Source organism: Phenylobacterium sp., assembly GCF_022402485.1.
GTDB lineage: Bacteria > Pseudomonadota > Alphaproteobacteria > Caulobacterales > Caulobacteraceae > Phenylobacterium.
Window position 1 is genome coordinate 1 of the sequence record NZ_JAKRSA010000020.1, and the last position, 54,996, is coordinate 54,996.

A 54,996-nucleotide genomic window follows, 5' to 3' on the forward strand; every position below is an offset into this window, starting at 1 on the left:
AATGGTGGATGCGACAGGGATTGAACCTGTGACCCCCTCGGTGTGAACGAGGTGCTCTCCCGCTGAGCTACGCATCCCTCGGAAGGGACGGCCCTATAGCGTCTCGTTTGGCCGGGGGCAAGCCGGCAGTAGCTGCAAACAGGCACCGGGCAGGTGGTCATAGTGGTCGATGAGGATGTCGGCGCCCAGCTCGGCCACCGGGACCTCGGTATAGCCGAAGCTGACCAGGATCAGGGGGATGCCGGCGGCCCGGGCGGCGCCGGCGTCGGGGGCGGCGTCGCCGACCATCAGGGCGTGGTCCGGTCGCCCACCGGCCCGGGCAATGGCGGTCTCCAGATGGCGACGGTCGGGCTTCTGGGCCGGGGCAGCGTCGGCCCCGACAATGGCCTCGAACAGCGAGGCCAGGTTCAGCGCCTCCAGGAGGTTGGTGGAGAGGTCCGTGCGCTTGTTGGTGCAGACCACCAGCCGCGCCCCGGCGCCCCGCAGGGTCTCCAGGGCCCCGACCATGCCGGGAAAGGGGGCGCTGGCGTCGGCGATATGGGCGTTATAGTGGGCGATGAAGCGGTCAAAGAGTCCGCCCATGGCGTCCTCAGCGATAGGATGGCCAGCCTCGCTGAACCCCCGTTGCAGCAGCCAGCGGGCGCCCTTGCCGATGAAGGGGCGCGCCTCGGCCAGGGGCAGGGGGCCGTGACCCTCTTCCTGCAGGATGACGTTCAGGGTTCCGATCAGGTCGGGGGCGGTGTCCACCAGGGTGCCGTCGAGGTCGAAGGCCAGGGTCGCGCCGGCCAGGGCCGATAGGTCGAGGGGCGCAGACAAGGGAGGGGCGGACATGTGCGGTAGCGTCTCCAGACGTCGAAACCTGTCGCCCTTTCGGCTAAACGCCCCATGATTGCAATGTCGTCGACTCGCCAAGGACCTCTGCCCATGACCTCCAGCGCCAGACCCCGCGCCGCTGTCATCCTCGCTGCGGGCCAGGGCACGCGGATGAAGTCGCCGACGCCCAAGGTCATGCACCGGGTGGGCGGGCGCACCATGCTCGACCTGGCTATTGATGCCGTGCAGGCCGCCGGATGTGCGCGGGTGGTGGTGGTGGTGGGAACCCATAGCCCTGAGGTCCGGCAGGCCGTGGTGGCGCGGCTGGGCGAGGCTGCGGTCGCCGTCCAGGACCCGCCGCTGGGCACCGGCCATGCGGTACTGGCCGCTGGCCAGGCCCTGGCCGACTTCGAGGGCGAGGTGCTGGTCACCAATGCTGACTGTCCGCTGCTGACCGGCAAGGACCTGGAGCCCTTGTTCGCCCTGCGCGCGCAAGGGGTGGGGCTGGCCCTGCTGGGGTTCGAGCCGGCGGAGCCTGGCCTCTATGGCCGGTTGATCCGCGGCGCTGATGGCCATGTGCTCCGCATTGTCGAGGCCCGTGACGCCACCGAGGAGGAGCGCCACGTCCGGGCCTGCTATTCCGGCATGATGGCCGCCGACAAGGCCCAGCTGTTCGGCTGGCTGGCCCGGGTCGGCAACGCCAACGTCAAGGGCGAGTACTATCTCACCGAGGTGGTGGCCATCGCCGTGGCCGACGAGGTGCAGGTCCGCGCCGCCTTCGCCCCCGAGAGCGCAGTGATGGGGGCCGATTCCCAGGCCCAGCTGGCGGCGGCCGAGGCTGTTTTCCAACAGCGCCGCCGGCAGCATTTCCTCAGCGAGGGCGTGGCCATGCCTGCGCCCGACACTGTGCACTTTTCCTGGGACACCGAGATTGCGCCGGGCGCCCGGATCGAACCGTTCGTGGTCTTTGGCCCCGGCGTCAGTGTGGCCACCGGCGCGGTGATCCGGGCCTTCAGCCATCTTGAGGGTGCCCAGGTGGATGAGGACGCGCTCGTGGGTCCCTATGCCCGCCTGCGGCCCGGCGCGCAGATCGGCGCCAAGGCGCACATCGGCAACTTCGTCGAGGTCAAGAAGGTCACGGTCGGGCCCGGCGCCAAGGCCAATCATCTGGCCTATCTGGGGGACGGGACAGTGGGCGCAGGTGCCAATATCGGCGCCGGCACGATCTTCTGTAACTATGACGGCTTCGACAAGTTCGAGACCCATGTGGGGGAGGGTGCCTTCATCGGCTCCAACTCCGCCCTGGTGGCGCCCGTGCGCATTGGGGCCGGTGCCTATACGGGCTCAGGTTCGGTGATCACCCGGGATGTGGCCGCCGATGCCCTGGCCCTGGAGCGGGCCGCCCAGGTGGAAAAGCCCGGTTGGGCGGCCCGCTTCCGCGCCGCCAAGGCCGCACGACCCAAAAAGCGCTGATCCCTGGTGCCTTTCGGGCGTGGCCTTCCGCGCCTCAGGCACCTAGAACGGAGCCCTTCGCCGGCGTGCGGCGGACTTGAGACGGAACACAATGGACGCAGACGCCCAGAAAAAGGCCGCTGGCGAGGCCGCCGCTGAGATGGTCGAGGCCGGCATGGTGGTGGGCCTGGGCACCGGCTCTACTGCCGCCTGGTTCGTCAAGGCCCTGGCGGCCCGCAGGCTGGACGTCACCTGTGTTGCCACCTCGGTGGCCACGGCGGTCCTGGCCCAGGGCCTGGGCTTGAGGCTTGCCGAGCTTGGGCCGATCAAGGCCATCGACCTGACCGTGGACGGCGCCGACGAGATCGGTCCGGCCCTGTCCCTGATCAAGGGCGGCGGCGCAGCCCTTCTGCGGGAGAAGCTGGTCTGGGAGGCTTCGCGCCGGTGCGTGGTCATCGCTGACGCCGCCAAGCAGGTGCCCGCCCTGGGCCAGTTCCCCCTGCCCATCGAAGTTGTGGCCTTCGCCCACGAAACCACGGCCCTACGAATCTGTGACGCCCTGTCGGAATGTGATCTGGGGGTCGCCCCGCGCCTGCGCCTGCGCGACGGCGTTCCGGTGCGCACCGATGGGGGCAACCTGATCTATGATGCGGCCTGCGGTCGGATCGAAGACCCAGCCGCCCTCGCCGATGCCCTCAAGAGCGTTACTGGCGTGGTCGATCACGGCCTGTTCCTCGACCTGGCTGACCTGGCCCTGGTGGGGACGCCCCAGGGCGTCATCACCCTCGAACCTTGAAGCGGAGTGACCTGAGCGTGGCCCAGTACGACTACGACCTGTTTGTCATCGGTGCCGGCTCCGGCGGGGTGCGCGCCGCCAGGCTTGCGGCCATGAGCGGGGCCCGGGTGGCTGTGGCCGAGGAGGACCGGGTCGGCGGTACCTGTGTGATCCGCGGCTGCGTGCCCAAGAAGTTCATGGTCTACGCCTCCGAATATGCAGGCCACTTCAAGACCGCCCAGGCCTATGGCTGGAGCTTCGGCACCGAACCCAGCTTCGATTGGCCGACCTTCCTTAGGGCAAAGGATAATGAGATCGCCCGGCTGTCGGGGATCTATGTCACCAACCTGCAGAACGCCGGCGCGGAGCTGGTCCACGCCAAGGCGCGGCTCGTAGACGCCCATACCGTCGAGCTGGTGGGCAAGGACAAGACCGTCACGGCCGGTAAGATCCTGATTGCCACGGGTGGTCGCCCCTGGGTTCCCAAGGACCTGCCCGGCATCGAGCATGTGATCACCTCTGATGAGGCCTTCCACCTGACCGAGTTGCCCAAGCGCATGGTCATCGCCGGCGGTGGCTATATCGCCGTGGAGTTCGCCTGCATCTTCAACGGGCTGGGTGTGGATGTGACCCTGGTCCACAGAGGCCCCAATATCCTGCGCGGCTTTGATGACCACGTCCGGGCCCATCTGGCCGAGGAAATGACCCGCAAGGGGATCAAGGTCGTGCTGGGCTGCCAGCATCAGGCGGTGGAGAAAACCCCTGCGGGGCTGGTGAGCCGGCTGTCTTCCGGGGCTGCACTGGAGTCTGACCTGGTGCTCTTTGCCCTTGGCCGTGAACCCTATGTGGCGGGTCTGGGGCTGGAAGCCGCCGGCGTGGCGGTGAAGGACGGCGCCATCGCGGTCGACGACTATTCCCGCACAAACGTCGAGTCGATCTGGGCCGTTGGCGATGTGACCAACCGCATCAACCTGACCCCCGTGGCGATCCGCGAGGGGGCAGCCTTCGCCCAGACCGAGTTCTACGCCAATCCCACCACCTTCGACCACGAACTGGTCGCCTCGGCGGTCTTCTCTCAGCCGGCCATTGGCTCGGTAGGCCTGAGCGAGGCCGAAGCCCGCCATGCCTATGGCAAGGTGGATGTCTATCTCTCCCGGTTCCGGGCCATGAAGCATACCTTCTCCGGCGGGGAGGAGCGGGCGCTGATCAAGCTCGTGGTGGACGCGGAGAGCCAGAAGCTGCTGGGCTGCCATGTGGTGGCCTCCGATGGTCCAGAGATCATCCAGATGGCCGCCATCGCCATGAAGATGGGCGTCACCAAGGCCCAGTGGGACTCCACCTGCGCGGTGCACCCGACCCTGGCAGAGGAACTGGTCACCATGCGCGAGAAGTATGTCCCGCAGGATCTGGGCCCGGTGGCGTGACAAAGGGTCTGTCCTTCATCGAGGGCCCTGGCTTCGCCCGCTGGTGCGGTTGGGTGCTGGTCTTCGCGGCCGCCCTGTCCGGACCCATGGCCTGGATCGGCCCCCTGGGCTTTGCGGCGCTGCTCAGCCTGGTGGGGCTGTTGACCCTGCCGGCCTTGCAGATGCACGAGGCCGACCGCCCTGCAGCCCTGGCCCTGGTCGTCCTGGTCATCTGGGCGGCGGGTTCCATGCTCTGGAGTCCCTTTGAGCCGGAGTCCCCCTGGACCTCCAATGCGGTCAAGCTGGTTTGCCAGGCCCTGCTGTATTGGGCGGCCTACAGCGCCGTGCGCCGGGCCGAAGCCGGCGTCCTGCGCTGGGCCATGGTGGTCTTCATGTGGAGCATGTCAGCCCTGGCGGCGATGCTGATCATTGAGGCCGTGACCGGGGCGGCGGTCTATCAGGCCCTGCGTCAGGCGACCGCCGATCCGATCCGCCCGGACCTTGCGGTGCGCAATGTGGCCCAGGGGGTGTTCGTCCTGGCCGTCCTCTTCGGGCCTGCGGCCCTGGCGGCGGTGCGCCTGGGCTGGTGGCAGCTGGCGGTGTTGATGGCCGCAGGCGTGGTGGCCGGTGCCATCGGACTGAATGCCGACGCCCCGCTCATCGCCCTGGCCGCCGCCAGCCTGGCCGGTGCCGCCGTCTATCGCTGGCCGGTCATGGCACCCCGGGTGCTTGGGGTGGGGACGGCGTTCTTTTTCCTGGCCACCCCGTTGGTGATCTGGGCGCTCCGAGCTCAGGGTGTTTACGGCCTTATTCAGGAGCGGGTCAGCCTCTCCTGGAGCATGCGCATGGACTATTGGAGCTTTGCGGTCGACTGGATCAGCGACAAGCCCCTGCGCGGCTGGGGCCTGGACGCCAGCCGAATGTTCGGCCCGGGCATCCGGCTGCATCCCCATGACGCGGCCCTGCAGGTCTGGCTGGAACTTGGGGTGATCGGTGCCGCTGCAGCCACCGTCTTCTGGGTGACCATCTTTCATCGCCAGGAGCGCCGCACCCCCGACCTCGGCGCGGTGGCCGGTACGGCGGCGGCGGTGAGTTACCTCACCTTTGCCGCCGTCAGCTTCGGGGTCTGGCAGGAGTGGTGGCTGGCCCTGGGGGCCCTGGCCGTGGTCTCCGCCGCCGCCGCCCAGCGTCTGGCTAAAGTGGAGACGGTACCAAACCCCTCTACGGCTGCGCGCAGAGCATCGACCTATCCCCCCATCTCGGAGTAGAAGGCCGCACTTTCGTCCCCGGGGCCTCCGCCGCCTCGACCATGGGGGACGATGCGGAGCTGTGACTGATGAGTGACAACTGGAACCCGGCCTCCTGGCGCGCCAAGCCGGCCAAGCATATCCCGGAAGACTACCCGGATGCTGCGGCCCTCCTGCAGGTCGAGCAGACCCTGCGTGGCATGCCGCCCCTGGTGTTTGCAGGCGAGGCCCGTCGTCTGAAATCCCTGCTGGGGGACGTGGCCGAGGGCCGCGCCTTCCTGCTGCAGGGGGGCGACTGCGCCGAGAGCTTCAAGGAGTTCCACGCCGACAATATCCGCGACACCTTCCGGCTGATCCTGCAGATGGCCGTGGTGCTGACCTTTGCCGGCGGCAAGCCGGTGGTGAAGGTGGGCCGTATGGCGGGACAGTTCGCCAAGCCGCGTTCGTCCCCGGTGGAGAAGATCGGCGATGTGGAACTGCCCTCCTATCGCGGCGACAACATCAACGGCATGGAGTTCACGCCCGAGGCCCGGGCACCGGATCCTGAGCGCCTGCTGCGGGCCTATTCCCAGTCGTCCTCGACGCTGAACCTGCTGCGGGCCTTTGCCGGCGGCGGCTATGCCGACCTCTATAACATCCACCGCTGGACCCTCGGCTTCGTCAGCGACAGCCCCCAGGGTGCCCGTTATCGGGAACTTTCGGAGAAGATCAGCGAGGCCCTGACCTTCATGGCGGCCATCGGGGTCACCCCTGACAGCCATCCAGATCTGCACCGGGTCGAGTTCTTCACCTGCCACGAGGCCCTGTTGCTGGGCTTCGAGGAGGCCATGACCCGGATCGATTCCACCTCCGGCGATTGGTATGACACCTCGGCGCACCTGTTGTGGATTGGCGAACGCACCCGTCAGCTGGACGGTGCTCACATCGAGTTCTGCCGTGGGGTGAAGAACCCCGTCGGCATCAAGGTCGGCCCGACCCTGGAGCCCGATGAGCTGCTACGCCTGATCGATGTGCTCAGCCCCCATAATGAGGCGGGTCGCCTGACGCTCTATGGGCGGTTTGGCCATGACAAGATCGCTGATCGCCTGCCCCGTTTGATGCAGGCCACCAAGGCCGGCGGGCGCAATGTGGTCTGGGCCATCGACCCGATGCACGGCAACACTCTGACGGCGGCCAATGGCTACAAGACCCGGCCCTTTGACCGCATTCTCTCGGAAGTGAAGTCCTTCGTGGAGATCGCCAAGGCCGAAGGGGTGCATCCTGGCGGGGTCCATCTTGAGATGACAGGCCAGAATGTCACCGAGTGCCTCGGGGGGGCCCGCGCCCTGACCGAAGGGGACCTCGGCGACCGCTATCACACCCACTGCGACCCGCGCCTGAACGGGGAACAGGCCCTCGAACTCGCTTTCCTGGTGGCTGAAAAGCTCAAGGAAGACCGGGTCGACCTGGCCCGCCGGGTGGCGATCTGACGTCCCAGGGACCACAGACCGCCGCACCTGCGTTTGGCGGGGCTCAAGCGGTCCGACATGATCTGAGCCGGCTGCTGACCCTGGCGGGGCCGGTGGTGCTCGCACGCCTGGGCATCATGACCATGGGTCTGATGGACGCCATTGTCGTCGGTCGGTACTCCGCCGAGCAGTTGGGGTTCCATGCCATGGCTTGGGCACCCACCTCGGTGATCCTCACCATGGCCATCGGCCTGCTCACCGGGGTCCAGGTGATGACCGCCCGGGCCGTGGGCGAAGGGCGGCGGCATGAGAGTGGCGCGGTCCTGCGGCGGGGCCTGATCTATGGCGGCTGGATCGGCCTGGCATCCATGATCTTTCTGGTCGCGGTGGCCCCTTGGGGCCTGACGCGGATTGGCCTGGAGCCGAGCCTGGCCCAGGGGTCCATCGGGCCTGTGATCATCTTCGCCCTGTCTCTGCCCACCTATGTGGTGGCCTGCGCCGCCAGCTTCTGGCTGGAGGGCCTGTCGCGGCCAGGGCCGGCCATGGTGATCATGTGGCTGGCCAATCTGGTCAATCTGGCCTTCCTGCTGGTGCTGGTGCCCGGCGCCTTTGGGCTGCCGGAGATGGGGGCGGTCGGTGCCGCCTGGGCGACCTTCATGGCCCGGGCCTTCCTGGCCATCGCCTTGCTGGTCTACATCATCCGAATGGCTGAGGCCCGGGCGCTTGGTGTCTTCACCAAGCCCGCTCGGGATCGCGCCGCCGCAGCCGAGCAGCGCAAGATCGGCTATGGCGCTGGAGCGTCCAACTTCTTCGAGGTGGCAGCCTTCGCCTCCCTGAATGTTGTCGCCGGATGGATCGGAACCCTCGCCCTGGCCGCCTGGACGGTGGTGCTCAACGTCATCTCCATGGTCTTCATGGCCCCCCTGGGCCTGGCGGCCGCCACCGCGGTCCTGGTGAGCAGCGCCTACGGGGCCCGCGATCGCCAGGGCGTCATCCGCGCCGCCATGGTGGGGTTCGCGGTCACCGCCGTGTTCGGGGTCGTCGTCTCCCTGATCATCTGGCCGGCAGCCCCCTGGATCGCGGCGGCCTACACCACGGAGACCGAGGTGATCGCCGTGGCCGCCGCTGCGCTCGCATTGTCTTGCCTGTTTCTTCTGGCCGATGGCCTGCAGGTGGTGATCGCCCAGGCGTTGCGGGCGCGGGGGGATGTGTGGATGCCCACCTTCACCCACCTGACCAGCTATGTGATCATCATGATGCCCCTGGCTTGGTGGCTGGCCCTGCCCATGGGTATGGGGGTCACCGGCCTCGTCTGGGCAGTGATCCTGGCCAGTCTGATTTCGGCGGGCCTGTTGTCAGCGCGGTTCTGGCGCCTGTCGCGCCAGCCGCTCTGACGGACGCCTCAGCGCCCGGTGCCGAGGATCCAGCCTTCTTCCCGCTCGGCGGCGACCACGGCGGCCTCATCCAGGCCCTTGGGGGCGGCGAACAGGTCAGCCAGCTTGCCGGCCTCGTCGAGCTTGGCAAAGTGTTCGGCGGTTTCCCGCACCTGGACCAGATCCTTGACCTCACCTGGTGCCGCCTTGATGTTGAGCAGCGAGGGATAAACCTCACTGACCATCACTTCGACCCCTTCGAGGGCGGCGGGCGTCAGGGCGCCAAAGCCGGTTTCCAGGGGCCAGACCCGCAGGGCGTCTCCCCGGGCGAGCTTCAGCCGCTTGACCGCAGGGATTCCCAGCAGGGCCTGGCCCCCTACCGAGCCATTGTAATAGAGCTTCCAGATGGATGACGCGCCCTTGGCCGCTTCGTCGGCATGGCGGAATTCCGGCAGGTCGTCGGGGCCATGGGGCCTGGTCCGCTTGGGCTGAAGGGTGGTCAGGGCGTCCTTGGGCGGGCAGCCCCAGAACGGGAACGGGCCCCCGGTCAGTCGGCGGTTCAGCTCTGAGCCGACCCCGAACCGGTTGTTGGTGTTGTCGGCCTTGTCCTTGACCATCTTGTCGATCTGATCCCAGACCGCCCGCCAAGGCGGATCGCCGGCCAGGTTGAGCCCGGCGGCGAAGCCCCGGGGAAAGCCCAAGGGGAAGTCGAACCCCAACAGGGCCCGCTCGCCGCGTTTCTTCAGATCATCCAGGGTCGCTGCGATCAGTTTCTCGGCCTCGCCCCGGGTGGCGGGATTGTGGGCCTCGAAGGACATCCGAAAGCGCACGTCGCGCTTAAGGACGCCGATCCAAACGGAGTCCGCCCCGGTGCCGGGTTTGGCCGCGGCGCTCCAGTCGACAATCAGATAGGCGCTGAAAAGGCGCGACACGGCATAGCTCCGGGCGGGAAGGGGGCGTGGAGGCCTGCTTGTAACGCTTCAACCTGGACGGGCCAATGGCATGTCGTTCACAAGACACACAAGATGACTATGCTGGCCCTTCGTTCGTTGCCGGAGATTCCCGATGAGAGCCGTCCTGACCGCTGCCGCCTTGGCCGCCACCTTCGCCCTCGCCGCCTGCGGACAGGGCTCTGACGCCTCGGGTTCTGGCGGTGCCGCCAGCGTCGCCGAGGTCGCGCCCTCAGGGCCTGAACTCAGCGGGGTCGGCGTGATTGCCGCCCTGGACGGACGCACCCTGTCCATCGACCATGAGGGCGTCGAAGGCGACCAGCCAGCCGGTCGCCAGGAGTTCCGCGCCTATGCCACCGTTCTCGCCGAAGGCCCTGTGGAGCCCGGCGCCCGGGTCAGCTTCAAGTATCAGGACGCCGAACCCTTGCCGGTGCTGACCGAGCTCGCGGCCCGCTAGGGTGCCCAACGCAGGGGCGACCGCCTGGTCCTGATCTCCGTCTGAGCCTGTGGCGCAAGCGCGCAGGATCATGTTAGGCGGCGCAGGATCATGGAGGTCTTATGAGCGAGTCCCTGCGCGGCGGCGTTATCGGTGCTGGCGTCTTTGGCGCCTATCACGCCCGTCAGTACGCACGTCTGCCAGGCGTGGACCTGGCGGGGGTCTATGATCCCGATGTGGAGCGGGCTGCAGCCCTGGCCATGCCCCTGGGTGGCAGGGCTTTCCCGACCCTTGAGGCGTTTCTCGAAAACGTGGATGTGGTCACGGTGGCTTCGCCCGCCCCTTGGCATGCTGAACAGGCCCTGGCGGCGGTGAAGGCGGGCAAGCCCGTCTATATCGAAAAGCCCATCGGTGTGGACGTGGCTAAGGCTGAGGCGGTGGCGCAGGAAGCCGCCCGCCGGAACCTTGTGGTGGCCTGCGGTCACCAGGAACGGGTGCTGTTCCAGATCATGGGCCTGTTTAACATTCCAGCCCAGCCGCTACGCCTGGAAGCGGTGCGTCACGGCACGCCGTCAGACCGCAGCCTGGATGTCTCGGTGGTATTAGATCTGATGATCCATGATCTGGATCTGGCCCTGGCCCTGACCCGGGCTGAGCCCGTAACGGCGGAAGGCGAGGGCACGATCCTTCGCTCGGACTCCTGGGACACGGCTCGGTCGGAGGTCACCTTCGATGATGGCTTCACCGCTCTGTTTGATGTGTCTCGGGTGGCCGAGGACCGGTGCCGGACCATGAAGCTGGTCTATCCCTCCGGGGAAGTCGAGATCGACTTCCTGACCCGGGCCTTCCGCAACACGACCGGCTTCCCCCTGAATCCCGACTTCGCGGAGACCCCCGAAGCCAAGGACACCCTGGGGGCCAGCATTGCGGCTTTTCTAGCCGCAGTTCGAGGCGAAGCCCCGCGCCCGATTGTCACCGCATCTGAGGCGATCCGCGCCCTCGACCTGGCCCTGGCGGTAGAGCAGGGCCTGACCGCCGACAGCTAAGACGCCCTCCGGGTCTGGCCGACCTGCACCCACGTCTGATGGGGGGCGGCCACATCTGAAGTGCCTTCCCGCCTACCCCTCCTAAAAATGCGACGCGTTCGCAAGAATTGTCTTGCCTTGATCCAGCCTCTTGGGCAGCAGTGCGATTGCGATGCGGTCGCAACAAGCGACTGGGACGGGGAACAAGATGCGACAGGTTTTGATGATCTCGGCGGCCACGGCCGTCATGGCTTTGGCGGCTCAGGCCCAAGCGGAGACCGCCGTCTCCGAGGTGAGCGAGGTGGTGGTCACGGGTCGGGCGCAGCAACTCTATCGGACCCAGGAGGTTCAGGCCGGACGCTTGCCAACCCCGCCGCTGGCCTCAAGCCAGGCGGTGCAGGTGATCAATGCCGAGCTGATCGCCGACCAGGGTGCCCGTGACGCCCAGGACCTGTACCGGAACATCTCTGGGGTTAGCTTCTTCTCCTATGCCGGGGTCACCGCGAGGGGCTTCCGCCAGGAGGAGATCTTCTTTGACGGCCTGCGGGGCGACCCCTATGCGGGATTCTCCGTCCCACAGCTGTTCAATGTGGCCCAGGTTGAATTCCTCAAGGGGCCTGCTGGCATGCTCTATGGGCCAGGCGCCCCTGGGGGGCTTTTCAACTATGTGACCAAGAAGGCGGACGACGACTTCTCGGCCCGGGCGGCCGCCATCGTCGGGACCGAAGCCCGCTACGGTGCCTCGGTCGAGGCCACAGGGGCTTTGCCCATTCCGGGTCTGGCAGGTCGTCTGGGGGTCTTCTACGAGGCGCAGAACACCCCCCGGGTCGGCGCCCGCTCAGAGGTTCTGATCCTTGATGGCGGTCTAAAGATCGACCTGCCCCTGGGCGCGCTGAACCTCCAGGCTACCCACTATGATCAGAACCTGCCGGGCAACCGCCTGCGGGGCGTGCCGACGGACAACCTCGGCCATTTCCTCGCCGACCGCCGTTGGAACCACAATGAACCCGACGACTTCCTGCGGCTGGAAGCCAATGTGGTTCAGGCCAGTTGGGAGGCTGAGGTCAATGACGCCCTGAGCATCAACACGGCGCTGCGTTACACCGAGGGCCTGGAAACCCAGAAATATCATGAACCCTTTGGCCTGGCCGACACCAACCGCGATGGGGTGCTTGATACGTCTCGGCGCCAGTATCGGGACCAGGTCCGTGATCAGTCCAACTGGTCTGCTGCGGCAAACCTGATCTGGAGCTTCGACCTGGCGGGGGTGGATAGCCGTTTGCTGGCCGGCGGCGACTGGTTCACCAACGCCCTGGCGTTCCAGAGCCGGGGGGTCAACGGGACGTTTGTGGCGACGCCGACTACGCCGACCCCGCTGAGCCTGGTCAATCCGGTCTATGGGGTGACGCCGGTCAGTAGCTATCGCCTTCCGGCCTATACCCTCTCCCTGACGGACTCCGACCGGGCTGGGGGCTATCTGCTTTACGAAGCTACGGTCGGGAAGCTGATCGGAACCCTGGGCGCGCGATTTGACAGCTTTGAAGACGTGGCTGGCCCCGCCGGCTTCGAGGATGATGCCCTGACCTGGCGTGCCGGTCTGGTCTATCGCGTCCGCGATGATCTCTCGGCCTATGCTCAGTGGGCCCAGAGCTTTGAACCCCAGGGGGCCTCAAGCCAGACGCCGATGGCGGGGGGGCCTTTTGCGCCCACCGAAGGCGAGATGTACGAGGCCGGCCTCAAGAGCGAACTGATGGGCGGTCGACTGCAGGGTTCGGCGGCGGTCTATCACATCACCCGGACCAACATTCTGCAGGCTGATCCGCGGGGAGATGTCCGTGGCGACGGGATCAATGACCTGGTGGCGTTTGGCGAAATCACCAGCAAAGGGGCGGAGTTCGACCTGGCGGCGGATATCACCAGCGACTGGGTGCTGACAGCGTCCTACGCCTACAATGACACCCGCATCACGGCCGACAATGGACGCACGGTCCTGACCAATAGCGTCGGCGACCGCTTCGCCAACGCCCCTGAGCACACGATCGGCTTCTGGACCCGCTATCAGTTCCCTGAGCTCGGCCTCGCCGTGGCGTTGGGGGGGGACTATGTGGACGTCCGCCGGTCCCTCTCCAATCAGAAGGTCCGGCCCTACCTCGTGTTTGACGCTTCGATCATCTATACCGCCGGCCCCTGGCGGGCCCTGGTGCGGATCGACAATCTCACGGACGAGGACTACGCCGCCTCAGGCTTCATCGACCGCACCGGTCACTTTCCGGGCGAGCCGAGGTCGGTGTTCCTCGAACTCTCCCGGCAATGGTAGCCCTCGACCGGGATAGCGCCAGCCTGGCCAAGCCCCGCCCCAAGAAAAAGTCCTCCCGCCTTTGGTGGGAGGTCCACCAGTGGGCGGGGATGAAGTTCTCTATTCTGTTGAGCTTCATTCTGCTCACCGGGACCCTGGCGACCCTCAGCCATGAGATCGACTGGCTCCTGCGACCGGCCATGCGGGTGGATCCCGCGACCGTCGGAGCCGAGGTCAATTGGGCGGCGGTGGCGCAGACCGCGGCGGAGGAAGCGGGGGCAGGGCGGGTGATCAGCCTGGAGGGCCCCATTGATCCCTGGTTTGCGGCAGCGGCAATTCTGGAGGCCCCTGATGGGGGGCTGTCCTTTGTCTATGCCCATCCCACCACCGGCGCTCTGCAGGGCCATGGCCATTGGGTGAGTGCCCAACGCATTCTGCGGAACATGCACCGCCATCTCATGATGCCGGTGGCCATTGGGGTGCCGATTGTCTCGGCCCTGTCGTTCCTCATGGCGGTGAGCCTGGTCACATCATTTGTCGTCTACAAGAAATGGTGGCGGGGCTTTTTGAAGCCCATCCGGCTCAATGATCTGCGGACCGCCCTGGGCGACTTTCATCGTCTGGCCGGGCTTTGGAGCCTGTGGTTCGTCCTGCTGATGATCCTCACCGGGCTCTGGTACCTCGCCGAGGAAATGGCGTTTCGAGCGCCGAACCTGCCCTCGGCCAAGGTCGAGGCCAGCGCCGAGGACATGGTGGGCCTTGCGGCTCGCCTGCCCCAGACCCTGGCCGCCGCCAGGGGGGCCAATCCAGATCTGCGGATCGAGCGGATCATGTTCCCCACCGCCAACTCCGGCGCGTTTGTCCTGCACGGGCAGGACGAGGCGATCCTGGTGCGCGCCCGAGCCAATGCGGTCTGGACGCAGGCTGAGACCGGCGCTGTCGTTCTGACCACCGATGGCGGCGACCTGAACCTGCATCAGCGGCTGTCGGAGGCCGCTGATCCTTTGCACTTTGGAACCTGGGGCGGCCTGACGACGAAGATCATCTGGTTTGTCTTCGGGCTTGCGCTGACGGGCCTGTCCGTGTCCGGGGTGGCGATCTATGCCCTGCGCCTGATCCGCGCAGAGCGCCGGCCCAAACGCTGGGGGACGGCCCTGGCGGTCAGTTGGGCCGGGATGGGGGTCTGGCGATGGCCCGCCCTGATCCTGGTGATCATCGGTCTTTTGCTGATCCCCACCGTATTCCTGCAGGCCTAGGCTTTCCGTGGGCGCCCGGGGTCCCTAGTTTGGGAGTCGCGCCGTAATGGAGAGCCTCATGGCCGACGCCTACGACTTCTCGTTCCAAGCCATCGACGGGGGCGATCTGCCCCTGACCACCTTCCGGGATAAGGTTGTTCTGGTGGTCAATACCGCCTCGAAATGCGGACTTACGCCGCAATATGAGGGGCTGGAGGCCCTGTATTCCAGCTATCGGGACCGGGGTCTGGTGGTGCTGGGCGTGCCGTCCAACCAGTTCGCGGGTCAAGAGCCGGGGACCGAGGCTGAGATCGCGGAGTTCTGCGTCACTCGCTTCGCCGTCGACTTCCCCCTGACCGCCAAGACCGATGTGAAGGGGCAGAGCGCACATCCCTTCTATCAGTGGGCCAAGGGCGAGCTGGGGGAGGCGGCTGATCCGGCCTGGAACTTCCACAAGCTGCTGGTGGGCAAGGACGGCAAGCTGATCTGCGCCTTTGGCCCGCGCACTGAACCCATGGACCCCGCCATCGTTGGGGCTGTTGAGGCAGCACTTTAGGGACAATTCAGTCTCAACGGATTCGTCAGCCTATGCGTCGTCTCGGCCTGATCGGCGGCATGAGCGCCGAGAGCACCACCACCTATTACCAGCTGCTCAACCAGGGGGTCCGGGCCCGGTTGGGGGGACTGCATTCGGCTGAGCTTCTGTTGTGGTCTGTGGACTTCGCGCCCATCGCGCAGATGCAGGCGGCCGGGGACTGGGATAGAGCCGGAGCGCACCTGGCCAGGGCGGCCCAGGCCCTGGAACAGGCCGGGGCCGAAGCCATTTTGATCTGCGCCAACACCATGCATCTGGTGGCCGATCAGGTGACCGCAGCCATCTCCGTGCCCCTGATCCACATTGGCGACGCCACGGCCAGGGCTCTGGTGGGCCACGGGGTGAAGCGGCCCCTGCTGCTGGCCACCCGCTTCACCATGGAGGAACGCTTCTACATCGAGCGGCTGAAGGCGTTCGGTCTTGCCCCCATGATCCCGGGGGAGCCGGCGCGGGAGCGCCTGCATGCCATCATCTATGACGAGCTGTGTCAGGGGGTCTGCGATGTCGGCGCGCGGATGGCGGTCATGGCAATGATCGAGCGCGGTCGCACCGAGGGCGCGGACGGGGTCATCTTCGGCTGCACCGAACTTGGCCTGTTGCTGGAGCCGGGCGCAGTCGGGGTGCCGGTGGTCGATTCGGCCCTAGCCCACGTGACCGCCGCCCTGGACTTCGCCCTGGCCTGACCCCCCTGAGGTGTAGGCCTCAGGGCAGGGCCGGTGCCCCAAACAGGTGGCCGTGGCCCAACAGCAGGACGCCGTAGATCACAAGGGCCGTCAGGGGGCGCCAGAGGCCAATTTCTCCCAGGCGCAGGGTCTGTCGGCCAGCGAGGATGGCCGCAAAGGGGATATTCGAGGTCTGTTGGGCAAAGGGCTCCCAGGCCGCCCCCAGGGCCCGGCGGCGCTTGGCGTCAATGCTGGCGGTCCCGGCCACGGCCAGGACCAGCATGGTGCCAAACAGCGTCATACCGGCGCGGTCGCCATTGACGATCAGATGGCCGATGGCCCAGATCGCGACCCCCCAAAGGAACGGATGGCGGGTGATGCGCAGCATGCCCTTTACGGCATCCTCCCGCTGCAGCACGCCCTCCTGCTTGACGCTGGTGGGATTGGGGGTGGTCAGACCGATGACTACGAAGACGATAGCGATGAACTGCAGCAGGAGCTGGGTGTGGCGTGTCGCGTCGCCGACCCCCCAGTAGACGGTATTCCAAACCTCTGTTCTCGCCTGGCCATAGGCCATGATCATCCAGGTCAGCCCCGTCACCGAGAGCAGGGAGAACAGGCCCATATATGGGCCCTCGCCCATCTTGCCCACCAGGAGATCGCGCACACGGGTGCCGGAAATCATCAGGTGGATCAGGACAAAAAAAGCCGCGGCGGCGGTCAACTGGATCATTGGCGCTCTCCCCAGGGTCGGCGGACCATCCCGCGATAAATTTACACCGTCAAGTGAAGCCGTCGTCCTGGTCGTCGTCGAACAGATCTCGGGTGCGAGGCTCTGCCCTGCGCGGGGAGGGTCGGGCCGCAGGGCGAGCCGGGGTCTCGTCCCATGGGGGGAGATCGGCCTCGGCTTGAGCCAATGGGGCCGGCGGCGGGGCTATGGGCTGCGCCGTCTGAGGCATGGGCGGCGGCGCTGCCTGGGTCGGGGGCGTAGGCGGGCGCGGCGGAGAAGCCCGCCGCAGGATCGCCTCGACCCGGGCGATCCAACGGTTGGCCTCCTGGATCGCCTCGGCCGGGGAGGGCGCGTTGCGCTTGGCCTCGTCGCCTGGCATCCACAGGGCGATCTCGAAGTCGGGATAGCGGGCGTCGTCAAAGATCAACCGCAGGGCCACCTGGCCGCTGCCTGGGGTGGTGCGTTCCAGGGCGCGGCGGCCCTCGCCCCGATAGGCCCGGGCGCGGACTTCTCCATCTACCAGCAGCTCGGCCCCCACCAGTTCATCGATCCGGTAGACCAGGCACCAGGCCCCCTGGTCCCAGGCCACGGCGGCGAGATTGCGGGAAAAACTGAACCCGACGCCGCGGCCATTGGCGGTCAGCATGGAGTCGGCAGGAACCTTGAGCACATGGCGAAACGCCCGGCGGATGCGCCGCGTCTCGTCCATGAACCAGATGGCTGCGCTGCCGGCGAAGGTCACCGCCGTACCCGCCAGGGCCAGCCACAGGAGCAATCGCGCCGTCTCATCCATGGGCGGAAAACCTAACCCTGTTCGCCGGCGCCGGAAAGCGGCTCAGAGGTCGAGGTCAATGACGAGGGGGACATGGTCCGAAGGCTTGTCCCAGCCGCGCACATCCCGATGAATCTCGCACCCGCGCAGGCGATCTGCGGCCTGGGGGGACAGCAGGGCGTGGTCAATGCGGATGCCGTGGTTCCGCGGCCAAGCGCCAGCCTGATAGTCCCAGAAAGTATAGGCGCCCGCCGCCCCGTCGGCCTGCATATAGGCGTCTGACAGACCCAGCCACTTCAGCGCCCGGAAGGCTTCCCGGGAGCGGGGCTGAAACAGGGCGTCATCCAGCCATTTTTCAGGATTTTCAGCGTCTCTTGGCTCTGGAATGACGTTGTAGTCCCCCATCAGGGCCAGGGGCTCTTCAAGGGCCAGGAGGTCCTGGGCATGCCGATTGAGCCGTCCCATCCAGGCCAGCTTGTAGTCGAACTTCTCAGTGTTCACCGGATTGCCATTGGGCAGATAGAGGCATCCCACCCGCACGGGCCTTGGTCCTGATACCAGGGCCTCGATGTAGCGCGCCTGTTCATCGGCCTCATCGCCCGGCAGGCCCCGGCGAACATCCTCCAGCGGCGTCCGCGACAGAAGCGCGACGCCATTATAGGTCTTCTGGCCCAGAACCTCGACATTATAGCCAAGTCTTTCAAAGGCTTCTGCGGGAAACTTCTCGTCGATGCACTTGATTTCCTGCAGACAGGCGACGTCGGGCCTGGCCTCTTCGAACCACCGGACCACCGTCTCCAGCCGGGCATTGACGGAATTGACGTTCCAGGTGGCCAGGCGCATCGCGGACTCCAGGGGGTTGGCGAAGCGCGAAGCTAGAGGCGCGACCGCGCCGGCTCAATGGTCTCTGACGGGACCCTGAGTTCAGATGGAGAAGCTGACCCCGCAGCCGCAGCTGGATTTGGCATTGGGATTGCGGATCTTGAACTCCGCGCCGACCAGTTCATCAACAAAGTCGATCTCGGACCCCTTGAGCATCACCATGGAGATTTCATCCACCAGGGCTGCCGCGCCGTCCCGCTCGATGCGCAGGTCATCGGGCTCGGCGGTGTCCACCAGGTCCAGCTGATACTGAAAGCCGGAACATCCACCGCCTTCCACGGCGACGCGCAGCATGATCGGCTTGCCCTGGGCCTGGCTGATGACCTTCAGTCGTTCAGCGGCCGAAGCGGAGAGGGTCAGATCGAGATTGGTCATGGCCTGTTAAATCCACCTGTGGCCTGAACTATATGAGGACTCAAGCGGCCTCGACCAAGGGGCTCGTCCGAATGAAGGGTTCAATGGCCGCCTCCCTGCCTTTCCGCGTCGCCTATGCCGAAGATCCCACAGCCTCCCGGGGGCGCAAGGTCAATGAGGCTGAAAGCGCCACCCGCACCCCATTTGCCCGCGATCGGGACAGGATCATCCACTGCACCGCTTTTCGGCGGCTGAAGGAAAAGACCCAGGTCTTCGTGGCCCATGAGGGTGACCATTTCCGCACGCGCCTGACCCACTCCCTGGAGGTGGCGCAGATCGCCCGCTCCCTGGCGGTGGCCCTGGGACTTGACGCCGATCTCGCCGAGACCATCGCCCTGGCCCATGATCTGGGCCATCCGCCCTTCGGCCATGCCGGAGAGGACGAGCTTCAGGTGCTCATGGAGACCTATGGTGGGTTCGACCACAATGTTCAGACCTTCCGGGTCGTCACCCGGCTGGAGCGACGCTATCCGGGTTGGGATGGGCTCAACCTGACCTGGGAGACCCTGGAGGGGGTCATCAAGCACAACGGGCCGGTGGCCTCGAAGCTCGAGCGCCCGTCCTGGAGCGCCATCGCCGAGTTTGACGGGGAATACGACCTGCGCCTGTCCACCTGGGCGTCGGCTGAGGCCCAGGTGGCCGCCCTGGCCGACGATATCGCCTACAACAATCATGATGTGGATGACGGGGTTCAGGCGGGCCTGTTCCATCTGAAGGAACTGCTGGATGTGCCGCTGATCGGCCCGATCCTCCATCAGGTCTACAAGGACTATCCGGGGCTCGACGCCGGCATCATTCGCCTGGAGGCGGTGCGCCGGATGATCGGGGCCATGGTCGACGACGTCCTGGTGGAGACCCGCCGCCGGGCCCAGCTCAATGGGCTGGCGAGCCCGGAGGATGTCCGCATGATGTCCGGTGCCCTGGTGGCCTTCTCCCCGGACATGATCGAGGATCTGGCCCAACTGCGCGCCTTTCTGATGGAGCGGATGTACCGCCACTGGCGGGTCAATCGGACCCGCAGTCAGGCCCGCCGCATTCTGGCCGAGATGTTTGGCCTGTTCATGCAGGAACCCGACGTCTTGCCCACCGAGTGGTTCGCCCGGGCCAAGGATCTCGGGGACGCGGGGCGGGCAAAGGTGGTCTGCGATTACATTGCCGGCATGACCGATCGCTACGCCATCGAGGAGCACCGTCGGCTATTCCACCTCGATGTCTGGAATTAGCCCGCAAGGGGGCCGCATGAATGATGCGGCTTCGATAGACTGACGATCGGTCACGTCCGATTCGCGGCGGGGCCAAGCGACCCTTTCCCGCGGAGCCTGCGCGATGTCCGATCATGATCGCGGTGCCTATACGCCCCCCACTGACGCGCCGTTGTCCTTTGACGCCCGCCAGCCTGTGCGCGGGTCGCGGCCTGCGCCGATGATGCTGGTGGTCAGCGCGGTCGTTCTGGTCGTCCTGGTTCTGGCCATTGTGCTGATCTATCGCTCTGGCTCCCGGGGGGCTGATGAGGCACCTCAGACGGTCGGAGTCCCGGTTGGAGAAATGAAGACGGCGCCTACGGAAGCCGACCAGCCCGTCGATCCCGCCACAGGCCTGCAGATCTACCGCTCGGAAGATGGAACCGCGCTTCCGGCGGAGCCCAATTTTGTCCCGCCGCCCGAGGAGCCGCAGCTTCGGCCGACCGCCCCTGTGGTCGCCCAACCGATCACACCGCCACAGCCGGTGCCGTTGGCCAAGGCACCGCCCGCCACGCCGCCCCCTGCACCTGCGCCCAAAGCCCCAGCACCCAAACCCCCTCCGGCCCAGGCCCCTGCGGCCAAGGCTGCTGCATCAGCGCCGGCCGCCGTGGCCACGGGCGCGGCCATGGTGCAGGTGGGGGCCTTCTCCTCCGAGGCCCTGGCCGATGCCGGTTGGGCCGACGCCATGCGCGCCCTACCGGACTCCGCAGCCGGCAAAGGCAAGCGGGTTGAGCCAGTGGAGAGCAATGGCAAGACCCTCTATCGCGGCTATGTCACGGGCTTTGCCTCCCGGGCGGAGGCCAGCGCCTATTGTGACCGCCTCAAGGCCGCCGGCCGCAGCTGTTTCGTCCGATGAGCCAGCGCGCCTGCATCTTCGGTTGCGCGGGCCCGGAGTTGAGCCGGGAGGAAGCGGCCTTCTTCGCCGATGTGAAGCCCTGGGGCTTCATCCTCTTTAAGCGCAACATTGAGAACCCCCAGCAGGTCAAGCGCCTGGTGGCGGCCCTGCGCGCCACGGTCGACCGTGATGACGCCCCGGTGCTGATCGATCAGGAGGGCGGCCGGGTCCAGCGCCTGGGACCGCCCCACTGGCCGGTGTATCCGCCGGGCCGCGCCTATGGTGCCCTGGCCGGCAACGATCCCCTGCTCCGCCGCGAGATCACCCGGCTTGGCGCCCGGTTGATGGCCCACGATCTGGCTGAGCTGGGCATCAATGCCGACTGCGTCCCCGTGCTCGACGTGCCCCAGGCCGGCGCCCACGATGTGATCGGCGACCGGGCCTATGGGGATACCGCCGAAGAGGTGGCCCTGCTGGGCCGGGCCGCCGCCGAGGGTCTGATCGCCGGCGGCGTGCTGCCGATCATCAAACATATCCCCGGCCATGGCCGCTCCATGGCCGACAGCCACCTGGACCTACCGGTGGTCGACGCTGCCCTGGAGGATCTGGAAATCGTCGACTTCGCCCCCTTCCGGGTGCTGTCGGACATGCCCATGGCGATGACCGCTCACGTGGTCTATTCGGCCATCGACCCCAAGCGCCCGGCGACCACGTCCCGCAAGGCGATCAAGCACGTGATCCGCGAGTCCATCGGCTTCCAGGGCCTTTTGATGAGTGATGACCTGTCGATGAAGGCCCTGTCCGGTGACTTCAAGGCCCGCACCCGGGACTCCCTGGCGGCGGGCTGTGACGTGGTTCTCCACTGCAATGGCGACATGGCTGAGATGATCCCCATCGCCGAGGCCAGCGGCAAGCTGTCGGGCAAGGCCCGCCGCAGAGCCGAAGCGGCCCTGGCCCGGCTGGCCAAGCGGCCCGAACCTCTTGACCTCGCCGAGGCCCGGGCCCGCTTCGAGGCGGCCTTCTCCGGCTGATGAGCAGCACCGGTTTCCAGCCCCATCTCGATTTCGAGGCTGCGGCCACCGCAGCCGAGGACGGGGAGGCGCTGATCATTGATGTGGAGGGCTATGAGGGGCCGCTGCACGTCCTGCTGGCCCTGGCGCGAACCCAGAAGGTGGATCTTCTCAAGCTGTCGGTCCTAAAGCTGGCTGAGCAGTATCTGGCCTTCGTTCATCAGGCGCGGCGACAGCGCTTCTCCCTGGCGGCGGACTATCTCGTCATGGCCGCCTGGCTGACCTATCTGAAGTCTCGGCTGCTGCTGCCCAAGCCTGAACGGCCCCAGGCTGAAGAGGCACCGGCTGAAGAGATGGCGGCGCAACTCGCCTTTCGGCTGGCCAAGCTGGACGCCATGCGTCAGGCGGCAGAAGTCCTGAAAGACCGGCCTCAACTAGGCCGTGACGTGTTTGGCCGTGGCGACCCCCAGGCCATTCGGATTATTCCCTCCATGCGGATCGAGGGGGATCTCTACAGCTTGATGGACGCCTATCTGGATCAGCGCCGGCGGGACGATAGCCGCCGCTACACCCCGCGCCCCCCCAGGGCCTACCCCCTGGAGGCCGCCCGCGAGCGTCTGCGGGGGCTGTTACCCGGGTTAGAACGCTGGACTCCCCTGGCGGGGGTTGCCCCGGTTCGGGCCGGCCCTGGCGAAGGGCCATCCCGGGCGTCCTATCTGGCCTCCACGCTTTCGGCGAGCCTGGAACTGGTGCGAGAAGGCAGCCTGGAGGCCCGCCAGCTGGAAGCCTTCGCCGATCTCTATCTGCGCGCGCGCCAGGGGGCGACGGCCCCATGAACGCTTCAGCCGACAATCTAGCGGTGGAACGGGCCCTTGAGGCCCTGCTGTTCGCCGCCGCTGGACCCTTGAGTGCAGCGGAACTCGCCGCGCGCCTGCCAGCCGAGGCCGATGTGGGCGCTGCCCTGATGGCCCTGAAAGCCCGCTATGTTGGGCGGGGCGTCGAGCTGGCCTGCGTCGCCGAACGCTGGCGGTTTCAAACAGCCGAAGACCTGGCCCATCTGATGACCGAGGAACGGGAGGAGCCCCGACGCCTGTCTCGCGCCGCCCAGGAAACCCTGGCCATCATCGCCTACCATCAACCGGTGACCCGCGCCGAGATCGAGGCCGTGCGGGGGGTCCAGGCCAGCAAGGGCACCCTGGATGTCCTGCTGGAGCTGGGTCTGGTCCGCATGCGCGGACGTCGTCGCTCGCCGGGCCGACCGGTGACCTATGGCACCACGGAGGCTTTTCTGGAGCACTATGGACTGGCCAGTCTGGCTGATCTGCCTGGCATGGCCGAGATGAAGGCGGCAGGTTTGCTCAGCCTGGATCTGCCGGCAGATTTCTCTGTGCCCGATCCCACGGCGGTCCGGGACGACGAAGACCCGCTGGATTTCACCGGCGAAGCCCCAGAATTCCACACCGATTTCCTCGGTCAGGACGACGCAGGGTCGCGTCCCTGACGGGAAATTGAGCCCTTGGCTCGAAAACCCTCGCCCTCACCTTGGCGCATTGAGGCCTTACTCGTTATAATGTTTTGAAATTGAGGGCTGGCGACGCGGTCGCCAGCAGCCGCTCATCACAGGAGTTTCGCCTTATGGGCACGTTCTCGATCTGGCATTGGCTGATCGTCCTCGTCGTCTTCGCCCTGCTGTTTGGCGGTCGGGGCAAGATTTCGTCGGTCATGGGCGACGCCGCCAAGGGCATCCGGGCCTTCCGTGACGGCCTCAAGACTGAAGACGCCCCGGAGACCAAGCCCGAGGTGGTCAAGACCATCCCTGAGCGGGAAAAGGACGAAGTCCGTAACTGATCGCGCCCCGGGGCCGGCGTCGCCGCCCCGACCCACGTGCTCTAGATTCCAGGGTGCGGGGCGGATCTGACCCTCGGACCGCTCTCACCTTCGCCCCATGCGTTCTAGGCCATAACCGTCATGCTTCCCGATATCGGCGCAGGAGAGCTCCTGCTCATCGCCATTGTCGCCCTGGTGGTGGTGGGGCCCAAGGACCTGCCGATGCTGTTGCGTCGGCTGGGCCAGTTCACGGCGCGCCTGCGGGGCATGGCGGCAGAGTTCCGCGCCAGCTTCGATGAAATGGGCCGACAGTCAGAGTTGGATGACCTGCGCAAGGAGGTCGAGGCCCTGCGCAGCGGCCGGCTTCTGGATGACGAGATGGGGCGTACCGACGCCCAGGCTGTGATGCGCGAGATCGAAACCGGTCTGTCCCAGCGGGACATCCAGCTGCATCCGTCCATGTCGAACCCCTATGCTGGCAGCCAGTCCTTGGCCGAGCCTGATCCTGGGCCTCAGATGACGCCGCAGGTTAAGGCAGAGCCTGTCGCTGCCGTCGCGGCGGCGAAGGCACCCCGGGCCAAGGCCGCCCCCAAGGCGGCGGGTACGACCCAGTCCCCAGCACCTCGCCCCCGGGCCAGCCGCGCCAAGACTGCAAGCGCCAAGTCCGCAAGCGCAAAGTCCGCGGGAGATAAGGCGTGAGCCCCGTTGAGGATGACGACGACCGGGAGATCGAGTCCTCCCGGGCACCGCTGCTCGAGCATCTGGTGGAGCTGCGGAAGCGGCTGGTGATCTGTATCGTCGGTTTTGCGGCGGGCTTTGTCCTGTGCTTTGCCTTTTCCGAGCCGATCTACATCTTTCTGCTGCATCCCTTCGAGGTGGCTGCCCAGCTGATGGCCGCGGAAAACGCCGGCGGCGGGCATGGCCCCTTTTCCATGATGTCGGCCATGGCCGGGCTGACCGACGTTCCTGAGGGGGGAGAGGGCCTGCGACTGGTCTTCACCGCCCCCCTGGAATTCTTCTTCACCAAGCTGAAGCTGGCGGCCTTCGGGGCGGTGATCGTCGCCTTCCCGATTCTGGCCTGGCAGGTCTATGCCTTTGTGGCGCCGGGGCTCTACAAGCGCGAGCGACGGGCGTTCCTGCCGTTTCTGGCGGCCGCGCCCGGGCTGTTCCTGTTGGGGGCGGCGCTGGTCTATTACATGATCCTGCCGTTCGTCCTGTGGTTCTCCCTGTCGCAGCAGATTGTCGGCGATGCCGCGGTGACCGTGGAGTTGCTGCCCAAGGTCTCGGACTATCTGACCCTGGTGACCACCCTGCTGCTGGCCTTTGGTCTGTGCTTCCAGCTGCCGGTGGTTCTGACCCTGCTGGCCCTGACCGGGATCGTGAATGCTGAGATGCTGCGTACTGGGCGGCGCTATGCGATTCTTGGCGTGTTCATCGTCGCGGCCATCGTCACGCCGCCCGATCCGATCAGCCAGCTGTCCTTGGCCATCCCGATCATCCTGCTCTACGAAATCTCCATCTGGTGCGTACGCCTGATTGAGCGTCGGCGGCTGCGGGATGATGAAGCTCAGGGCAAGGACGTAATCGCGATCTAGCGCGGGCTCTATCTCTTCTGGACAAGACGGCGCGGGGCTTGGCCCCATGGCCGACGCGCTCTAGAGAAGGCCGCTCAATCCCCAGAGATCGCTGGCGCGCCCATGCACGACATCAAGGCCATTCGGGACAATCCCGACCTCTATGACCAGGCCTGGAGCGCGAAGGGCCGGTCCGGTGTTGCGGCAGAGGCCCTCGCCCTGGACGCCACCCTGCGCGCGGCCCAGACCGCCCTGCAGGAGGCCCAGAGCCGCCGCAATGACCTGTCCAAGCAGATCGGCCAGGCCAAGGGCCGCAAGGACGAGGCCGAAGCCGCCCGCCTGATGGCTGAGGTGGAGACCCTCAAGGCTGTCCTCGACACACAAGGTGCGGTCGAGCGGGAGACTGGCGAGGCCTTGCGCGACCTTCTGGCTGGCCTGCCCAACCTGCCGGCACCGGATGTGCCCGCCGGTGCCGATGAGGCCGACAACCAGGAGGTCCGCCGCTGGGGCGAGCCCTTCGCCATCACCGCGCCTAAGGACCATGTGGATCTGGGCGAGCGGCTCGGCCTGATGGACTTCGAGGCTGCTGCCCGCATGAGCGGTTCGCGCTTTGTGGTGCTCAAGGGCCAGCTGGCCAGGCTCGAGCGGGCGCTGGGGCAGTTCATGCTCGACCTGCAGACTCGCGAACACGGCTATCTGGAGGTTTCGCCGCCTCTGCTGGTCCGAAGCGAGGCCATGTACGGGACCGGTCAACTTCCGAAATTTGCAGAGGACCTATTCAACGCGTCCAGCGTCATCGATCCAGAAATTTGGGCGAAGGGCGCACCAAAGCTCTCACTTGGCGCAACTGCGGAAGAGGTTGAGCAAGGCTTGGTCGCCATTTTAGAGCAACTAAAGAACAGAAGTCCGTATTGGCTGATCCCTACGGCGGAGGTGTCCCTGACCAACCTCGTCCGTGATCAGATCACGCCGGCCGAGGAACTGCCCCTGCGGCTGACGGCGCTGACCCACTGCTTCCGGTCGGAGGCCGGCGCCTCGGGGCGCGACACCCGCGGCATGATCCGCCAGCATCAGTTCCAGAAGGTGGAGCTGGTCTCCATCACCACGCCTGACCAGTCGGATGCCGAGCACGAGCGCATGGTCGGCTGCGCGGAAGCCGTGCTCAAGGCCCTTGAGCTGCCCTTCCGCACCATGCTGCTGTGCACCGGCGACATGGGCTTTTCGGCTCGCAAGACCTATGACCTGGAGGTCTGGATCCCCTCGGAGGGGCGCTACCGCGAGATCAGCTCCTGCTCCAATTGCGGGGATTTCCAAGGCCGCCGGATGAATGCCCGCACCAAGGCGGCCGGGGACAAGGCCACCCGCATCGTGCACACCCTGAATGGCTCAGGCTTGGCGGTGGGCCGCACGCTCGTGGCCATCATCGAGAACTATCAGGATGAGGACGGCGCCATCGCCATTCCCCAGGCCCTGCACCCTTACATGGGCGGGCTGACCCGCATCGAGGCCGGCGCATGAGACTTCTGCTGACCAATGACGACGGCATCCACGCCGAGGGTCTTGAGGCCCTGGAGCGCATTGCCCGGCAGATGTCGGACGACATCTGGATCGTGGCCCCGGAGTACGAACAGTCTGGTGCCTCCCGGGCCCTGACCCTGGCGGAGCCTGTGCGGGTCCGGACCCTTGACCCCCGCCGGTTCGCCGTTACCGGCACGCCCACCGACTGCGTGATGCTGGGCATGAGTGAGCTGATCAAGGGTGCCAAGCCCGACCTCGTGCTGTCTGGCGTCAATCGCGGGGCCAATATCGCCGAGGATGTGACCATGTCCGGCACCGTGGCCGGTGCCATCGAGGGGATGGCCATGGGGGTGCCTGCCATTGCGCTCTCCCAGACCGGCGGCCCCAAGCCCCGTGACCCGTTCTTTGAGGTGGCCGAGGCGTTCGCCCCGGGTATCCTCAGGCGCCTCTTGGAAATCGGTTGGCCCAAGGACGTGGTCATGAACCTGAACTTCCCCAACCGCGCCCCGGCCGATGTGACCGAGGTCGAGGTCACCCGTCAGGGGTTCCGTGATGTCCAGGTTCGCCATGCGGAAAAGCGTAGCGACCTGAGAGGCCGGGACTATTACTGGATGGGCTTCCGCCAGGAGCGGTCCGAGCCGGGGGAGGGGACCGACTTGCGGGCGATTTATGAGGGCAAGATTTCGGTCACCCCCCTGCACATCGACCTGACCCACGCCGAAACCGTTTTCAAGATGCGTGGGGTGCTGGGCGGCGCTCCCCCGAAGGCCTGAGATGGCGCAGGATCCCGAGGACAGCCCGGAAACCCGACTGGCGAGGCTGGTGCTCGCCCTGCGCTCCCAAGGGGTCAGTGATCCCAAGGTGCTGAGAGCACTGGAGTCGACCCCTCGGCAGCTGTTTACCCCCGACCTCTTTCAGGAGCGGGCTTTCGAAGACTCCGCCCTGCCCATTGCCTGCGGCCAGACGATCAGCCAACCCTTCATTGTCGGCCTGATGACCCAGGCCCTGAAGATCGAAGCCCGCGCTCGGGTTCTGGAGATCGGCACCGGCTCGGGCTACCAGACCACGATCCTCTCTCGCATGGCCCGGCTGGTCTATACGGTGGAGCGCTACCGGACCTTGCTGGCCGAGGCCGAAGCAAGGTTCAAGGCGCTCGGCCTGACCAATGTCATCACCCGCTTTGGCGATGGGGGCCTGGGCTGGCCAGAACAGGCTCCGTTTGACCGCATTATGGTCACAGCTGCCGCGTCAGATGAGCCCCGGGCCCTTTTGGCCCAGCTGAAGCCCCATGGGATCCTGGTGGCCCCGGTGGGTCGCGGCCCCGTCCAGATCCTGAGGCGCTACTGCGGAGACGGAAAGGGTGGGTTCGACGTGGAGGATCTAGGCGAGGTTCGCTTTGTTCCGCTCCTCGACGGCGTTGCCCGGGAACTCTGACGGACGTCGCTTTGCGCTAAAGATGGGAAGGCTTGGGCGTCGGCCTTAACCCACCATTAACCCTGATGCCCCGACTGAGTCAGAACCTGTCCCATGGAGCGGCCATGACGCACTCATTGACCCGTACGGCTCTGGTCCTGCTTGCCGGCAGCATCCTTGCGGCCTGTACAACCTACCAGCCTGAAGGGGTTGAGCAGGTTCGCCCCAACTTCCCGGTGCGTCAGGGTCCTGATGTCCAGGGCGCGCCCCTTGAGCCCGAGCTTCCGCCGGCGCAGAGCGCCACAGCGCCCCCCATGGCTCAGCCGACCACGCCGATCGAATCCCGGCCCCTAGACCCGCTCCCCCAGGCGCAGCCGAGGCCAGCTGGCAATATCCCGCCGCCGCCGCCGCCGCCGGCCCAGGAGTATGAGACCGTCACCCGCACCACGGCCACGGGCCAGGTGGTGGACGCCGACGGCCCGCCGCAGAGCTATACAGTGGCCTCAGGCGATACGGTGTACGCGATCGCCCGCAAGCTCTCGACGACCCGCGACCAGCTGGCCGCCGACAATAATCTCAGCGCCCCTAACTATGTGATCCGTCCAGGTCAGGTGCTGACGGGCCCCTCCAGCAAGACCAAGGCCTATGTGGTGGCCAGCGGGGACACCCTGTTTGCCATCGCGCGCCGGTTCAGCGTCTCGGGCCAGGCCATCGCCGACACCAACGAAATGCAGCTGGCCGATGTCATTCGTCCTGGCCAGCGGCTGCTGCTGCCCGAGGGTTTCCGGGACACCGGCCCTGTGACCAGCACGGTGCGCGTGCCGGTGACCCGCTCAGCTCCGGTTGCAGTCGCCGCGGCGCCCGTCACGCCCCCGCCGGCGACAGCCGCCTCGCCGCCCGCCGCAGTCGCCCGACCCCAGGTTCCGCCCCCGACGCCTACGCCTGCGCCGCGTCCCGCGACCCCCACGCCGGCCCCAACGGCACCTGCGCCCCTGGTCAGCAGCAACCGAACGCCCGCCGACGCCCAGATCGCGCAACTCGGTCGTGGCCGGTTCGTGTGGCCCCTGCGGGGCGACATTGTCTCGACCTTCGGGCCCAAGGGCACGGGCAAGAGGAATGATGGGGTCAATATCCGCGCCCGCTCCGGCGAGCCGGTCAGGGCCTCAGCGGCTGGCGACGTGGTCTATGCCGGCGATCAGGTTCCAGGCTTTGGCAATCTTGTGCTGATCAAGCATGCCGACGGCTGGGTCACCGCCTATGGTCACCTGGCGCGGATCGACGTGAAGATGCAGGACAGGATCACCCAAGGCCAGCAGATCGGACAGGCCGGTGCCACCGGCGAAGTCGGAGAGCCGCAGCTGCACTTCGAGGTGCGCTATGCCCCGACCCCGCAGGATCGCGCCCGGCCCATCGATCCCATGCTGGTCCTGCCCCAGTAGGGCTGTGCCCAGCCTTAGAGGGGCAGGGACTTGCCCTGCGCTCCGGCCAGGTCGCGGATGAACTGCCAGGCGACCCGGCCAGACCTTGCCCCGCGCAGCTGCGCCCACTGCAGGGCGAGGCGGTCGAGGTGCGGGTCGCTGAGGCCGTGGGTTTCAGCATAGGCCCGCACGGCCTGCAGATAGGTGGGCTGGTCCATGGGCGGAAAGCCGATCCAAAGGCCGAATCGGTCAGAGACGCTGACTTCCTCCTCGGCGTCTTCTGCGGTGGCGATCTGGCCCCGGTCTTCCTGATGGCCCCGGGGCATCAGGTGGCGGCGGTTCGATGTGGCCACGAACAGCACATTGGCTGGCGGACCTGAAACCCCACCCTCAAGGGCGGACTTCAGCGCCTTGGCGGCGGCGGCCCCCTCCTCAAAGGACAGGTCATCGCAAAGCACCACAAAGCGCTCATCCTGGCCTCGGAGCACGTCGAACAGGGCCGGCAGGGCCGTGACCTGATCCCGGTCGACCTCCACCAGCTTCAGGGCTGGCCTAGCCTTGGCCATAGCCATGAAGGCGGCCTTGGCGATGGAGCTCTTGCCGGTGCCCCGCACACCCCACAGCAGGACATGGTTGGCCGGCAGGCCGTCGGCGAACCGCTCCAGGTTCTCCAGAAAGCGACCCTTCTGCCGATCAATGCCCACCAGGGCATCAAGGCTCAGGGGATAGTCGGGGGCAGGATGAAAGCCGCCGGTCTGCGGGTCATGGCGAAACAGCCGTGCGGTGGCGAAATCGCGCACCACAGGGGCTGGCGGGGCCAGTCGTTCCAGGGCTTCAGCAATGCGGATGAGCAGGGGACGCAGGTCTTGTTCCATGACTTGGCTGCTTAACCCTCGGGCTCGCATTGCAAAAGGGGGCGCCAGCGCATAGCTTCCGCCGACTTGAAGAGGGGCCGACGCACCGGCCCTTGACGACTTGCCGGAGAGGCCATGTTCGCCACCCCCGCCTATGCCCAGACCGCCGGCGCCGCCGCGGCTGGCCCGATGGATATGATGCTCCAGTTCCTGCCGCTGATCCTGCTGGTGGTGCTGTTCTATTTCCTGATGATCCGCCCGCAGCAGCGGCGGATGAAAGCGCACCAGCAGATGGTGGCCGACCTCAAGCGCGGGGACCAGGTGATCCTGTCCAGCGGCATGATGGGCAAGGTCGTCCGGGTGGAGGACAAGGAGATCGGCCTTGAAATCGCCACCGGTGTGACCGTCAAGGTGGTGCGGACCATGATCGCTGAGGTCCGGGTCCGGGGCGAGCCGGCTCCGGCCAACGACTCGAAGTCCTGACTGATCCTGCGCCAACATAAGGGCGGCCTCGCCTCATGATGACCCTGTCGCGTTGGAAGATCATCGCTGTCGTAATGGCGGCGGTGTTCGGTGTTCTTTTCGCCGCACCCAACCTGCTGCTGCCCCAGACCCTGGCTGCCATGCCAGGGTTCTTCCCGCGCCAGCAATTGAACCTGGGTCTCGACCTACAGGGGGGCTCGCACCTTCTGCTGGAAGTGGACACTGAGGCGCTGCGGGCGGAACGCCTGGTCAATACCCTGGAAGACACCCGGGTGACGTTGAACGGGGAAGGCATCGCCTTCCTCGAGCTGCGCCAGCAGAATGGCGAGATCTCCCTGCGAACCGCAGACCCTGCGCGACGGGATGATGCGGTGCGCATTTTGCGCAACACCCTGGGCGCGCCCTTGGCCGGAACGACCGGGGGGCGGGACATTACCGTTCGCAACGACGGGGAGGCGGGCATTCGCATCGCCTTTGTCGAAGAGGCGATGAACGCCGAGGCGGCCAAGGCCGTCGAACAGTCCATCGAGATCATCCGTCGCCGTATCGACGAACTGGGCACCCGCGAGCCAACCATCATCCGCCAGGGCATTGACCGGATCGTCGTCCAGGCGCCCGGCGAGAGTGACCCCGAACGTCTCAAGAACGTCATTGGCCAGACGGCCAAGCTGACCTTCCAGATGGTCGATGAGAGCGCAGACATGGCCGCCGCCGCCGAGGGCCGGGCACCTCCCGGGTCGGAAGTGCTGCCCAGCGAAGATGGCATGTCCACCTTCATCGTCGTGCGCCGTCGGGCCCTTGTCTCGGGGGAGATGCTCACTGACGCCAGCCAGGGCTTCGACGCCCAGACCGGCGAGGCGGTGGTGAACTTCCGCTTCAACAGCATCGGAGCGCGGCGGTTTGGCGACGCCACAGCCGCCAATATCGGCCAGCGTTTTGCCATTGTCCTGGATGGCAAGGTGATCTCAGCCCCGGTCATCCGCGGCGCCATCACCGGCGGCAGCGGTCAGATCAGCGGCAGCTTCACGCCCGAAAGCGCCAACGACTTGGCGGTTCTCCTTCGGGCTGGTGCCTTGCCGGCCCCTCTGACGGTTGAGGAACAGCGAACGGTCGGTGCCGAACTGGGGGCTGACGCCGTTCAGGCTGGTCAGATCTCCACCGTGATCGCCTTTGTCACCATCCTGGTCTTCATGGTGTTGGCCTATGGGGGGTTGTTCGGCGGCATTTCGGTGATTGCCCTGCTGATTAACGCCACCCTGATCTTCGCCATCATGTCCCTGACCCAGGCCACGCTGACCCTGCCAGGTATTGCGGGCCTGATCCTGACCCTCGCCGTGGCCGTCGATGCCAATGTGCTGATCTATGAACGGATGCGAGACGAGATCAGGGCCGGACGGTCGGCCATCTCGGCCATGGACGCGGGCTTCTCCAAGGCCATGAGCAGCATCATCGACGCCAATGTCACCACCATCCTGGCTGCCCTGATCATGTTCCAGTTCGGCTCTGGGCCCGTGCGGGGCTTTGCCTGGACGCTGTCAATTGGGGTCATCACCTCGGTCTTCACCGCGGTACTCGTCACCCAGGTCCTACTGGGCCTGTGGTTCCGGGTCGCCCGGCCCAAGACCCTGCCGATCGCTTGAGGTTGCGAACCATGTGGCCCCTGATCAAGATCATCCCCGTCAAGACGAACTTCCGGTTCGTCTCGTTCGCCAAGTTCGCGGGCGTGGCCTCCATTGTGGGGGCGATCGCCTCCCTGTTCCTGACGCTCTATCCCCTGACCCCGCCCTGCGGGGGCCTGAATTGCGGGATCGACTTCACCGGCGGCACCCTGCTGGAAATCTCTACGGCCCCCAAGGTCGTCGACCTGGGCGTGGTGCGGGAGGAACTGGGACAACTTGGGCTTGGCGACGTGCAGGTCCAGGCGTTTGGCGCACCGACCTCGGCCCTGGTCCGCTTCCAGACCCCGGAAGGGGAAAGCTCCGAACAGGCTATCGCTGAGGTGAAGTCCACGCTCACCAACGCCCTGGGTGCGGTGGCGTTCGATAAGACCGAGGTGGTGGGTCCCAAGGTGTCCGGCGAGCTGTTCCAGAGCGGCCTGCTGGCGCTCGGCGTCGCCATTGCCCTGATGATGCTCTACATCTGGTTCCGCTTCGAGCTGCAGTTCGGGGTCGGGGCCGTGGTCGGCCTGTTCCACGACGTGATCCTGGCGTTTGGGTTTATCGCCCTGTTCGATCTGGAGTTCTCCCTGACCACCATTGCGGCCATCCTGACGATCATCGGCTATTCGATGAACGACACCGTCGTTGTGTTCGACCGACTGCGAGAGAACCTCCGCAAGTACAAGAAGATGCCTCTGGCCGAGGTCATCGACCTGACGATCAACGAGACCCTGTCCCGGACCATCATCACGGGCCTCACAGCGGTGCTGGCCCTGGTCGGTCTGGCGATGTTTGGCGGTCCCACCCTGTTCGCCTTCTCGGTGATCATGATCTTTGGGGTGGTGATCGGGACCTACTCGTCCATCTATGTGGCTGCGCCGGTGATCCTCATCTGGGGCGTTAGGCGGGGGGACGAAGAGGCCGAACCCCTGCCGGTGCGCACCTAGGACCATGGCCAGGAACGCGCCCAGCCTGGACAGCTATGGTCCCGGGGGCTTTCGGGTTTCGGGGGTCTGGCGGCCGGGGTCACTGTTGATCGTCGCGGACGTGGCGGCCCCCTGGCCGGTGAGCCGGCTTGCGGACGCAACGCCTGATTCCCTCTATCCGGTCTTCGCCGCCGGTGCCCGGGAGGTGGAGCTGCTGCTTCTGGGCACGGGTCCGGTCAATGGTCTGCCCCCGCGCGCCCTGCGTGATCTGTTGCAGAAGGGGGGGATCGGGCTGGAATACATGGACACTGCCGCGGCCTCTCGCACCTATAATGTGCTTACAGCCCAGGGCCGCAGACTTGCCTGCGCCCTCATTGCCATGTGACCTAGGGCCATGTGAGCTTGGCCAGGGGGCCAGGCTGCGTCAGGACAGGTCTGATGCGACGGACTTGCGCCCTGACGAGCTCGGCTATAGGCCAGGGGCAGAAACGGGGAAATCGCTATGCAGGGTCTGCTGTCTAATTTTCGCAATACGATGATCGTGAGCTTCCTGCTCTCGGTCGTCATGATCGTCGGCTATCTGGCGCACAATCAGAGCGCTGATGTGATCTTCGTCCAGGCCGTGCTGCGCTGGGCGCATGTGGTGCTCGGCATCCTCTGGATCGGGTTGCTTTACTACTTCAACTTCGTCCAGATCCGCAAAATGCCGGAGATTCCGGCTGAGCTGAAGCCGGCGGTCAGCAAGTACATCGCCCCTGAGGCCCTTTTCTGGTTCCGCTGGGCGGCGCTGTTCACGGTCATCACCGGTATCGCCCTGGCCTGGAGCCGTGGCTATCTGCTCGAGGCCTTCAGCCTCGGTGCCGTGGGGGGCTTTGTTGCGCCTCAGCACACCTTCATCGGCGTGGGCATGTGGCTGGCGGTGATCATGTTCCTGAACGTCTGGCTGGTCATCTGGCCCAACCAGAAGATCGCGCTCGGCATGGTCGAGGCTGACGACGCGGCCAAGGCCAAGGCCGGCCGCACCGCCATGCTGTTCTCGCGTACCAACACGCTGCTGTCCCTGCCCATGCTGGTCACCATGGCCATGAACCAGACCATCTTCGGATAGACGCCAGCACGGCTGTAAACCTTCAGGACCCGCCGCCCTGGCGGGTCCTTTCTATTTCAGGACCCCATGGACGAAGACGCCTCGCCGCCGGCCGACGACCTGGACGCCCTGGTCGCGCGGGTGGACCCTGATCGCTGGCTGTCCAGCCGCCTGATCGCCGACCCCCATGAGCGGGCCGATGTGATCGCCCTCTATGCCTATGACCATGAGCTGGCCCGCGCGCCGAAGGTGGCCTCCAACGCCTTGCTGGGGGAAATCCGGCTGGCCTGGTGGCGGGAGGTGCTGGATGAGGCCTATGGGGCAGGACCCGTGCGCCGCCATCCCACCGCTGTGGCCCTGGCCGATGTCATTGCCCGCCGGGGGCTGCCCAGGGCTCCCCTGGAGGCGATGATCGACGCCCGTTACCGCGAACTTGATCCAGAACCCCTGCAGGACGAGGAGGCCGTCCTTTTGGCAAGGGAGACCGCAGGTGCTGCAGCAAGGCTTGCCGCCCAGGTCCTGGGGGGACCGCAGGAGGGCGACCGGGCCGAAGCCGGTGGCGCGCTCTGGAGCCTGGCGCGGCGGGCGATGGCCTCAGGCATGCCCCTGAATCCCGCCCTTTCGCGGCCCCTTCGGGCAGAAGCCCGTAGGCTGGGGGTCGCCGCTTTTCCGGCCGCTGCCCACGGCGCTCTGGCCCGGGCCTATGGGCGGGGCCGTGAGCCCTCGGCATTTGGCAAGCGCTGGCGGATTACCCTGGCGGCGCTCAGCGGTCGCATCTGAGCGCCTCGCAAGACCGTCCTATTCCGCCGCCAGGGCCGGCTGGTCGATCCAGGCGTCCAGGTCGGCCAGGGCGCGTTCGCCCACCATCCGCTTTTTGGTGCGGCCGCGCTCCTTGGCACCCAGCCGGCGGCCCTCGGCATCCCGCTTGGGGCTCTCCAGGGGCGGTATCAGGCCGTAATTGATGTTCATCGGCTGGAACGAGCCCTTGCCCCCATCCAGATGCCCACCGGTGATATGGCCGATCAGAGCCCCCAGGGCTGTGGTCGGCGGCGGGGGATCAATGGGTCGGCCCAGGCGCTCGGCCGCAGCCATCCGCCCGGCCATGAGGCCCACGGCAGCGCTCTCCACATAACCCTCAACCCCGGTGACCTGGCCGGCGAACCGTAGGCGTGGGGCCACCTTCAGCCGCAGGCTCGCGTCCAGCAGGCGGGGGCTGTTGATGAAGGTGTTGCGATGCAGGCCCCCCAGGCGGGCGAACACAGCCTTTTCCAGCCCAGGGATCATCCGGAAGATCTCGGTCTGGGCGCCATGCTTCAGCTTGGTCTGGAAGCCGACCATGTTCCACAGGGTGCCCAGCGCATTGTCCTGGCGCAGCTGAACCACCGCATAGGCCTTCTCGTCGGGCTTGTGCGCGTTGGTCAGGCCCACGGGTTTCATGGGGCCATGGCGCAGGGTCTCGCGGCCCCGCTCGGCCATCACCTCAATGGGCAGACAGCCGTCGAAATAGGGGACGTGCTCCCAGTCCTTGAACTCCGACTTGGGCCCCGCCAGCAGGGCGTCGATGAAGGCCTCGTACTGCTCCTTGTCCATGGGGCAGTTGATATAGGCCGCCGCATCCCCGCCGGGGCCCACCTTGTCGTAGCGCGACTGACGCCAGCAGATGTCCATGTTCACCGACTCCACCGTCACGATGGGGGCGATGGCGTCGAAGAAGGAGAGCTGGCCTTCGCCGGTCAGGTCGAGAATCGCCTGTGACAGGGAAGGCGAGGTGAGGGGACCGGTGGCGATGATCACGCTGTCCCATGCCTCAGGCGGCAGGCCGGCGACCTCCCCCCGATCAAGGGTAATGTTGGGATGGGCCAACAGCTTCGCCGTCACGGCGTCGGCGAACCCGTCCCGGTCCACGGCGAGCGCGCCGCCGGCCGGCACCTGATGGGCGTCACCGCAGGCCATGATGATCGAGTCCAGCCGGCGCATTTCGGCGTGCAGCAGGCCCACCGCATTGCCGGTCCAGTCGTCGGCCCGGAAGGAGTTGGAACAGACCAGCTCGGCGAGCTTGTCGGTCTGGTGGGCGTCGGTGCCGCGCACCGGGCGCATTTCGTGCAGGATGACGGGAACGCCGGCCTGGGCGATCTGCCAGGCGGCCTCGGAACCGGCCAGGCCGCCGCCAATGACATGTATGGGAGTGAGGCTCATAAGCCTCCCCATAGCAATGATCGTCGCGCTCGGCGAGCCAGCCCTTGCGGGCGGGCGGGGCGCGCGCCTAGTTTCTCCACGGAAGGTCGGCGACTCCAGGCGTTTAAGGCTTTTGGGGCGCGGATCGGGGAGCTGTGATGTCCAACTTTTCTCCGGGTGATGTGGCCTTTGAAGGCTTCCGGATCATGCGGGAGCACCCGAGGGTCGCACTGATCTGGACGGTGTTTCACCTCCTGGTCTCGTTCGTCAGCGCCACCGCCCTGATCATGTTCGGGGGCGAAGGCTTTCTGCAGGCCGACAACGCCGCGGACATGTCCACGGAAGAGCTCGCCGTGTTCATGCGGGATATGGCCCCGGCCTACCTGGTCCTGGCGCCAATCGGGCTGCTGGTGGTGTCGATATCGGCCGCTGCCGTCTATCGCCTGCATCTGCGGCCGGATGAGGCCATCGAGCATGGCCATTTGCGGCTGGGGGGCGATGAGTTCCGGCTCATCTTGCTGACAGTGGTCTATTATCTGCTGGTGATTGTCGGGGTGCTGGCCCTGTCCGTGGTGGCGGCGGTGGGGGCAGCCTTGGCCTCATTCGCCGGTCAAGGTGCCACGACCCTGACCGGGATCGGCATGATGGTGTTCTTCGCCGGGGTCGGGATTTATGTGCTGGTTCGCCTATCCCTGGCGCCGGTTCTGACCTTCGAGCATCGCCGTCTGGTGGTCTTTGGGTCCTGGGCCCTGACACGCGGCCACTTCTGGCGGCTTCTGGGCGCCTATCTTCTGGCGCTCATCCTCATCTTGGTGATCAGCCTGCTCATGATGGTCATCTTCGCCGCCCTGGCCGGGATTGCGACCGTGGCCCTTGGCGGAAGCCTGGAGAGCGTCGGCGAGGCCTTCCAACCGGACTTCAGCTCGTTCGCCGCCTATATCTCGGTCCAGACGATCCTCTATCTGATCTTCAACGCCCTGCTGACCGCCATCTATTATCCCGCGATCCTCACCCCGCAGGTCATCGCCTACCGGGCCTTCAGTCCGGCTCCAGAGCTCGGGATCGGGTCAGACGCTGTCGTCTGACCCGCCCGTCAGAAGGCGAGGGGCGCGCGTCAGGCCTGGGCGCTGGGGCGGGCGGTAACCCGCTGATGCCAGGCGGCCAGATTGGCGTGCTCGGGGTTCATTTCCAGGCCGATCCAGGTGGCGAAATCCACCGTGGACAGGGCGCAGATGTCGGCCACCGTATAGTCGTGACCAGCGATGAAGTCCCGGCTGGCCAGTTCCCGGTCCAGCCACTTGAGCGCGCTGGCATAGGCCTCGCGGTTCGACTCGCCAAAGTCTTTGTACTGGTTCAGCAGGGCGGCGGTGTAGGGGTGGGCGTGGCGCCAGAAATTGCCCACCGGGGTCATCAGCACGAACTCCACCCGGCGGACCCACATGTCCACATGGGCCTTTTCCAGGGCGGTGCGGCCAAACAGCGGCGGCTCAGGGTGGGTTTCCTCGAAATAGCGGCAGATGGCGACGGTCTCGGAGATGGTCGCCCCGTCGTCTAGCTCCAGGGTCGGGATCTGGCCGAGCGAGTTCTTGGCCCGGTAGTCGGTCGACTTGTGTTCGCGCTTGCGCATGTCGACTGTGGTTTCGGGCAGATCGATGCCCTTTTCCGCCAGGAAGATGCGGACGCGGCGCGGGTTCGGCGCCGGCATGGGCGCGCCGTAGAGGATCATCAGTCAGCTCCAATCGCTTAAACGAATGGCGCGAGGCTATTTCAAACGAGCGTTCGCGCAAGGCCTGACCTGGGTTGAGGGCCTCGAACCCTCCAGACCTCAGGCGCTCTTGCGGCGAGCCAGGCGGCGCTGTTCGTGGCGGTCCAGCACGTCCTTGAGGTAGCGGCCGGTCCAGCTGGCCGGCTGGGCGGCCACGGCCTCCGGCGTGCCCACCGCGACGATCTCCCCGCCGCCGTCGCCGCCCTCGGGGCCGAAGTCCAGCAGCCAGTCGGCGGTCTTGATGACGTCGAGATTATGCTCGATGACCACGATCGTATTGCCCTGGTCGACCAGCTCATGGAGGACCTCCAGCAGCTTCTGGATGTCCTCGAAGTGCAGGCCGGTGGTGGGCTCATCGAGAATATAGAGGGTCCGTCCCGTGGCCCGCCGGGACAGTTCCTTGGAGAGCTTCACCCGTTGGGCCTCGCCCCCGGACAGGGTGGTGGCTGGCTGGCCAACCTTGACGTAGCTCAGGCCCACCCGCTTCAGGGTCTCCATCTTGTCGCGCACGGTGGGCACGGCCTTGAAGAAGTCGGCGGCCTCCTCGACGGTCATGTCCAGCACGTCGGAGATGGACTTGCCCTTGAACTGGATCTCCAGGGTCTCGCGGTTGTAGCGCTTGCCCTTGCACACATCGCAGGTGACGTAGACGTCGGGCAGGAAGTGCATCTCGATCTTGATCAGGCCGTCGCCCTGGCAGGCCTCGCAGCGGCCGCCCTTGACGTTGAACGAGAAGCGACCCGGCCCATAGCCGCGCGCCTTGGACTCGGGCAGGCCGGCATACCAGTCGCGGATCGGCTGGAAGGCGCCGGTATAGGTGGCCGGGTTTGAGCGCGGGGTGCGGCCGATGGGCGACTGGTCGATATCGATGACCTTGTCGAAGTTCTCCAGCCCCTCGATCCGCTCATGCTGGGCCGGCGCGTCGCTGGCATTGTGCAGACGGCGGGCTGCGGCCTTGTAGAGGGTTTCGATGGTAAAGGTGGACTTACCACCGCCGGAGACGCCGGTGATGCAGGTGAAGACCCCCACGGGGATTTCCCCGGTCACGTCCTTCAGATTGTTGCCGCTGGCCCCAACGATGCGGACCATCTTCTTTTTCGAGATCGGCCGGCGATCCCGGGGCACGGCGATCTCGCGGACGCCCGACAGATACTGGCCGGTGATGCTCTTGGGATTGGCGATCACCTGCTCAGGGGTGCCCTCGGCGACGATGGTCCCGCCATGGACCCCGGCGGCCGGCCCCATGTCGATGACGTAGTCGGCCGTCAGGATCGCCTCCTCGTCGTGCTCGACCACCAGTACCGAATTGCCCAGGTCGCGAAGGCCGCGCAGGCTGTTGAGCAGACGGGTGTTGTCGCGCTGGTGCAGTCCAATCGACGGCTCGTCGAGGACATAGAGCACCCCGGTCAGCCCTGACCCGATCTGGCTGGCCAGGCGGATGCGCTGGCTCTCGCCGCCCGACAGGGTGCCGGAATTGCGCGACATGTTCAGGTAGTTGAGGCCGACATCCACCAGGAAGCGCAGGCGGTCATTGATCTCCTTCAGGATCCGCCGGGCGATCTCCATCTGCTTGTCGCTCAGGCTCTGCTCCAGGGCGCTGAACCATTCGCGGGCATGCTGGATCGACAGACGGGAGATTTCCCCGATGTGCCGGCCGTCGATCTTCACCGACAGGGCCTCAGGTTTCAGACGATAGCCCGCGCAAACCTCGCAGGGGGTCTCCGACTGGAAGCGCCCCAGTTCTTCTCGCACCCAGGCGGAATCGGTCTCGCGCCAGCGGCGCTCCAGATTGGGCAGGACGCCCTCGAAGGTCTTGTTGACCTCATATTTGCGGGCGTTGTCGTCATAGACGAAGTGGATCTTCTGGCCCTTGGTGCCGTTCAGGATCACGTCGCGGGCGGCATCCGGCAGCTTCCACCAGGGCTCGTCCATGGAGAAGTCGTAGTGACGGGCAAGGGCCTGCAGGGTCTGGGTGTAGAGGGGCGAGGGGCCCTTGGACCAGGGTGCCACCGCACCCTTGTGCAGGGACTTTTCCTTGTCCGGGATCACCATATCGGCGTCGAAGGCGAGCTTGGCCCCCAGGCCGTCGCAGGCAGGGCAGGCCCCGAAGGGGTTGTTGAACGAAAACAGCCGCGGCTCGATCTCGCTGATCGAAAAACCTGAGACCGGGCAGGCGAACTTCTCGGAGAAGATGATCCGCCGGGGTTCGCTCTCCCCCTCGGTGACATCGGCCCATTCAGCGGTGGCGATGCCGTCGGCCAGCCGCAGGGCGGTCTCCAGGCTGTCGGCGTAACGGGCCTCCTGGTCTCTGCGGGTGACCAGCCGGTCCACGACAATGTCGATGTCGTGCTTGAATTTCTTGTCGAGAACCGGCGCATCCTCGATGGGATAGAAGGTCCCGTCGATCTTCAGGCGCTGGAAGCCCGCCCGCTGCCACTCGGCGATCTCCTTGCGGTACTCACCCTTGCGGCCGCGGACGACAGGGGCCAGCAAATAGAGCCTCTCCCCGTCGGGCAGGGCCGAGAGCTTGTCGACCATCTGGCTGACGGTCTGGCTTTCGATGGGCAGGCCGGTGGCCGGCGAATAGGGCACGCCCACCCGCGCCCAGAGCAGACGCATATAGTCGTGGATCTCAGTGACCGTGCCGACGGTGGAGCGCGGATTGCGGCTGGTGGTTTTCTGCTCGATGGAGATGGCTGGGGACAGGCCCTCAATCAGGTCCACGTCGGGCTTGCTCATCAGCTCCAGGAACTGGCGGGCATAGGCCGAGAGGCTCTCTACATAGCGACGTTGGCCCTCGGCATAGATGGTATCGAAGGCCAGCGAACTCTTTCCAGACCCCGACAGGCCCGTGAGCACCACCAGCTCGCCCCGCGGGATGTCGACATTGACATCCTTGAGGTTGTGCTCGCGGGCACCGCGCACGCGGATGAAATTCAGCTGATCGGCCATGATTGTCCTGGAAGCCCCGCCAGCCGCCCAGGTTCCAGACAGCCGACCTCTATGTAATGCCCGGACTCAGAGATAACACGAGAACAAGTCGAGAACAAAGACCCTCACCGGGTGGCGGCGGCCTGCACCTGCTCCATCGCCCGCAGGACATTGCCCCCCCAGAACTTGTCGAGATCGGCCTGGGTAAAGCCAGCGGCCACCAGACGTTCGGTAAGCGCTGGGAAAGCCGTCACATCCTCGAAGCCCTCAATGCCGCCGCCCCCGTCGAAGTCGCCGGAAATGCCCACATGATCGATGCCCACGGTCTCGACCACATGCAGGATGTGCTTCATCAGATCATCCATATTGGCCCGGGGCACCGGGTACTTCGCCAGGATAGCGGCGCGCTGCGCCAAATAGGCCTCGCGCTGCTCAGGCTTCACGTCCCGCTGCGGGCCGTAGGTCTCTGTCAGGGCGGCCAGGGCAGCGATCCGGTCGGGATTGCGCGGGGTCTCGACCATATAGCCGGAGAAGGCGTTGAGCTGGATCACGCCGCCCTTGTCCGCCAGCTTGCGCAGCAGATTGTCGGGGATGTTGCGCGGGTGGTCATAGACCGCCTTCACCCCGGTATGGGACAGGATCAGCGGCGCCCGCGACAGGTCCAGCATCTGGTCAAGGGCCGCGTCTGACGCATGGCTGGGGTCGATGACAATGCCCAGGTCATTGGCGTGGCGGACAAAGGCCCGGCCCTCCTCGCTCAGGCCGCCCCACTCCGGGCCTTTGGGGTCGGTCGAGGAATCCGCCAGGTCATTGTTGGCGAAGTGAACCGGACCCATCATCCGGACCCCGAGCCGGTAGAAGGTTTCCATCAGCGACAGATCGCCCGTCAGTGGAGACCCGTTCTCCAGGCTGATGAACACGAACTTCTTGCCGTCGGCCACGGCAGCCCGGGCCTCGGCGGGTGTGGTCACCAATACAAAATGCTCATGGTGCCGGGCTGTCATCTGCAGGATTTCGACCGTGCGGGTCAGGGCATGATCGCGCGACCACATGTCGGCCACCGCATCGCGCCCGCGCTGCGGCGTGAAGACCACGAACACCCCCCCGTCGACGCCGCCCTCGACCATGCGGGGATAGTCCACCTGGGTCCCGTCGATGGCAAAGTCGTGCCGGTCCATAATGCTCCAGCCCCGGGCCGAGAAGTTGGCCGGGGTGTCGAAGTGGGAGTCCAGAACAATGGCCTGGTCGTGCATCTGCGCCGGGGTCTGGGCATGGGCTGCGCCGGCTGAGGCGAGGACGAGGAGGCTGGCGAACAGGGCGCGACGGGACACGGGCGAAACTCCTTCAAGGGGCCGAGGCCGCAGTTAGGGCCACGGGGATGCCCCGCGCAATGGCGCAGGGGTGGGACTCCCGGGAGATTTCCCCCCGGGAGCTGTCATTGAGCGACCCCAGGAGCCGGTGCCAGAAAGCCGGGCTCCTGGACCTGCGCCTTAGGCCTAGGCGGCCGCATCACGCTGTACGCGACGGAACACCCCGTTGGCCCGGGCGCAGGAGACGCCGTCCGCCCGGGCGAAAGCCTGGGCAAACGCCAGCGTGCCGCCTGTGCGGACAAACTCGGTCTCAAAGCTCAGCCACTGGCCGATCTGGGCGGCTTCCAGGAAGTCGACGCTTAAATTGACCGTCAGCATGGACGCCTCGCCCCCGGCGGCCTGGACGCAGGACAGCCCCATGGCGTTGTCGCACAGGGCCATGATCAAGCCCCCATGGACAAAGCCACGGCCATTGACGTGGGGCTGCCGGGCCCAGAGGCCGAGGATGACCGCCTGGCCCGTGGTGCGGGCATAGATCGGGGCCCAGGGATCGGTGAGGGGACTTGTCCGCCCATGCAGGATGAACCCATCGGGCGGGGGCTGATCGACCGTCATGCGGCCGCCAGCTTGGCCAGGCTCGCCAGGGTGCCGGCGCAGGCGTGAGCAGCTTCCTGGCCCTTGATCTTGAAGTGAGCGCCAAAGAAGTCCTGGTGAACCTGATGCTCGTGGAAGTGATGCGGTGTCAGGACGACGGAGATGATCGGCGTCTCGGTGGCCAGCTGCACCTGCATGAGCGCGGCGATGACGGTCTGAGCGACGAACTCGTGGCGATAGATGCCGCCATCCACCACGAAACCCGCCGCCACCACGGCGGCGTAGCGGCCGGTGCGGGCCAGGCTCTGGGCGTGAAGCGGGATCTCAAAGGCACCAGGCGTTTCGAAGCGGTCGATGCGCTCGGGTCCAAAGCCTAGCTCACCCATGGCCTCCACAAAGCCCGCATGGGCCTGATCGACCACATGGCGATGCCAGAGGGACTGGATGAAGGCGATGCGCGCGGCGCGAAAGGCGCCATTGGCGGTGGGCAGTTCGAAGGCGGCTTGGGTCATGGTCTTTTCCCTGACGGGTGGATGAACCACGACTCAGGGGCGCGCTGGACGGACCATAGGGACGCACGCGCCCCTAGAGTGTCGCCCAACGGTTCTCATAACCGGACTCTAACCGTCGGCCCCGGGATCCCACCGGGTCTGCTCGTCCCTGGCGGCGGTGAGGCCGACAGGCGCCCGCGGGCTCGTCCAGGCCGCGAGGCCCGGCATTACCGCCGGTGGGGAATTTCACCCCGCCCTGAGAACGTAGATCGCCGGAACCCCCGGCGACGGCATGACCTTAGACTCAGGTCGGGGCGTCAAACAAGCGTTTGACCCGATCAGGCGCGCTGATTGAGGGTGATGGCTGAGGCGGCCTTGTTGGCGGCCTGGTCCGATCGGGGGCCATAGCCTGTGGCGTCGCTGCGTTGGGCGGCGACCTCGTCGGCGATCGCTTTCACCAGGCCTTCCGTCACAGTGCGGGCCGCCGAAATGGCCCGACCCTGCCGCGCTAGAACCGCATCAAAGGCCTCGGTGGCCCGGATCAGCCGGGTCCGCTCGGCCAGGGGCGCTGCGGCCACAAGGTCAGGATTGGCCCGGACCCGGGCTGACTCGTGGCGATAGATATTGGCCAGCCGGGTGGTCTCTTCCATCTGGTCGGCGGCCTTGTGCGGCCGGCCTTCCTCGAAGGCCTGGGCGCTCAGGGCCACCAGCTCGGTGAGGCGTTCGGTCAGCAGGCTCAATTGTTCAACGCGGTCCTGCGCGTCAGTTGCGGCGATCGCCATGGCGGTTACTCCTCCAGGCCCTGTAGTTTCAGCATTTCGCGGGTGACGGTGTCGGCCAGACCGATCCCGCCGCTCTTGGCGGTCTCCCGGGCGAAGGACTCGGTGAGGAAGGAGCGGAACTGGGCTTCAGCCTGTCCGCCGCCAAAGGGCGCGGAGACCTCGGTGGCGGTGAACATCTGCTGCATCATGATCGACAGGAAGGCCGCCTCGAAATCCTGGGCGGTCTTCTCGATCTGGCCACGCTTGGCCAGGGCGGCGGTATCCTGGGCACCCGATGCGGCACCTGCGCCGGGGACGATGGCGGAGAGCGGCGAGAGTCCGTTCATCACATCACCTCGATTTCAGCCTGGAGGGCACCGGCAGCCTTGATGGTCTGCAGGATCGAGATCATGTCCCGCGGCGTGACCCCGAGGGCGTTGAGGCCGGCCACCAGGTCCGAGAGCGCCGCGCCATTGCGTACGGTGATGAACTGCTTGCCGCGCTCCTCCTCCACGTCGACTTCGCTCTGGGGGATGACAACGGTCTCGCCCTGACTGAAGGGGGCCGGCTGGACCACGGCGGGGAATTCCTGAACCCGGATGGTCAGGTTGCCCTGAGCAATGGCCACGGTGGAGACCCGAACGGCTTCGCCCATGACAATGACGCCCGAGACTTCGTCGATCACCACCTTGGCGGCATTGTCCGGCTGAACCGGCAGGTTTTCGATCTGGGCCAGGAAGGCGGTCATGTCCTGACCTACCGGCGGACGAACGGCGACAATGGTCGGGTTCTCAGCGTGCGCCGTACCGGGGAAGCGGCGGTTCACCGCCTCGGCGATGCGGCGGGAGGTGGTGAAGTCGGGATTGCGCAGGGTCATGCGCATCTGGCCCATGGAGGCCAGCTGAAATCCGACCTCGCGTTCGACAATGGCCCCGCTGGCGATTCGCCCGGAGGTGGGCACGCCCTTGGAGATGGATGAGCCCGACGCGCCTCCGGCCGAGACCGATCCGGTCTGCACCGTGCCCTGGGCCACGGCATAGGCCTCACCGTCCGCCCCCATCAGCGGGGTGACCAGCAAGGTGCCCCCTTGCAGGCTCTTGGCGTCCCCCATGGCCGAGACGGTGGCGTCGATGGGGGAGCCCGCCGCTGAGAAGGCGGGCAGCCGGGCTGTGACCATGACGGCGGCCACATTCTTGGTGTTGAGATTGGCGTCCCGGGTATTGATCCCCATCCGCTCGAGCATGGCCTCCATGCTCTGGCGGGTGAATGGGGCGTTGCGCAGGGAGTCGCCGGTGCCGTTCAGGCCGACTACAATGCCGTAGCCCACCAGCATGTTGTCGCGCACGCCCTCGAACTCGACGATGTCCTTGATCCGCGAGCTGGCCAGGGCCGGGCCGGTCGCCAGGCTGAGGCAGAGCAGGACGGCGCTGAAAAGCCGAAGAGGTCGGAACATGGGCGCTTACCACCATACGAGGGGTCGGCCCTTCCCCTTGCCAGCCCTGTGCCATGGGGGAGGCTTTGGAAGTCTCGTAAAATCAATGCGCTATCTTGAGGGGAGTCCCGGCGCACTCAGCCCGGTGCAGATTTTGCCCGGCATTAACCATACCCTAAGCGGCGGAGCCGAGACTCTGGACTGTGAGTGGCGTTGGTAAAGCGGGACGTATGAAAGTCACGGGTTCGGGGGCAGCGGGACCGGCATCCGGCGCAGGTCGCCCCAAGGGGGCCTCCGGGGGCGAGGGGTTCCGTCTGCCGAGCACTGCGGGGGCGTCTGCTGCGTCTGCGGCTGGGCCCACGGGCGTCGTCGCTTCGGTCGGGGGGCTGAGCGCCTTGTTGGCCTTGCAGGAAATGGGCGGCCCCCTGGAGCGCCGTCGCAAGGCGGTCAGCCGGGCGGGGCGGATTCTTGATGTGCTCGATGAGGTCAAGCTGGCCCTGGTCAGCGGCGAGCTGTCCCTCAGCCAGCTTGAGCGACTCACCCGGGCTGTGCGCGAGGAGCGGGCGGCCACCGAAGATGCCGCCTTGGAAGGCGTTTTGAATGAGATCGAGACCCGGGCTGCGGTCGAACTGGCCAAACTGGAAATGGCCCGGAACGCCGGTCTTCGAGTGACGGGCGAGTCGCGTTGAATGTCACAGAACATCTGCTATATAGCCGCCTCCCCAGTTCCAGGGAGCAGTCCAGGGGCGTGAGGTATCGTTATGGCGACCACTGTCATGGCTTTAGAGAGTTCTTATCGTCCGTCTGAGGACGAAGAGTTCATGAATGAGCGCCAAGTCGAGTATTTTCGACAGAAGCTCATGACTTGGAAGGAAGAGATTTTCCGCGAAAGCCGGGAAACTCTTTCGCATCTGCAAAATGAAACTGAAAACCTGCCTGACGATATAGATCGGGCCTGGTCAGCGACGGATCGTGCGCTGGAATTGCGTACCCGCGATCGTCAGCGCAAGCTGATCTCCAAGATCGATGAAGCGTTGCGGCGGATCGAGGACGGTTCCTACGGCTACTGCGAAGAGACCGGCGAACCGATTGGAATCGCTCGGCTGGAAGCCCGTCCCATCGCCACCCTGAGCCTGGAAGCCCAGGAGCGCCACGAGCGCCGCGAGCGGGTCCACCGGGACGACTGAGCCGTCACGACGGGGCTGGCCCGTCGGCGTGGCTCAGGTCACCCTGGTGGTGGTCAGGGCCGCGCCCTCCTGGTCTCCCAGGGCGAGACGGCCGTCAAGCTGCGGCAAGATTTCCGCGACCGTAGTGGCCACAGCCCAGCTGTCCATGAAGTCGGCCGGGGTGAGATTTGCCGCCACGGTGTGCTCTAGCAGCTGAAACAGGGGGTCCCAGAAGCCTGCCGGGCTGTAGAAAACCACAGGCTTTCGATGCAAATCCAGGCGGCGCCAGGACAGGAGTTCGATGATTTCCTCCAGTGTGCCAATGCCGCCGGGGAGCACCACGAAGCCGTCGGACCGCTCGAACATGATCTGTTTGCGCTCATGCATGGAGCGCACGACGATGGTCTCCACCACGTCCAGGGCGCGCTCCCGGCTGGTCAGGAATTCCGGAATGATGCCAAGCACATCGCCGCCAGCCTCATGGGCGGCCCGGGCGCAGGCCCCCATAAGGCCGACGCCGCCACCGCCGTAGATCAGGCGTCGATCTTCCAGCGCCAGAGCCCGGCCAAACGCTGCCGCATCCGCCAGAAGGGAGGGAGCTGCGGCATCCGATGAGCCACAGAAGACGCAGACCGACTGGATGCTGGGGGGCGAAGCGCCCATAGGATAGAAACTCCGGAAAGGCGGGCCGCACAGCCGATGTGCGGCAGCCAGAAGGTGTACGAGGTCTTGCCCGTCAGAACGTGCTGGACAGCCTTAGCCTAGAGCACGATTCAGCGGACATTGGATTTCACCTGACCCGCTCAAGCTGTGGCGGACCCGGAATCCCCCTAGCTAGGGTCTGACAAGATGCGTTTCAAGCCAGCCTTCCTGACCCGCGCGACCCCAGCCGCCCTGGTGTTGGTCTTGCTCAGTGGCTGTGGCGAGGGCCAGGTGGTCACGGGCTCGCCCCTGGGACGTGAGCCAGAAGCCCCGACCACCTATCTTGCGCCCCCTCAAGCCCAAGCCCTTTTGGCCTCACCCCAGGGCATGCGCCTGGCCGGGCAGGCGGCCCCCGGCGCAAGGGTCCGCCTCGCGACGCCTGAGGGCGAGGTTCGGCTGACAGAGGCCGACAGCCGGGGGGCCTGGCAACTTGATCTGGGGACGAGCCGCGCGCCGCAGATCTTTGGCCTGTCGATGACTGTCTCAGAGCGCACGGTTCAGGCCGAGGGCTATCAACTGGTATTGCCGGATGGACGGTTGGTGCTGCTGCGGGCCGGCACCGGCGCGGTCGTGGTTCAGGGGACCGAGGGCAACAGGATCGTCGCCTTCGATTTCGATGAGGAAGGGGGGGCTGTGATCTCCGGCCTTGCGCCGGCCGAGGCGATCCTGTCGGTGCGCATCGACGGGCGTACGGTATCGACCAGCGGTCGGGTCGATGGGGCGGGGCGGTTCAGCCTGCCCTTTGGCGCGCCGGTACCGCCGGGGCCTCACCAGATCCGGGTCCTGGGGGAATCTCTCGATCTCCGCGCCGAGGTGGATGCAACGCCAGCGCGCCCACCGGCCTCTGGGGCCTTCCGCGCCACGGCGACAGACTATGGCCTGCGCATTGACTGGCTGACCCCCGGCGGCGGTCTGCAATCAACCCTGTTGGTGAAGTGATGAGAATGTTCCGTTGAGCCCCCCAGGACTGAGCCGCGGCCGGGGCGTGGGTGACCTGGCTGTCGCCGGTGACTTCCGCTTCTGGCCGGCCATGGCGGATCTGGGGGACCTGGTGATGCGTTCGGGCGCGCCGCAGCTGCGCCTGCGGCTGGCGGCTGCCGTGATCCTGGTCCTGATCGGCAAGGTCGCTGCCGTCCTTTCCCCTGTGATGCTGGGGGAAGCGATCAACACCCTGTCGGTTCCCGGCGGTGTCGTGGCGGTGGGCTCCGGCTTCATGGGTCTTGCCATCGCCTTCGCCGGTCTGCGCCTGCTGGCGGCCTGCGCGCCCTTCGCACGGGACGCGATCTTTACCGCCGTCTCCCAGTCCACCATGGCCACGGCGGCCGTCGAGGGCTTTGGGCATGCGGTGTCCCTGTCCCTGGACTTCCATCAGAGCAAACAGACGGGGACCCTGGCGCGGATCATTGAACGCGGGGCGCGGTCCACCGACTTCCTGATCCGCAGCGTGGTGTTCAATCTCGGTCCCACGGCCGTCGAGCTGGTGCTGGCCATGGGGGTGATGCTGCTGCGGCTGGACTGGCGCTTTGCCGCGACCGCCTTCCTGACTGTGGTGATCTATGCCGTGGTCACCTTCAAGATCACCGACTGGCGGCTGTCCCACCGTCGGGAGCTCAATGAGGCCGACGCCAGCGCTGCGGGCCTGTCGGTGGACGCCCTGATCAATTTCGAGACGGTGAAGACCTTTGGGGCCGAAACCCGGGCGGTGGGTGCCTATCGCTCAGCTATGAACCGCTATGTGGGGGCCGCCGTCACCGCCAACACTTCGCTCTCGCTGCTGAACGGTGCCCAGGCCGTAATCTTGAACCTCGGCCTGGCGGTGATGACGGTCCTGGCCGGCCTGGAAGTCGCCGCCGGAACCATGCGGATTGGCGATGTGACCATGGCCATCCTGCTGCTCATCGGCATCTATGCGCCACTCAATATGCTCGGCTTCAACTATCGAGAGATCCGCCAGGCCTTCATCGACATGGAGCAGCTGGTGGCCCTCACGGGCCGCACCCCCGACATCGTCGACGCCCCCGGGGCGCAGATTCTGCCGCCGGCCGCCCCCGATGGCGCGCGGCTGGAATTCAGGGATGTGGGCTTCCGCCATGACGCCCGCAGCCAGGGTCTGCGGAATGTCAGCTTCATAGCTGAACCCGGGGCCACCGTCGCCCTGGTCGGGCCGTCCGGTGCCGGCAAGACCACGGCGGTTCGGCTGGCCCTGCGGCTGATTGATCCGCAGGAGGGCGCTGTGCTTTTGGACGGGCTGGATCTGCGCCAGGTGCGTCAGGCGGCCCTGCGTCAGGCCATAGCCCTGGTGCCCCAGGACGTGGCCCTGTTCAACGACACCCTGCGGGCCAACATCGCCTTTGGTCGGCCCCAGGCCAGCCTCACGGAGATTGAGGCGGTGGCCGCTGCCGCCGAGCTCGCCCCGTTCATTGAGTCCCTGCCAGACGGCCTGGAAACCCGGGTCGGCGAACGGGGCTTGAAGCTGTCGGGCGGGGAGCGCCAGCGGGTTGGCATTGCCCGGGCCCTGCTGGCCAATCCCCGGCTGTTGATCCTCGACGAGGCCACCAGCGCCCTGGACGGGCGCACGGAAGAGGCTATCCAGGCCACCCTGCGCAAGGTGCGCACAGGTCGTACCACCCTGGTGGTGGCCCACCGTCTGTCGACCATTGTCGACGCGGACCTCATCGTCGTCCTGCGGCGGGGCCGGATCGTTGAGACCGGAACCCACGAGGCCCTGCTGGCGTCAGCCGGGGAGTATGCCGCCCTGTGGCGACGCCAGACCCGCCAGCGCTGAACCCCTTATTCTGCAGCGGCGGGGGAGGGGCTTTCGGCCTCGACGGGATCGGTCTTGGCCGGTCCCCGCAGCCCCAGCTTCCCGCGGCCCCATCCGGCAAGCCGGCCCAGACGCTCCTTGTAGACCTTGGGGGCTGCCAGCATCACAGGGGTCAGGACGAGGGTCAGCAGGGTGGCGAAGGACAGGCCCCAGACCACGGCAGCTGAGAGCTGGACCCACCACTCCGAACCCGGTGCCCGATACTCGATGTGCCCGACCCGGAAGTTGGGATGCAGCTGGAACATCAGCGGCAGGAGGCCAACGACCGTCACCACGGTCGTCAGGATCACCGGGCGGAAGCGCTGGGTGGCCGACCGCACGGCGGCGTCATCGGCGTCGTAACCTGACCTGCGCAGCTGGTAGTAGGTGTCCACCAGCACGATGTTATGGCCCACCACGACGCCGGCCAGGGCGACGATTCCGGTCCCCAGCATGATCACCGAGATGTAGTTGAAGGTGCCAAGGAAATTGATCTGAACCCCCAACAGCACGCCGACGGTGGACAGGGCCACGGCCGACAGGGTGACCACCACCCCGTAGAAGCTGTTGAACTGCCAGAGCAGGATAACCCCCATCAGGAACAGGGAGACGGCCATGGCGACGATGAAGAACTGGGCCGCCTCCTGGCCCTCTTCGTCAGCCCCGGTGAACTTCCACCGGACATCGTCGCTGATCTGCGCCTGCTCAAGCCAGGGGCGCAGTTCGGCGATTTTCTGATTGGCGGCCACGCCTTCGATGGCATTGGCCTGAACGATCACCAGCCGCTGCCCGTCCCGCCGCTGGATTGTCGTTACCTGCTGAGCTGGGGCCTGCCGGATGAAGTAGCTGGCCGGGACAGGTCCAAGGGCGGTGGAGATCTTCAGGTCGTCGAAGGCGGCAATATTGCGTGCCTCGGCGGGGAAGCGCACCCGGATGTCCAGCTCGTCCTCGGCATCGTCCGGGCGGAACCGGCCCACCAGAACCCCCGTGGTGACGAACTGGATGGCCTGGCCCACCGACAGAACGTCGACGCCATAGCGCCCCGCCGCCTGGCGATCGACGGCCAGGTTCAGCTCGATGCCCGGAGAGGTCCGGTTGTCTTCCAGTTCGAAGAGCTCAGGGTCGGCCTCCAGCCTTGCCCGGATGAGATCGGCCGCCGCATTGAGCGCCTGGGGGTTCTGGCTGCGAAGCTCGACCTGAACATCCTTGCCGACGGGGGGCCCGCCCTGTGGTTCGCGGACCTCGATCAGCACCCCGGGCATGTCGTTCAGCCGGGTGCGGATGTCATTGAGGATATCGGCACCCCGGAGCCCAAGTTCGCCGCGTTCCTCAAAGTCCAGCAGATCGACCTGCAGGCGACCGACCGTGTCGTTCGGCGGCCCGCCGCCGCCACCGCCGGGGCTGGCGGCCCCAGACCTCGTATAGATGGAATCCACGCCGGGCACGTCCAGCAGCCGCGCTTCGACCTGGCGCACCAGCACGTCGTGGGCCTCGGGCGACAGGTTGCCGCGCGCCTTGACATAGACCTGGGCCCATTCCGGATCCTCTTCCAGGAAGAACTCCGTCCGGTGGGTGGTCGAGCCGAACCAGGCCACGATGACGATCACGATCAGCAAGGTGCCGGCGAAGGTCCGCGTGGGCGCAGCACTGAGCGTCCAGAGCATCCGGGCATACCAGCCCATGAAGCCGGACATTTCCCGGGGATCGCCCCGTTCAGACTTTTCGATCTCGGCCAGATGCGCCTCATCGACCGCCGCCTTGCGGCCAAAGATCGAGCCTAGGGCCGGCGTGAAGATCAGAGCGATGAAGATCGACGCCCCCAGGACGTACATCAGGGTCAGGGGCAGGAAGCTCATGAACTTGCCCGGGATCGAGTTCCAGAACATGAACGGCAGGAAAGCGCAGAGCGTCGTCAAAGTGCCATTCAGGACGGGGAAGAACATGCGCTTGCCGGCCGCGGCGAAGGCCTCTTCCTTGGGCAGGCCCTCGGCCATTTTCCGGTCGGCGTACTCGACCACCACAATGCCCCCGTCCACCAGGATGCCGACGGCCAGCACGAGGCCGAACATCACCATCTGATTCAGGGTGACGCCTGCGGCATTGAGCATCAGGAAGGCCAGCATGAAGCAGGCCGGGATCGCGGCGCCCACCATCAGACCCTGCCGGATGCCCAGGCTGTAGACGATGATCATCATCACCAGGATGGTGGCGATCAGCAGGCCAGACTCCAGCACCGACAGGGTCCGGTAGATGAAGTCGCTCTGGTCATAGGTGAAGGACACACGGACGGTGTCGGGCCAACGGGTCTCTTCTTCGGCCACCACCGCCCGGACGGCGTCGACTGTGTCGAGGATGTTGGCACCGCTCCGCTTGGCCACTTCCAGCGACATGGCCGGCTCGCCATTGAAGCGGGTGATGAAGTTCGGTTCCTTGAAGGTGCGCCGAACCTCGCCGATGTCGCCGACGGTGATGACCCGATCGCCGCTCTTCTTGATGGGCAGGCTGAGGATGTCGGACGGGTCTTCGACCACGCCGGGCACCTTGACGGCGAATTGGCTGCCCCCAGACCGCAGGTTTCCGGCTGGGACCAGCTGGTTGTTGCGACTGATGACCTGGGCAAGTTCCCCGGTGGTGACGTTGTAAGCCTCCATCCGCAGGGGATCGATGGTGACTTCGAGCATTTCCTCGCGGCCGCCGGAGAGTTGCACCTCCAGGACTCCTGGCGCAGCCTCCAGGCGATCCTGCAGGGATCGGGCGATCCGATAGAGCTCCCGTTCCGGGGCGGCCCCTGACAGCATGATGCCAATGATCGGCTCGCCGCTGAAATTGGCCTCTTCGATGATGGGCTCTTCAGCATCTGGTGGGAACCGGCCCCGGGCCAGATCCACCTTGGCCCGCACCTCGGCCAGGGCGGTGTCCTTATCAAAATCGGCCTCGAACTCGAGATTGACGATGCCCATGCTCTGTCGGGCGGCGGAGTTCATCTCCTTCAGCCCCTCGATGGACTGAAGTTCCACCTCCAGCGGCTTGACCAGCAGGCGCTCGGAGTCCTCCGGGCTTACCCCCGGATAGGGGACAACCACCGAAACGAACGGGAAGTCGATGTCGGGATTGGACTCCCGGGGCATGTCCAGATAGCCGAAAAACCCAAAGATACTGGCAATCAGCGTGACGCCGAGCACGACTTTCCGCCGCTTGATGGCGCCGTCAATCAGCGGACCGATCATACTCTCAAAGCCTTCTGTGCGGGGCGCCCTGGAGCGCGCTCCCTAAGAGTGGAACTCGGCATTACGGTCAAAAACACGCTTTAAAACTGGACTTTAGCGAGCCAAGGCCACGCGAACCTTCTGGCCTTGATCAACATAGGATTGGCCGACCGTGATGATTCGAGCCTCCCCGGTCAGCCCGCGAACCCAGACCCCTTCGGCCGTCTCCTCGGTCACCTGAACCGGCGTGAAGATGACGATGTCGTCCTGGCCCACATGGCGCACGCCTTGCCGGCCTTCGGCGTCGAGCACCATGGCCGATGGGGGCACCAGATGTGCCGGGCCCGCAGCGGTGGTGATCTGCACATCGGCCGACAGGCCAGAGCGAACCGCCTGCGAAGGATTGCCGGCCACGACCTCCAGTCGGTAGGTGCGGGTTTGAGGGTCAGCATCCCGGCTGACGAAGCGGACCTGGCCCGACAGGGTTTCCCCCGAGATCAGGGTCGCCGTGGCGGGCTCGCCAATGCGAATCTGCCCCGCCTGCGTTTCAGGAACATTGCCGACGATCAGGATGGGGTTGAGTTCAATTACAGTTCCACAGGGCTGACCCGGCGCAAGATAGGTCCCGATCTCGGCTTCACGATTATCGAAGACCCCCGCGAAGGGCGCGCGGATATTCACCTGTTCCAGGGCGATTTCAGCCTGGCGAACGGCGGCGGCGGCCGCGTCGAGGCTGGCCTGATCCTGGAGCACCTGGGTCTCAGAGCGGAAGCCCTTTTCAGCCAGGGCGGCAGACGCGCGGCGCTGCAGTTCGCGCGAGCGCAAGGCCGCTCGGGCCTGATCCAGGGCCGCCTGGCGGGCGTCCACCGACAGCCGGCAAAGCACTTCGCCCTTGCGCACAAAGCCGCCCTCCCGGGCTGGTGTGGCGGCGACAACGCCAGGTGTCTCGGCGCGGACCACGACGGTGCGCGCGGCCTCGGTGCGGCCCCGCAGGGTCACCAGATAGGGACGGTTGACCTCCGGGGTCACGCTGACCTGCACCTGTGGCGCCTGTTCGGCCACCTCGGGTTCTTCAGCCGGAGTGTTGTCGCCCCCCAGCAGGGACATCCCCACGAAATACACCACCAACACGCCAAACACGGCGAGAATGAAGATGTGAGACGCCTTCAGACGCATGCGATTCAATTTCCCCAAGCCCTTCCGGAGGCGTGAACCCCCTGGAAGGCTGCAGCCTCGCGTTCTTTGAGACTCCGTCGGGGTTGTGCGGCGGGCACCGTCACCGTGCAAATGAATTCGCAGACAGGATGG

Annotated in this window: 54 protein-coding genes, 1 tRNA gene and 1 riboswitch; of the genes, 35 read left to right on the top strand and 20 right to left on the bottom strand. The window is 66.1% G+C overall.

The genetic code is table 11. From position 1 onward, the window contains the following. Window positions 1–2 precede the first annotated feature (2 nt). Window positions 3–77: transfer RNA gene (locus MH112_RS07095), tRNA-Val, on the bottom strand. A gap of 16 nt (window positions 78–93) precedes the next feature. Next, entirely contained in the window at window positions 94–831 is a 738-nt protein-coding gene (gene gph / locus MH112_RS07100) for a phosphoglycolate phosphatase (RefSeq protein ID WP_296565769.1), read from the bottom strand. Between the two features lie 93 nt (window positions 832–924). Between gph and glmU the strand changes: the two genes are divergently transcribed. The 6 genes from glmU to MH112_RS07130 all read left to right on the top strand — a co-directional run bounded on the left by glmU (window position 925) and on the right by MH112_RS07130 (window position 8,532). Continuing rightward, window positions 925–2,286: a bifunctional UDP-N-acetylglucosamine diphosphorylase/glucosamine-1-phosphate N-acetyltransferase GlmU gene (glmU, locus tag MH112_RS07105; protein ID WP_296565772.1), complete on the top strand. Its 1,362-nt coding sequence runs from the start codon at window positions 925–927 to the stop codon at window positions 2,284–2,286. 91 nt (window positions 2,287–2,377) lie between these two features. Further along, entirely contained in the window at window positions 2,378–3,061 is a 684-nt protein-coding gene (rpiA, locus tag MH112_RS07110; protein WP_296565774.1) for a ribose-5-phosphate isomerase RpiA, read from the top strand. A 17-nt stretch (window positions 3,062–3,078) separates the two neighbouring features. Further along, window positions 3,079–4,464 carry a glutathione-disulfide reductase gene (gor, locus tag MH112_RS07115; RefSeq protein ID WP_296565777.1) on the top strand — a complete coding sequence of 462 codons (1,386 nt, stop codon included), beginning with the start codon at window positions 3,079–3,081 and terminating at the stop codon, window positions 4,462–4,464. After that, window positions 4,461–5,711, top strand: coding sequence for an O-antigen ligase family protein (locus tag MH112_RS07120; protein ID WP_296565780.1), 1,251 nt, complete (start codon window positions 4,461–4,463; stop codon window positions 5,709–5,711). Before gor ends, MH112_RS07120 begins: the two co-directional genes overlap by 4 nt. Before the next feature lie 68 nt (window positions 5,712–5,779). Further along, window positions 5,780–7,159: a class II 3-deoxy-7-phosphoheptulonate synthase gene (locus MH112_RS07125; protein ID WP_296565784.1), complete on the top strand. Its 1,380-nt coding sequence runs from the start codon at window positions 5,780–5,782 to the stop codon at window positions 7,157–7,159. A 62-nt stretch (window positions 7,160–7,221) separates the two neighbouring features. Then, complete coding sequence (locus tag MH112_RS07130; protein WP_365786621.1) at window positions 7,222–8,532, top strand: MATE family efflux transporter; 1,311 nt, start codon at window positions 7,222–7,224, stop codon at window positions 8,530–8,532. A gap of 8 nt (window positions 8,533–8,540) precedes the next feature. Here MH112_RS07130 and MH112_RS07135 read toward each other — a convergent pair whose 3' ends face one another. Continuing rightward, window positions 8,541–9,443, bottom strand: coding sequence for a cobalamin biosynthesis protein CbiG (locus MH112_RS07135; protein ID WP_296565787.1), 903 nt, complete (start codon window positions 9,441–9,443; stop codon window positions 8,541–8,543). Between the two features lie 133 nt (window positions 9,444–9,576). Here MH112_RS07135 and MH112_RS07140 point away from each other — a divergent pair, with 133 nt between their 5' ends. From MH112_RS07140 to MH112_RS07165, 6 genes are all read left to right on the top strand, one after another. Next, a complete protein-coding gene (locus MH112_RS07140) occupies window positions 9,577–9,918 on the top strand; it encodes a copper-binding protein (protein ID WP_296565789.1) in 342 nt (113 codons plus the stop codon). 101 nt (window positions 9,919–10,019) lie between these two features. Further along, window positions 10,020–10,943 (top strand): Gfo/Idh/MocA family oxidoreductase, encoded by a 924-nt coding sequence (locus MH112_RS07145; protein ID WP_296565792.1) that lies wholly within the window; start codon window positions 10,020–10,022, stop codon window positions 10,941–10,943. Window positions 10,944–11,130: 187 nt separating this feature from the next. Then, window positions 11,131–13,239, top strand: coding sequence for a TonB-dependent receptor (locus MH112_RS07150; protein ID WP_296565795.1), 2,109 nt, complete (start codon window positions 11,131–11,133; stop codon window positions 13,237–13,239). Beyond that, complete coding sequence (locus MH112_RS07155) at window positions 13,233–14,474, top strand: PepSY-associated TM helix domain-containing protein (protein WP_296565799.1); 1,242 nt, start codon at window positions 13,233–13,235, stop codon at window positions 14,472–14,474. The genes MH112_RS07150 and MH112_RS07155 overlap by 7 nt, the downstream gene beginning before the upstream one ends. A gap of 58 nt (window positions 14,475–14,532) precedes the next feature. Next, window positions 14,533–15,009, top strand: a complete 477-nt coding sequence (locus tag MH112_RS07160; protein ID WP_296565802.1) for a glutathione peroxidase — start codon at window positions 14,533–14,535, stop codon at window positions 15,007–15,009. A gap of 32 nt (window positions 15,010–15,041) precedes the next feature. Then, window positions 15,042–15,731 carry an aspartate/glutamate racemase family protein gene (locus MH112_RS07165; protein WP_296565805.1) on the top strand — a complete coding sequence of 230 codons (690 nt, stop codon included), beginning with the start codon at window positions 15,042–15,044 and terminating at the stop codon, window positions 15,729–15,731. Window positions 15,732–15,750: 19 nt separating this feature from the next. Here MH112_RS07165 and MH112_RS07170 read toward each other — a convergent pair whose 3' ends face one another. The 4 genes from MH112_RS07170 to MH112_RS07185 all read right to left on the bottom strand — a co-directional run bounded on the left by MH112_RS07170 (window position 15,751) and on the right by MH112_RS07185 (window position 18,469). Further along, window positions 15,751–16,443, bottom strand: a complete 693-nt coding sequence (locus MH112_RS07170) for an NnrU family protein (RefSeq protein WP_296565808.1) — start codon at window positions 16,441–16,443, stop codon at window positions 15,751–15,753. Between the two features lie 49 nt (window positions 16,444–16,492). Then, a complete protein-coding gene (locus MH112_RS07175; protein ID WP_296565811.1) occupies window positions 16,493–17,233 on the bottom strand; it encodes a hypothetical protein in 741 nt (246 codons plus the stop codon). Between the two features lie 42 nt (window positions 17,234–17,275). Then, complete coding sequence (xth, locus tag MH112_RS07180) at window positions 17,276–18,055, bottom strand: exodeoxyribonuclease III (RefSeq protein WP_296565814.1); 780 nt, start codon at window positions 18,053–18,055, stop codon at window positions 17,276–17,278. Window positions 18,056–18,136: 81 nt separating this feature from the next. Continuing rightward, window positions 18,137–18,469: an iron-sulfur cluster assembly accessory protein gene (locus MH112_RS07185; protein WP_296565818.1), complete on the bottom strand. Its 333-nt coding sequence runs from the start codon at window positions 18,467–18,469 to the stop codon at window positions 18,137–18,139. 83 nt (window positions 18,470–18,552) lie between these two features. Between MH112_RS07185 and MH112_RS07190 the strand changes: the two genes are divergently transcribed. The 12 genes from MH112_RS07190 to MH112_RS07245 all read left to right on the top strand — a co-directional run bounded on the left by MH112_RS07190 (window position 18,553) and on the right by MH112_RS07245 (window position 29,365). Further along, on the top strand, window positions 18,553–19,731 hold the full coding sequence (locus tag MH112_RS07190; RefSeq protein WP_296565822.1) for a deoxyguanosinetriphosphate triphosphohydrolase: 1,179 nt from the start codon (window positions 18,553–18,555) through the stop codon (window positions 19,729–19,731). A gap of 103 nt (window positions 19,732–19,834) precedes the next feature. Continuing rightward, entirely contained in the window at window positions 19,835–20,605 is a 771-nt protein-coding gene (locus MH112_RS07195) for an SPOR domain-containing protein (protein WP_296565825.1), read from the top strand. Continuing rightward, complete coding sequence (gene nagZ / locus MH112_RS07200) at window positions 20,602–21,615, top strand: beta-N-acetylhexosaminidase (RefSeq protein WP_296565828.1); 1,014 nt, start codon at window positions 20,602–20,604, stop codon at window positions 21,613–21,615. Before MH112_RS07195 ends, nagZ begins: the two co-directional genes overlap by 4 nt. After that, window positions 21,615–22,430: a ScpA family protein gene (locus MH112_RS07205; protein WP_296565831.1), complete on the top strand. Its 816-nt coding sequence runs from the start codon at window positions 21,615–21,617 to the stop codon at window positions 22,428–22,430. Before nagZ ends, MH112_RS07205 begins: the two co-directional genes overlap by 1 nt. After that, on the top strand, window positions 22,427–23,095 hold the full coding sequence (gene scpB / locus MH112_RS07210) for an SMC-Scp complex subunit ScpB (protein WP_296565833.1): 669 nt from the start codon (window positions 22,427–22,429) through the stop codon (window positions 23,093–23,095). The genes MH112_RS07205 and scpB overlap by 4 nt, the downstream gene beginning before the upstream one ends. A gap of 134 nt (window positions 23,096–23,229) precedes the next feature. Further along, a complete protein-coding gene (locus MH112_RS07215) occupies window positions 23,230–23,442 on the top strand; it encodes a twin-arginine translocase TatA/TatE family subunit (protein ID WP_296565834.1) in 213 nt (70 codons plus the stop codon). Between the two features lie 120 nt (window positions 23,443–23,562). Then, a complete protein-coding gene (tatB, locus tag MH112_RS07220) occupies window positions 23,563–24,120 on the top strand; it encodes a Sec-independent protein translocase protein TatB (RefSeq protein WP_296565836.1) in 558 nt (185 codons plus the stop codon). Beyond that, window positions 24,117–25,016, top strand: coding sequence for a twin-arginine translocase subunit TatC (gene tatC / locus MH112_RS07225; RefSeq protein ID WP_296565838.1), 900 nt, complete (start codon window positions 24,117–24,119; stop codon window positions 25,014–25,016). The genes tatB and tatC overlap by 4 nt, the downstream gene beginning before the upstream one ends. A gap of 102 nt (window positions 25,017–25,118) precedes the next feature. Continuing rightward, window positions 25,119–26,513 (top strand): serine--tRNA ligase, encoded by a 1,395-nt coding sequence (gene serS / locus MH112_RS07230; RefSeq protein ID WP_296565840.1) that lies wholly within the window; start codon window positions 25,119–25,121, stop codon window positions 26,511–26,513. Beyond that, the gene (gene surE, locus MH112_RS07235) at window positions 26,510–27,286 is read left to right on the top strand and encodes a 5'/3'-nucleotidase SurE (RefSeq protein ID WP_296565843.1); all 777 of its coding nucleotides are present in this window, start codon (window positions 26,510–26,512) and stop codon (window positions 27,284–27,286) included. Before serS ends, surE begins: the two co-directional genes overlap by 4 nt. A 1-nt stretch (window position 27,287) precedes the next feature. Beyond that, entirely contained in the window at window positions 27,288–27,947 is a 660-nt protein-coding gene (locus MH112_RS07240; protein WP_296565844.1) for a protein-L-isoaspartate(D-aspartate) O-methyltransferase, read from the top strand. Between the two features lie 104 nt (window positions 27,948–28,051). Then, entirely contained in the window at window positions 28,052–29,365 is a 1,314-nt protein-coding gene (locus MH112_RS07245) for a LysM peptidoglycan-binding domain-containing M23 family metallopeptidase (protein ID WP_296565847.1), read from the top strand. Window positions 29,366–29,379: 14 nt separating this feature from the next. Here MH112_RS07245 and MH112_RS07250 read toward each other — a convergent pair whose 3' ends face one another. Further along, window positions 29,380–30,219, bottom strand: coding sequence for an ATP-binding protein (locus MH112_RS07250; protein WP_296565849.1), 840 nt, complete (start codon window positions 30,217–30,219; stop codon window positions 29,380–29,382). A gap of 168 nt (window positions 30,220–30,387) precedes the next feature. Between MH112_RS07250 and yajC the strand changes: the two genes are divergently transcribed. From yajC to MH112_RS07280, 6 genes are all read left to right on the top strand, one after another. Further along, window positions 30,388–30,681, top strand: coding sequence for a preprotein translocase subunit YajC (yajC, locus tag MH112_RS07255; protein WP_296566231.1), 294 nt, complete (start codon window positions 30,388–30,390; stop codon window positions 30,679–30,681). A gap of 35 nt (window positions 30,682–30,716) precedes the next feature. Next, a complete protein-coding gene (gene secD / locus MH112_RS07260; RefSeq protein ID WP_296565852.1) occupies window positions 30,717–32,321 on the top strand; it encodes a protein translocase subunit SecD in 1,605 nt (534 codons plus the stop codon). A gap of 11 nt (window positions 32,322–32,332) precedes the next feature. Further along, window positions 32,333–33,286, top strand: a complete 954-nt coding sequence (gene secF / locus MH112_RS07265) for a protein translocase subunit SecF (protein ID WP_296565855.1) — start codon at window positions 32,333–32,335, stop codon at window positions 33,284–33,286. Between the two features lie 4 nt (window positions 33,287–33,290). Then, window positions 33,291–33,650, top strand: a complete 360-nt coding sequence (locus MH112_RS07270) for an Mth938-like domain-containing protein (protein WP_296565856.1) — start codon at window positions 33,291–33,293, stop codon at window positions 33,648–33,650. A 117-nt stretch (window positions 33,651–33,767) separates the two neighbouring features. Beyond that, window positions 33,768–34,373 (top strand): urate hydroxylase PuuD, encoded by a 606-nt coding sequence (locus MH112_RS07275; protein ID WP_296565861.1) that lies wholly within the window; start codon window positions 33,768–33,770, stop codon window positions 34,371–34,373. Between the two features lie 66 nt (window positions 34,374–34,439). Beyond that, the gene (locus MH112_RS07280) at window positions 34,440–35,132 is read left to right on the top strand and encodes a squalene/phytoene synthase family protein (protein WP_296565863.1); all 693 of its coding nucleotides are present in this window, start codon (window positions 34,440–34,442) and stop codon (window positions 35,130–35,132) included. An 18-nt stretch (window positions 35,133–35,150) separates the two neighbouring features. Here the strand turns inward: MH112_RS07280 and trmFO are convergent, their stop codons facing one another. Beyond that, the gene (gene trmFO / locus MH112_RS07285) at window positions 35,151–36,548 is read right to left on the bottom strand and encodes a methylenetetrahydrofolate--tRNA-(uracil(54)-C(5))-methyltransferase (FADH(2)-oxidizing) TrmFO (protein ID WP_296565866.1); all 1,398 of its coding nucleotides are present in this window, start codon (window positions 36,546–36,548) and stop codon (window positions 35,151–35,153) included. A gap of 137 nt (window positions 36,549–36,685) precedes the next feature. Between trmFO and MH112_RS07290 the strand changes: the two genes are divergently transcribed. Further along, the gene (locus tag MH112_RS07290) at window positions 36,686–37,612 is read left to right on the top strand and encodes a hypothetical protein (RefSeq protein ID WP_296565869.1); all 927 of its coding nucleotides are present in this window, start codon (window positions 36,686–36,688) and stop codon (window positions 37,610–37,612) included. Between the two features lie 29 nt (window positions 37,613–37,641). Here MH112_RS07290 and MH112_RS07295 read toward each other — a convergent pair whose 3' ends face one another. The 8 genes from MH112_RS07295 to MH112_RS07330 all read right to left on the bottom strand — a co-directional run bounded on the left by MH112_RS07295 (window position 37,642) and on the right by MH112_RS07330 (window position 45,832). Then, window positions 37,642–38,253 (bottom strand): glutathione S-transferase family protein, encoded by a 612-nt coding sequence (locus MH112_RS07295; protein WP_296565873.1) that lies wholly within the window; start codon window positions 38,251–38,253, stop codon window positions 37,642–37,644. Between the two features lie 99 nt (window positions 38,254–38,352). Continuing rightward, entirely contained in the window at window positions 38,353–41,244 is a 2,892-nt protein-coding gene (uvrA, locus tag MH112_RS07300; protein WP_296565875.1) for an excinuclease ABC subunit UvrA, read from the bottom strand. Between the two features lie 104 nt (window positions 41,245–41,348). Continuing rightward, window positions 41,349–42,554: a dipeptidase gene (locus MH112_RS07305; RefSeq protein WP_296565878.1), complete on the bottom strand. Its 1,206-nt coding sequence runs from the start codon at window positions 42,552–42,554 to the stop codon at window positions 41,349–41,351. Between the two features lie 165 nt (window positions 42,555–42,719). After that, window positions 42,720–43,148: a PaaI family thioesterase gene (locus tag MH112_RS07310; protein ID WP_296565881.1), complete on the bottom strand. Its 429-nt coding sequence runs from the start codon at window positions 43,146–43,148 to the stop codon at window positions 42,720–42,722. Further along, entirely contained in the window at window positions 43,145–43,639 is a 495-nt protein-coding gene (locus tag MH112_RS07315) for a 6,7-dimethyl-8-ribityllumazine synthase (RefSeq protein ID WP_296565883.1), read from the bottom strand. The genes MH112_RS07310 and MH112_RS07315 overlap by 4 nt, the downstream gene beginning before the upstream one ends. Window positions 43,640–43,726: 87 nt before the next feature. Next, a riboswitch (FMN riboswitch) is annotated at window positions 43,727–43,886 on the bottom strand. A gap of 70 nt (window positions 43,887–43,956) precedes the next feature. Beyond that, window positions 43,957–44,400 carry a flagellar basal body protein gene (locus MH112_RS07320; protein ID WP_296565886.1) on the bottom strand — a complete coding sequence of 148 codons (444 nt, stop codon included), beginning with the start codon at window positions 44,398–44,400 and terminating at the stop codon, window positions 43,957–43,959. Window positions 44,401–44,405: 5 nt separating this feature from the next. Continuing rightward, window positions 44,406–44,726, bottom strand: a complete 321-nt coding sequence (locus MH112_RS07325) for a rod-binding protein (RefSeq protein ID WP_296565889.1) — start codon at window positions 44,724–44,726, stop codon at window positions 44,406–44,408. Then, window positions 44,726–45,832, bottom strand: a complete 1,107-nt coding sequence (locus MH112_RS07330) for a flagellar basal body P-ring protein FlgI (RefSeq protein ID WP_296565891.1) — start codon at window positions 45,830–45,832, stop codon at window positions 44,726–44,728. Before MH112_RS07330 ends, MH112_RS07325 begins: the two co-directional genes overlap by 1 nt. Before the next feature lie 209 nt (window positions 45,833–46,041). On the opposite strand from MH112_RS07330, the gene MH112_RS07335 reads away from it, so the two are divergent. Continuing rightward, window positions 46,042–46,500: a flagellar assembly protein FliX gene (locus MH112_RS07335; RefSeq protein ID WP_296565894.1), complete on the top strand. Its 459-nt coding sequence runs from the start codon at window positions 46,042–46,044 to the stop codon at window positions 46,498–46,500. A gap of 72 nt (window positions 46,501–46,572) precedes the next feature. Then, the gene (gene dksA, locus MH112_RS07340) at window positions 46,573–46,998 is read left to right on the top strand and encodes an RNA polymerase-binding protein DksA (RefSeq protein ID WP_296565898.1); all 426 of its coding nucleotides are present in this window, start codon (window positions 46,573–46,575) and stop codon (window positions 46,996–46,998) included. A gap of 33 nt (window positions 46,999–47,031) precedes the next feature. Here dksA and MH112_RS07345 read toward each other — a convergent pair whose 3' ends face one another. Beyond that, the gene (locus tag MH112_RS07345) at window positions 47,032–47,640 is read right to left on the bottom strand and encodes a TIGR00730 family Rossman fold protein (RefSeq protein WP_296565901.1); all 609 of its coding nucleotides are present in this window, start codon (window positions 47,638–47,640) and stop codon (window positions 47,032–47,034) included. A 186-nt stretch (window positions 47,641–47,826) separates the two neighbouring features. On the opposite strand from MH112_RS07345, the gene MH112_RS07350 reads away from it, so the two are divergent. After that, window positions 47,827–48,618 (top strand): hypothetical protein, encoded by a 792-nt coding sequence (locus MH112_RS07350; protein WP_296565904.1) that lies wholly within the window; start codon window positions 47,827–47,829, stop codon window positions 48,616–48,618. A 91-nt stretch (window positions 48,619–48,709) separates the two neighbouring features. Next, window positions 48,710–50,464, top strand: a complete 1,755-nt coding sequence (locus tag MH112_RS07355) for an ABC transporter ATP-binding protein/permease (RefSeq protein WP_296566233.1) — start codon at window positions 48,710–48,712, stop codon at window positions 50,462–50,464. 5 nt (window positions 50,465–50,469) lie between these two features. Here MH112_RS07355 and MH112_RS07360 read toward each other — a convergent pair whose 3' ends face one another. Further along, on the bottom strand, window positions 50,470–53,709 hold the full coding sequence (locus MH112_RS07360) for an efflux RND transporter permease subunit (RefSeq protein ID WP_296565905.1): 3,240 nt from the start codon (window positions 53,707–53,709) through the stop codon (window positions 50,470–50,472). Between the two features lie 93 nt (window positions 53,710–53,802). Next, on the bottom strand, window positions 53,803–54,864 hold the full coding sequence (locus MH112_RS07365) for an efflux RND transporter periplasmic adaptor subunit (RefSeq protein WP_296565912.1): 1,062 nt from the start codon (window positions 54,862–54,864) through the stop codon (window positions 53,803–53,805). Window positions 54,865–54,996 lie beyond the last annotated feature (132 nt).

Excerpts from the sequence above, each read along its gene's own strand:
- gph (WP_296565769.1), bottom strand. The coding sequence starts at position 831 with ATGTCCGCCCCTCCCTTGTCTGCGCCCCTCGACCTATCGGCCCTGGCC.
- glmU (WP_296565772.1), top strand. The coding sequence starts at position 925 with ATGACCTCCAGCGCCAGACCCCGCGCCGCTGTCATCCTCGCTGCGGGC.
- rpiA (WP_296565774.1), top strand. The coding sequence starts at position 2,378 with ATGGACGCAGACGCCCAGAAAAAGGCCGCTGGCGAGGCCGCCGCTGAG.
- MH112_RS07125 (WP_296565784.1), top strand. The coding sequence starts at position 5,780 with ATGAGTGACAACTGGAACCCGGCCTCCTGGCGCGCCAAGCCGGCCAAG.
- MH112_RS07140 (WP_296565789.1), top strand. The coding sequence starts at position 9,577 with ATGAGAGCCGTCCTGACCGCTGCCGCCTTGGCCGCCACCTTCGCCCTC.
- MH112_RS07145 (WP_296565792.1), top strand. The coding sequence starts at position 10,020 with ATGAGCGAGTCCCTGCGCGGCGGCGTTATCGGTGCTGGCGTCTTTGGC.
- MH112_RS07150 (WP_296565795.1), top strand. The coding sequence starts at position 11,131 with ATGCGACAGGTTTTGATGATCTCGGCGGCCACGGCCGTCATGGCTTTG.
- MH112_RS07155 (WP_296565799.1), top strand. The coding sequence starts at position 13,233 with ATGGTAGCCCTCGACCGGGATAGCGCCAGCCTGGCCAAGCCCCGCCCC.
- MH112_RS07160 (WP_296565802.1), top strand. The coding sequence starts at position 14,533 with ATGGCCGACGCCTACGACTTCTCGTTCCAAGCCATCGACGGGGGCGAT.
- MH112_RS07165 (WP_296565805.1), top strand. The coding sequence starts at position 15,042 with ATGCGTCGTCTCGGCCTGATCGGCGGCATGAGCGCCGAGAGCACCACC.
- MH112_RS07170 (WP_296565808.1), bottom strand. The coding sequence starts at position 16,443 with ATGATCCAGTTGACCGCCGCCGCGGCTTTTTTTGTCCTGATCCACCTG.
- MH112_RS07175 (WP_296565811.1), bottom strand. The coding sequence starts at position 17,233 with ATGGATGAGACGGCGCGATTGCTCCTGTGGCTGGCCCTGGCGGGTACG.
- xth (WP_296565814.1), bottom strand. The coding sequence starts at position 18,055 with ATGCGCCTGGCCACCTGGAACGTCAATTCCGTCAATGCCCGGCTGGAG.
- MH112_RS07185 (WP_296565818.1), bottom strand. The coding sequence starts at position 18,469 with ATGACCAATCTCGATCTGACCCTCTCCGCTTCGGCCGCTGAACGACTG.
- MH112_RS07190 (WP_296565822.1), top strand. The coding sequence starts at position 18,553 with ATGGCCGCCTCCCTGCCTTTCCGCGTCGCCTATGCCGAAGATCCCACA.
- MH112_RS07195 (WP_296565825.1), top strand. The coding sequence starts at position 19,835 with ATGTCCGATCATGATCGCGGTGCCTATACGCCCCCCACTGACGCGCCG.
- nagZ (WP_296565828.1), top strand. The coding sequence starts at position 20,602 with ATGAGCCAGCGCGCCTGCATCTTCGGTTGCGCGGGCCCGGAGTTGAGC.
- MH112_RS07205 (WP_296565831.1), top strand. The coding sequence starts at position 21,615 with ATGAGCAGCACCGGTTTCCAGCCCCATCTCGATTTCGAGGCTGCGGCC.
- scpB (WP_296565833.1), top strand. The coding sequence starts at position 22,427 with ATGAACGCTTCAGCCGACAATCTAGCGGTGGAACGGGCCCTTGAGGCC.
- MH112_RS07215 (WP_296565834.1), top strand. The coding sequence starts at position 23,230 with ATGGGCACGTTCTCGATCTGGCATTGGCTGATCGTCCTCGTCGTCTTC.
- tatB (WP_296565836.1), top strand. The coding sequence starts at position 23,563 with ATGCTTCCCGATATCGGCGCAGGAGAGCTCCTGCTCATCGCCATTGTC.
- serS (WP_296565840.1), top strand. The coding sequence starts at position 25,119 with ATGCACGACATCAAGGCCATTCGGGACAATCCCGACCTCTATGACCAG.
- surE (WP_296565843.1), top strand. The coding sequence starts at position 26,510 with ATGAGACTTCTGCTGACCAATGACGACGGCATCCACGCCGAGGGTCTT.
- MH112_RS07240 (WP_296565844.1), top strand. The coding sequence starts at position 27,288 with ATGGCGCAGGATCCCGAGGACAGCCCGGAAACCCGACTGGCGAGGCTG.
- MH112_RS07245 (WP_296565847.1), top strand. The coding sequence starts at position 28,052 with ATGACGCACTCATTGACCCGTACGGCTCTGGTCCTGCTTGCCGGCAGC.
- MH112_RS07250 (WP_296565849.1), bottom strand. The coding sequence starts at position 30,219 with ATGGAACAAGACCTGCGTCCCCTGCTCATCCGCATTGCTGAAGCCCTG.
- yajC (WP_296566231.1), top strand. The coding sequence starts at position 30,388 with ATGGATATGATGCTCCAGTTCCTGCCGCTGATCCTGCTGGTGGTGCTG.
- secD (WP_296565852.1), top strand. The coding sequence starts at position 30,717 with ATGATGACCCTGTCGCGTTGGAAGATCATCGCTGTCGTAATGGCGGCG.
- secF (WP_296565855.1), top strand. The coding sequence starts at position 32,333 with ATGTGGCCCCTGATCAAGATCATCCCCGTCAAGACGAACTTCCGGTTC.
- MH112_RS07270 (WP_296565856.1), top strand. The coding sequence starts at position 33,291 with ATGGCCAGGAACGCGCCCAGCCTGGACAGCTATGGTCCCGGGGGCTTT.
- MH112_RS07275 (WP_296565861.1), top strand. The coding sequence starts at position 33,768 with ATGCAGGGTCTGCTGTCTAATTTTCGCAATACGATGATCGTGAGCTTC.
- MH112_RS07280 (WP_296565863.1), top strand. The coding sequence starts at position 34,440 with ATGGACGAAGACGCCTCGCCGCCGGCCGACGACCTGGACGCCCTGGTC.
- trmFO (WP_296565866.1), bottom strand. The coding sequence starts at position 36,548 with ATGAGCCTCACTCCCATACATGTCATTGGCGGCGGCCTGGCCGGTTCC.
- MH112_RS07290 (WP_296565869.1), top strand. The coding sequence starts at position 36,686 with ATGTCCAACTTTTCTCCGGGTGATGTGGCCTTTGAAGGCTTCCGGATC.
- MH112_RS07295 (WP_296565873.1), bottom strand. The coding sequence starts at position 38,253 with ATGATCCTCTACGGCGCGCCCATGCCGGCGCCGAACCCGCGCCGCGTC.
- uvrA (WP_296565875.1), bottom strand. The coding sequence starts at position 41,244 with ATGGCCGATCAGCTGAATTTCATCCGCGTGCGCGGTGCCCGCGAGCAC.
- MH112_RS07310 (WP_296565881.1), bottom strand. The coding sequence starts at position 43,148 with ATGACGGTCGATCAGCCCCCGCCCGATGGGTTCATCCTGCATGGGCGG.
- MH112_RS07315 (WP_296565883.1), bottom strand. The coding sequence starts at position 43,639 with ATGACCCAAGCCGCCTTCGAACTGCCCACCGCCAATGGCGCCTTTCGC.
- MH112_RS07320 (WP_296565886.1), bottom strand. The coding sequence starts at position 44,400 with ATGGCGATCGCCGCAACTGACGCGCAGGACCGCGTTGAACAATTGAGC.
- MH112_RS07325 (WP_296565889.1), bottom strand. The coding sequence starts at position 44,726 with ATGAACGGACTCTCGCCGCTCTCCGCCATCGTCCCCGGCGCAGGTGCC.
- MH112_RS07330 (WP_296565891.1), bottom strand. The coding sequence starts at position 45,832 with ATGTTCCGACCTCTTCGGCTTTTCAGCGCCGTCCTGCTCTGCCTCAGC.
- MH112_RS07335 (WP_296565894.1), top strand. The coding sequence starts at position 46,042 with ATGAAAGTCACGGGTTCGGGGGCAGCGGGACCGGCATCCGGCGCAGGT.
- dksA (WP_296565898.1), top strand. The coding sequence starts at position 46,573 with ATGGCGACCACTGTCATGGCTTTAGAGAGTTCTTATCGTCCGTCTGAG.
- MH112_RS07345 (WP_296565901.1), bottom strand. The coding sequence starts at position 47,640 with ATGGGCGCTTCGCCCCCCAGCATCCAGTCGGTCTGCGTCTTCTGTGGC.
- MH112_RS07350 (WP_296565904.1), top strand. The coding sequence starts at position 47,827 with ATGCGTTTCAAGCCAGCCTTCCTGACCCGCGCGACCCCAGCCGCCCTG.
- MH112_RS07355 (WP_296566233.1), top strand. The coding sequence starts at position 48,710 with ATGGCGGATCTGGGGGACCTGGTGATGCGTTCGGGCGCGCCGCAGCTG.
- MH112_RS07360 (WP_296565905.1), bottom strand. The coding sequence starts at position 53,709 with ATGATCGGTCCGCTGATTGACGGCGCCATCAAGCGGCGGAAAGTCGTG.
- MH112_RS07365 (WP_296565912.1), bottom strand. The coding sequence starts at position 54,864 with ATGCGTCTGAAGGCGTCTCACATCTTCATTCTCGCCGTGTTTGGCGTG.